The following is a 55,722-nucleotide window of genomic DNA, read 5'->3' as shown; positions in this document are numbered from 1 at the left end:
CTCATTTCCATGGTCAGCCAGGCATGCTTGCCGTCGGCACTGAACAGCAGATGACGCGGGCCGCTGCCGGCCGGCAGGCTCACCGAAGCGGTTTTCGCCGGGGTCAGTGGCAGGTCCGGGTTGGCCTTCGGGTCGAATTGGTAGATGAAAACCTTGTCCGCCCCGAGGTCGTTGGAGAACACGTAGTGACCATCCGGTGAGGACACCGTCGAGTGCACGTGGTTCGAGGCCTGACGCTCGGGATTGACCCGGCTCGCCGGGTGCGCACTCATCTGCACCACGGGTTTGAGCTTGCCGTCAGCACCGACCGGCAACACCGCGAGGGTGCCACCCGGATCTTCGACCACCGAATAGTTGCTGACGAACAGATGGCTGGCATCGCCGCTGAGGCTCGAATGGGTCGGCTCGTTGCCCAGGCTCTGCACTTGATTGATCAGGGTCAGGGCGTGGGTCTTCGGATCGATCGAGTAGCTGCTGACGCGGCCGACCGGATCTTTCTGGCCGGGGCCGTTTTCGTTGACCACGAACAGTTGCTTCTGGTCTTTGGACAGGGTCAGCCACGACGGGTTTTCGCTCTTCACCACTTGCAGCGGCTTGGCGGCGATCTGGCCGGTGGCGCTATCGAAATTCATTCGATAGATGCCCTGGCTGGTGCCGGCGGTGTAGGAGCCGACCAGCAATTGATAGGTCTCGGCGCTGGCACTGGACAGGCCCATCGCACCGACGCTGCCGGCCATCAGCAGTGGCCAGAATTTACGCATGTTCATTGATCATCTTCCTCGTCATCGCTGCTGCTGACTACATCACCGAGGCAGACCAAACGGTGCTCGCCGGTGGTCTTGGTGTCGCTGGCGTAGCCAATGATCAGCCAGCTCTGCAGATCTTCGTCAAACGTCGCCGCCGTAACCTGCGCCGGGGTGAACTCCCAATGCTTGGCCGTGCGGCCATCGATACATTCGATGTGCAGGTTGTCGTCTTCGTCGAGGGCGAATTCGAAGGCATGCAAGCCATCGATTTCGACCATGCCGCAGTGTTCGAGGGCGTTGAGAAGGGTTTGGGCAGTCATGGCAAACAGTCTTTCTTAGGGGGGAAAGGGCCAATGATAGCTCATTGTCGTGCCCGGCCCTTGTAGGAGTGAGCCTGCTCGCGATGGCGGTGTGTCATCCAACCAAGATGTCGAATGTGAAACCGCTATCGCGAGCAGGCTCACTCCTACAGGGGATTTGCGGTGTGGGTTAGAAGGCGTCGCGCGAGGGCTTGCCATCCACCAGCCGCTGAATGCGCAACGGGTTGCCATTCTTCAGCGGTTCCGGCAGCAAGCTGTCGGGGTAGTTTTGGAAACACACCGGGCGCAGGAAGCGATCGATCGCCAGCGTCCCCACCGAGGTGCCGCGCGCATCCGATGTCGCCGGATACGGCCCGCCATGCACCATCGAATCACACACTTCCACACCCGTCGGATAGCCATTGAGCAGGATCCGTCCGACTTTCTGTTCGAGCAGCGGCGTCAGTTCCGGGAAGCGTTCGAAGTCGGCCTGCTCGCCGATAATGGTCGCCGTCAGTTGCCCGTGCAGGCCGTGCAATGCCGCGCTCAGTTGCGCCTTATCGGCCACTTCGACGATCACCGTGGTCGGGCCGAACACTTCTTCCTGCAGCACTTCATCGCCGTTGATCAACAGGCTGGCATCGGCCTTGAACAATTGCGGCTGCGCCTGATTACCCTGCTGCGGCTGGCCCGCCAAGTGCTCGATCCCGGAATGCGCCAAGAGCTTCTGCAAGCCTTTGCCATAACTGCCGAGGGTGCCGGCGTTGAGCATGGTCTGCGCCGGTTGGTCGCCAATCAGCCCGGCGACTTGCTGGACGAAGGCGCTGAACTGCGGCGAGCGAATACCAATGACCAAACCCGGATTGGTGCAAAACTGGCCGCAGCCCTGCACCACCGAAGCGGTCAGGTCGCGAGCAATGGTTTCCGAGCGTTCAGCCAAGGCTTGAGGCAGAACGATCACCGGATTGATGCTCGACATCTCGGCGAACACCGGGATCGGTTGCGGCCGCGCCGCTGCCATGTCGCAGAGTGCCCGACCGCCCTTGAGCGAACCGGTAAAACCCACTGCCTGGATCGCCGGATGCTTGACCAGCCATTCGCCAACGCCACCGCCGTAGATCATGTTGAAAACGCCTGCCGGCATCGCGGTTTTTTCGGCGGCACGAATCAGTGCATCGGCAACAAGTTCAGCGGTTGCCATGTGGCCGCTGTGGGCCTTGAACACCACCGGGCAGCCGGCGGCCAGCGCCGCTGCGGTATCGCCACCGGCCGTGGAGAACGCCAACGGAAAGTTGCTCGCACCGAACACGGCCACCGGGCCGAGACCGATGCGGTATTGGCGCAGATCCGGGCGCGGCAACGGCTGGCGATCCGGCAATGGCAAATCGATTCGCGCGCCGTAGAAATCTCCGCGCCGCAGGACTTTGGCGAACAGGCGCATCTGGCCGCTGGTGCGCCCGCGCTCGCCCTGAATCCGCCCCGCAGGCAGCGCGGTTTCGCGGCAGACCAGCGCGACGAACTCATCACCCAAGGCATCCAGTTCATCGGCAATCGCGTCGAGAAATTGCGCGCGGCGTTCGGCGCTGAGGCTGCGATAAGCGGGGTACGCTGCGGCGGCGGCTTTGGCGGCAGCATCGACTTCGGCTTCAGTCGCTTGAATGAAATCGTACGGCAGCTGTTCGCCAGTAGTCGCGTCGACGCTTTGCAGTTTCACATTGCCCGCTGCGCTGCGCTGTCCGCCAATGTAGTTGTGACCGAGAATCTGAGTCATGGGAGCTCCTTAAAGGGTGCCGATGCTGTCCGGTTGAAAAGCCGCTGCTGCCGGGGCTATGCCGTTGACCAGCGGTGCGCCGAATTCGGCCTGGCTGATTTCAAACTGGTCGCCCGGTTGGGTGCGGATGCCATCGGCGAACGACAGGGTCGCGGTGCCGAAAAAGTGGATGTGCACGTCGCCAGGACGCAGGAACTGGCGGTATTTGAAGTGGTGGTATTCGAGGTTGGCGAGGCTGTGGCACATGTTTGCCTCGCCGCTGAGAAATTCGTTTTGCCACAGCACTTCGCCGTCACGCAGGATGCGGCTGCTGCCGGCCAGATGCTGCGGCAATTCACCGGTGCGCAGTTCCGGGCCGTAGCTGCAACTGCGCAGTTTCGAGTGGGCCAGGTACAGGTAGTTCTTGCGCTCCATGACGTGATCGGAGAACTCGTTGCCCACCGCGAAACCGAGGCGATACGGTTTGCCGTCGTGGCCGATGACGTAGAGCCCGGCCATTTCCGGTTCCTCGCCGGCATCCTCGGCAAACGGTGGCAACGGGAACGCTTCGCCCGGACGCACGACGATGCTGCCGTCGCCCTTGTAGAACCATTCCGGCTGCACGCCCGCCTGCCCCGCCGCCGGTTTGCCGCCCTCCACGCCCCACTTGAAGATGCGCATGGTGTCGGTCATTTGCGCTTCGTCACCGGCCTGCTGGTGCATCTTGTCCCGCGCCGAGGCGCTGCCCAGGTGCGTGAGGCCGGTGCCGCTGACCAGCAGGTGCGCCGGATCCGGGTGATCCAGCGGCGGCAGGATGCGCCGGTCTTTGAGCAACTGCGCATAGTCATGACTGATGCCCAGGCCATGGGTTTGTACTTGCTGCTCCAGGGTGCTGCCGGCCTCAATCGCGGCCAACGCGAGATCGCGTACGCTGCGGGCGTCCTGCACTTCGCGGATCAGCCCGTTGTCGACCACGCCGACGCGGCGCTCGCCGTTAATCAATTCGAATTGAACCAGATGCATAAATTTCTCCTGTAAACAAAACTTCGAAACACTGCAAAACCCTGTGGGAGCTGGCTTGCCAGCGATAGCAATCTGTCTGACACCACTATGTTGGATGTACCGCCGCCATCGCTGGCAAGCCAGCTCCCACAGGGTTTGCGGTGATGGTTCGTTTGATATCAGGTTCGGGTGGCACCGCGTGCACTGGCGGCGAACTGCTCGACCGGTAGCACGTGTTTGCGCTCAAGCACGCGGTAGACGATTCCGGTAAGAATCAAACCGAACACCATCACCCCACTGAGGAAATACAGCCCCGAAGCCAGATTCCCGGTGTACTCCTTCAGCGCGCCGATCACGAACGGCCCGATGTAGCCACCGAGGTTGCCCACCGAGTTGATCAGCGCGATCCCCGCCGCCGCACTCGCACCGGCAAAGAACCGCCCGGGCAAGGTCCAGAACACCGCGGTGCAGGAAAACAGCGCGAACGCCACCAGGCACAGCGCCGCCAGTTGCGCCACCGGCAGGGTCAGCCACGCGCTGAAGAACAGGCCCAGCGCACCCAGTACATAGAGCACCGCCAGATGGCCGTAGCGATCATTCATGCGGTCGGAGCTGCGCGGCACGATCAGCAGACCGACGATGCCAAAGATGTACGGCACCGCCGAGACAAAACCGGTCACCAGATCGCTGCCACCGAACTGTTTGATCAGCGTCGGCAGCCACAGGCCGAGGCCATAAATACTCAGGGTCACCGGCAGGTAGAACAGCGCCAGCAGCAGCACGCGTTTGTCCTTGAGTGCATGCAGCGGGTTGCCGTGACGGGTCTGGCCGTATTCCTGCAAATCCTTTTTCAGTTCGCCGGTCAGCCAGTCTTTCTCGGCCTGATCCATCCACTTCACGTTCTGCGGGCCGTCGGGCAGCCAGCGCAGTACCGGCCAGGTGAGGAGGATCGCCGGCGTGCCGATGACGATGAACAGCCACTGCCAGCCGTGCAGGCCGAGGATGCCGTCCATGCCCAGCAAGCCGCCGGACACCGGGCCGGTGATCATCATCGCGATGGGTTGGGAGAGGATGAACAGGCCGAGGATCTTGCCGCGATGGCGCACCGGGAACCATTGGGTGATGTAGTAGAGAACGCCGGGGAAGAACCCCGCCTCCGCCGCGCCGAGCAGAAAGCGCATCACGTAGAAACTGTGCGGGCCCTGGACGAACGCCATGCCGATGGTGAATGCGCCCCAGGTGATCATGATCCGCGCAAACCAGCGCCGCGCACCGAAGCGTTCGAGCATCAGGTTGCTGGGGATTTCGAGAAGAAAGTAGCCAATGAAAAACAGCCCGGCACCGAGGCCATAGGCCGCGTCACCGATGCCGATGTCGGCGCCCATGTGCAGCTTGGCGAAGCCAACGGCGGAGCGATCCACATAGGCGATCAGGTACAGCAGGATCAGGAAGGGAATCAGTTTCAGCGTGATGCGCCGGACAAGCCGCAGTTCCTGGCTCATGGGATCGGTCTCCGATTGTTGTTTTTATAGAACCTCGGGGGACGCCTCTCGCGGAAAACCGCCAGGGCCAATCCCTCCGTCGAAAACGACTATATAGTAATACTAATTACCCAACAACACTTCCAAAGCGGCGATTTTGCGCTTATGTTTAGCCGTGACTCGCAAACAATAGTCTTACAATAAGAGAATCGATCATGTCTGAGAAGAAACCCACCCTGCGCTCGGCCCAATGGTTTGGCACTGCCGACAAGAACGGCTTCATGTACCGCAGCTGGATGAAGAATCAGGGCATCGCCGACCACCAGTTCCACGGCAAGCCGATCATCGGCATCTGCAACACCTGGTCGGAACTGACCCCGTGCAACGCGCATTTCCGCCAGATCGCGGAGCACGTCAAACGCGGGGTGATCGAGGCCGGTGGCTTTCCGGTGGAATTCCCGGTGTTCTCCAATGGCGAGTCGAACCTGCGCCCGACCGCCATGCTCACCCGCAACCTGGCGAGCATGGACGTCGAAGAAGCGATTCGCGGCAACCCGATTGACGGCGTGGTGCTGCTGACCGGTTGCGACAAGACCACTCCGGCGCTGCTGATGGGCGCGGCCAGTTGCGATGTGCCGGCGATCGTCGTCACCGGCGGGCCGATGCTCAACGGCAAGCACAAGGGCAAGGACATCGGCTCCGGCACGGTGGTCTGGCAGCTCAGCGAGCAGGTCAAGGCCGGCACTATCACCATTGACGACTTCCTCGCGGCCGAGGGCGGCATGTCGCGCTCGGCGGGCACCTGTAACACTATGGGCACCGCGTCGACCATGGCCTGCATGGCCGAAGCACTGGGCACGTCCCTGCCGCACAACGCAGCGATTCCGGCGGTGGATGCACGGCGTTATGTGCTGGCGCACATGTCCGGCATGCGCGCGGTGGAGATGGTGCGCGAAGACTTGCGCCTGTCGAAGATCCTGACCAAGGAAGCTTTTGAAAACGCCATTCGGGTCAACGCGGCTATTGGCGGTTCGACCAACGCGGTGATCCACTTGAAAGCCATCGCCGGTCGCATCGGCGTCGAGCTGGATCTGGACGACTGGACCCGCATCGGGCGCGGCATGCCGACCATCGTCGATCTGCAACCGTCCGGGCGTTTCCTGATGGAAGAGTTTTACTACGCCGGTGGCTTGCCGGCGGTGCTGCGGCGTCTCGGCGAAGCCAATCTGATCCCCAATCCCAATGCGCTGACCGTCAACGGTAAATCGCTGGGCGAGAACACCAAAGACGCGCCGATCTACGGCGAGGACGAAGTGATCCGCACCCTCGACAATCCAATCCGCGCTGACGGTGGCATCTGCGTGCTGCGCGGCAATTTGGCGCCGCTCGGTGCGGTGCTCAAGCCGTCCGCCGCCACACCTGAGCTGATGCAACATCGCGGTCGTGCGGTGGTGTTCGAGAACTTCGACATGTACAAGGCGCGGATCAATGATCCGGAACTGGATGTCGATAAAGATTCGATTCTGGTGATGAAGAACTGCGGGCCGAAGGGTTATCCGGGCATGGCCGAGGTCGGCAACATGGGCTTGCCGGCCAAGCTGCTGGCTCAAGGCGTGACCGATATGGTGCGCATTTCTGATGCGCGAATGAGCGGCACCGCGTACGGCACGGTGGTGTTGCACGTCGCCCCGGAAGCGGCAGCCGGCGGGCCGTTGGCGGTGGTGCAGGAAGGCGACTGGATCGAGCTGGATTGCGCCAGCGGGCGTTTGCATCTGGATATTCCGGATGCCGAACTGGCGGCGCGCATGGCGGATCTGCAACCACCGCAGCAGCTACTGGTCGGCGGCTATCGTCAGCTGTACATCGACCATGTGCTGCAGGCGGATCAGGGCTGTGACTTCGACTTCCTGGTGGGTTGCCGAGGGGCGGAAGTCCCGCGTCATTCTCACTGACACCGTCGCCCCTGTGGGAGCTGGCTTGCCAGCGATTACGGTCTGCCAGCTGACATTTATGTTGACTGACACCCCACCATCGCTGGCAAGCCAGCTCCCACATTTGCTTTGTGTATCCACCTCAAGAATGCGCCGTGCCTGCTATGATGCGCGGCATCTCCATCGCTCAGGATCGCGCCGTTCCCCATGGATTACCGCAAACCTTCCGACCGTAAAAGCATGCACTCGCGCATTGTCCAGGAACTGGGCATGCAGATCGTCTCCGGACGTTTTTTGCCCGACGACAAACTGCCCGCCGAAGCGCTGTTGTGCGAGGAATACGCGGTGAGCCGGCCGGTGTTGCGCGAAGCCACGCGGGTGCTGGTGGCCAAGGGGCTGGTGTATTCAAAACCGCGCGTCGGCACGGTGGTCAAGGCCCGTCGCGAATGGCACATGCTCGACCCGGACGTGCTGCACTGGCTGATGCAAAGCAGTCCGCAGAATGAATTCTTCAATGTGCTGACCAGTGTGCGCAGCATCATCGAACCGGCCGCTGCCGCCCTCGCCGCCCAGCATGCGACCGAGGCCGACATCGCCGCCATCGGCGAGGCCTATCAACGCATGGAATCAGCGCCGACGCCGGAAGCCTTGCTGCAACCGGACCTGGACTTCCACAGCCGCATCGCTGACGCGACCCACAACGATCTGCTGGCGAACCTGTGCAACATGCTTTCGGTGGCGATTGCCGAGGCGTTGAAGCATTCGAATCAACGGCCGAATCTGCATGAACTGGCGTTGCCGCGGCACAAGGCGATTCTTACGGCGATCGAGAACCGTGATGCGCTGGGTGCAAGGCATGCAACGCTGGTGCAGCTGGATGATGCGCGCAGTGCGCTGAGTGTTGTGCTAGGCACCGAGCTCTCCTGACACACCACAAATCCCCTGTGGGAGCGGGCTTGCTCGCGAATGCGGTGTGTCAGTCGGCACAAACTTATCTGACACACCGCATTCGCGAGCAAGCCCGCTCCCACAGGGGTTCAGCGTGAAGTTCAAGGCATGAAAAAGCCGCAACCCTAAGGTTGCGGCTTCGTCGTTTCAGGCATCCGGATCAGTGGGCGAACAACGAATTGCCCTTCTGCCCCGCCAGCTTCTCCGGTTTGATCAGGAACTTCGCCAGCGCCGGCAGCAGCCACAGCGCACCGAACATGTTCCACAGCAGCATGAAGGTCAGCATCAGGCCCATGTCGGCCTGGAACTTGATCGCCGAGAAGATCCAGGTGCACACGCCAATCGCCAGGCACAGACCGGTGAACAGCACCGCTTTGCCGGTGGATTTCAGGGTCTGGTAATAGGCTTCCTGCAACGGCAGACCGGCGCGCAGGAAACTCTCCAGACGGCTGTAGATGTAGATGCCGTAGTCGACGCCGATGCCCACGCCCAGCGCCACCACCGGCAGGGTCGCGACCTTGACGCCGATGCCCATGAACGCCATCAGCGCGTTGCCCAGCACCGAGGTCAGCACCAGCGGCAGGACGATGCACAGCGTCGCCGCCCATGAACGGAAGGTGATCATGCACATCACCGCGACGCAGATGTACACCAGGATCAGGATGGTCAGCTCGGCCTGTTTGATCACTTCATTGGTGGCCGCTTCGATCCCGGCGTTACCGGCGGCGAGGATGAATTCAAGACCGTCCTTGTTGTTGGCCTTGGCGAATTCCTGCACCGCGTGTACCGCACGGTCGAGGGTTTCGGCCTTGTGGTCGTTGAGGAAGATCAACACCGGCGCCAGCGAACAGCTGTTGTTGTACAGGCCGTCGGCGCGGGCGATCGAGTTGTTCAGCACGTCCGGATTGCGCGACAGGGTTTCCCATTTCAGGTTGCCCTCGTTCATGCCCTTGATCATCTGCTTGGACACGGTCACCAGCGAGATTGCCGACTGCACGCCCTCGGTGTTCTGCATCTTCCACATCAGCTCGTCGATCGGCGCCATCGCTTCGTAGCGCGAGCAACCTTCGGTGGCGGTCTTGACCATCACCACCAGCACGTCGGAACTGGTGGAGTAGTTGTTGATGATGAAGTTGTTGTCCTTGTTGTAGCGCGAGTCCGGACGCAGCTCCGGTGCACCCTGGTCGAGGTCGCCGATTTTCAGGTTCTGGCTGTACCAGAGGCCGCCGCCGAAGGCGATCAGCGCCAAAGCGATGGAGATCGGTGCGACTTTCGGGCTGGCGAAGTTCGACAGGAAGCGCCAGAACGGATGTTCGCGATTCGCGTCCTTCTTGCTCTTGGCGATGGCGCGCTTGCTGATGCCGACATAGGAAATCGCTACCGGCAGCAGGATCAGGTTGGTGAACACGATCACCGCCACGCCGATGGAGGCGCCAATTGCGAGTTCGCGGATCACGCCGATGTCGATGATCAGCAGAGTGATGAAGCCGACGGCGTCGGCGAGAATCGCGATCATCCCCGGCAGGAACAGTTGCCGGAAGGTACGCCGCGCCGCGGTCAGAGCGTTGTCCGCTTCACTCGATTGCAGGGCGATCCCGTTGATCTTCTGCACGCCGTGGGAAATGCCGATGGCGAAGATCAGGAACGGCACCAGCATCGAGTACGGATCCAGCCCGAAACCGAAGAAGTGCATCAGCCCGAGCTGCCAGACCACCGCCACCAGTGTGGTGCTCAACACCGCCACGGTACTGCGCAGGCAGTTGGTGAACCACAGCAGCAGGATCAAGGTGATGACGAAAGCGATGCCGAAGAACATCACCACCATCACCAGCCCGTCGATCAGGTCACCGACCTTCTTGGCGAAACCGACGATGTGGATCTTGACGTTGGGGTTCTGCGCTTCGAACTTGTTGCGGATCTTGTCTTCGAGTTCATGGGAGAACTGGCGGTAGTCCAGCGCCAGCAGCTTGCCCTGATCCTGCGGGTCCGGGTAGGACTCCAGCAGCGGGATGTCGACGATGCTCGATTTGAAGTCGTTGGACACCAGACGCCCGACCTGGCCCGACTTGAGGACGTTGTTGCGCAGCATGTCGAGGCTGTCCGGCGAGCCGTCGTAGCTCTGCGGAATCACTTCACCGCCGGCAAAACCTTCCTCGGTCACTTCGGTCCAGCGTACGCTCGGACTCCACAGCGACTTGAGGCCGGAGCGGTCGACGCCGGAGATGTAGAACACCTCGTCGTTGATCTGCCGCAGCGTCTCCATGTACTCCTTGGAGAAGATGTCGCCGTCCTTGGCTTCCACCGAAATACGCACGGTGTTGCCCAGGTTCGCCAGATCGTTGCGATGCTCCATCATCTTCTCGATGAACGGATGCTTGAGCGGGATCATTTTTTCGAAACTGGTGGACGGCCGGATCAGCGTGGCCTGCCAGAACAGGAAGATGCTGACCACCAGGCAGATCAGGATCACGGCCGGGCGGTTGTTGAAAATCAGACGTTCGAGGAACGTCGCTTTGTCCTGATGATGAGTGCTCAAGGAAGTCATAGCCCCGCCTTCTTATTATTGATTTCGGCGCCGTTGGGCTGCGTGGTGTGCACGCCGCCCTGCCCGGTCAGAATCAGATTGCCGTCGCCGGCCGCAGTGACCGAGGACAGCGAGATGCGGTCCGGGCGGTTGAACACGCTGAAGGTTTCGCCGTTGTCGCTGCTGCTGATCACCGAGCCGCCGTTGCCGACGATCACAATCGAGCCATCCGCGAGCAGCGTGGCGCCGGACAGACCGAACTCCAGCGCACCGCGCGCGGCCTTGAGTTCGACCTGCTGCCAGGTGCTGCCGAAATCGCTGGAGCGGTAGAGGTTGCCGCGCAGGCCGTAGGCCAACAGAGTCTGCGCCTGCGCGGTGCCGATCACGCCGAACAGCGAGCCTTGATACGGGCCCTGGATTTTCTCCCAGGTCTGCCCCCAGTCCGGGGAGCGGAACATGCTGCCCTGCTCGCCGACGATGAACAGCCCGGCGTCCTTGACGGCGGCGATGGCGTTGAGGTGGAACTGATCCTGATTGTCGAGGCGGTCGCTGACGTCTTGCCAGTTCTTGCCGCCGTCTGTGGTTTCCAGCAGCGCACCGTAAGCACCGACCGCAACACCGTGATTAACGTCCTGGAACCAGACGTCGAGCAGCGGTGCTTCGCGCTTGAGGTCTTCGAACTGTTTGCTCCAGGTCAGGCCGCCGTCTTCGCTGGCGAGAATCTGCGCGTCGTGACCGACCGCCCAGCCGTGCTTGTCGTCGACGAAATACACCGCCGTCAGCAGTTGCCGGGTCGGCACCTTGGCCTGGGTCCAGGTCTTGCCCTGGTCATCGGAATAGAGAATGTGCCCGCGATCACCCACCGCCACCAACCGGGTGCCGGCGTGGACTACATCGAGTATCAGGCTTTTGGCGGCTTTGGCCGATTCGGTGGAATACACCCCGTCGGCGGGCGCTTCGGCGGCCAGCACGGGTGCCGACAAGGCAGCACAGCCCAGCAGTGTGAGGGCTGTGGCCAGCAACGCGGTGTTGCGAAACGCCGGCGGGCGGCAACGACTCATAGACCTTCCCCTATTTATTATTGTTAGGCCATTGGGCCTTAGGGCGCCGCAAGGGTGCTCGTGGTGACTGACAGGTCACAAGCATAGCCGTGAAACCCGCAGTCCAGAGCGCCTTGGGAAGCTGGCTCATCCTATCGGGCTTTGGAAACGTCTGACAATCGGCGCCACGTTATCTTTTGTTAACCGAAAGCGGCCCCTGTAACGAATGAATTTCCCTGTGGGAGCGAGCCTGCTCGCGAAGATGCCCTTGCAGTCGCCATCTTCATCGGCTGACCCACCGCATTCGCGAGCAGGCTCGCTCCCACAAGGGTTAATGGTGTTTGGGGGAATTGTGGTGGCAGATGAATACACCGCCATTCGCCGGATGGATCCGGCAAATCTTGCGTGGGGGACTTGCACGATCGGTATTATGGTATACCATCAGACGCACAGACACTCTCAATCCCCCTACGGAGCAGCTCATGAGTTTCGAAATTCGCAAGATCGTCAGCTATGTCGAAGAAACCTTCATCGAAGGCGGCAAGGCCACTGACAAGCCGGTGACCATGGTCGGGCTGGCCGTGGTGATGAAGAACCCGTGGGTCGGCAACGGTTTCGTCGAGGATCTGAAACCGCAGATCCGCGCCAACTGCTCCGACCTCGGCGCCATGATGGTCGAGCGTCTGGTGGGCATCATCGGCGGCGCCGAGAAGATCGAGGCGTACGGCAAAGCGGCAGTGGTCGGCGCCGACGGTGAGATCGAACACGCCTCGGCGGTGATCCATACCCTGCGCTTCGGTAATCACTACCGCGAGGCGGTCAAGGCCAAGAGCTACCTGAGCTTCACCAACAAGCGCGGCGGCCCGGGCACTTCGATTCAGATCCCGATGATGCACAAGGACGACGAAGGCCAGCGCTCGCACTACATCACTCTGGAAATGCAGATCGAAGACGCGCCGCGTGCCGACGAAATCGTCGTGGTGCTCGGGTGCGCCGACGGTGGCCGCCTGCACCCGCGCATCGGCAACCGCTACATCGATCTGGAAGAACTGGCCGCCGAAAAAGCCCAGTAATCACAATAAAAAGGCATTGCAGGAGCGCTCCATGATTCGGCTCACCGCTGAACTCACCCCGGCTGGCACCAGTTACCTGGCGACCGGCCAAGGCCAGCCCGTGGTCTTGATCCACGGCGTGGGCCTGAACAAAGAAATGTGGGGCGGCCAGATCGTTGGCCTGTCTGCCCAATACCAGGTGATCGCCTACGACATGCTCGGCCACGGCGCCAGCCCGCGCCCGGCCAGCGGCACCGGCCTGCTCGGTTATGCCGATCAGTTGCTGGAGCTGCTCGATCACCTGAATCTGCCTCAGGCTGCGGTGATCGGTTTCTCCATGGGCGGACTGGTGGCACGGGCGTTTGCCCTGCACTACCCGGAGCGCCTGCAAAGCCTGGTTGTGCTTAACAGCGTGTTCAACCGCAGTGAAGAACAGCGCGCCGGGGTCATCGCTCGTACCGCGCAGGCGGCTGAACACGGCCCGGATGCCAACGCCGAAGCGGCGCTGTCGCGCTGGTTCAGCCGTGAATATCAGGCGGCCAACCCGGCGCAGATCGCAGCCATTCGTCAGACCCTGGCCGGCAACGATCCGCAGGGTTACCTGACCACTTATGAACTGTTCGCCACTCAGGACATGTACCGCGCCGACGACCTCGGCAGTATCCATGCGCCGACGCTGATCGCCACCGGCGAACTCGACCCCGGTTCCACCCCGGAAATGGCCGAGCAACTGGCCCGACGCATCCCCGGCGCGAAGGTTGCGGTGCTGCCCGAGCAACGGCATATGATGCCGGTAGAGTCGCCGCGGCTGGTCAACCAGACGCTGCTGGAATTCCTCGAATACGCACACTCCCGACAAAACCCTATAAAGGGGATCGTTGCATGACACTCGCACGCTTCCAGATGTGCATCGGCGGAGAATGGGTCGACGCCCTCTCCGGCAAGACTTTCACAAGCCTCAACCCGGCCAGCGCTCAGGCCTGGGCCGAGTTGCCTGACGCCGATGAAGCCGACGTCGAACGCGCCGTGCAAGCGGCGCAGACTGCCTTCGACAGCCCGGCTTGGCGCGGCCTCACCGCCACCGCACGCGGCAAGCTGCTGCGGCGTCTCGGTGACCTGATCGCGGAAAACAAGGAACAACTGGCGCAGCTGGAAAGCCGCGACAACGGCAAACTGATCCGCGAAACCCGGGGTCAGGTCGGCTATCTGCCGGAGTTCTTCCACTACACCGCAGGCCTGGCCGACAAGCTCGAAGGCGGCACCCTGCCGCTGGACAAGCCCGACCTGTTTGCCTACACCGTGCACGAAGCGATGGGTGTGGTTGCCGCGATCATTCCGTGGAACAGCCCGCTGTACCTGACCGCGATCAAACTGGCCCCGGCCCTCGCCGCCGGCAACACCATCGTGATCAAACCGTCCGAGCACGCCTCGGCGACCATCCTTGAGCTGGCACGCCTGGCCCTCGAAGCCGGGATTCCGCCGGGTGTGGTCAACGTCGTCACCGGTTACGGCCCGAGCACCGGCGCCGCCCTCACCCGTCATCCGCTGATCCGCAAGATCGCCTTCACCGGCGGCGCGGCCACGGCCCGGCATGTGGTGCGCAGCAGCGCCGAAAACTTCGCCAAGCTGTCGCTGGAACTCGGCGGCAAGTCGCCGAACATCATCTTCGCCGACGCCGACCTGGACAGCGCGATCAATGGCGCCATCGCCGGGATCTACGCCGCCTCCGGCCAGAGCTGCGTGTCCGGCTCACGTTTGCTGGTACAGGACGAAATCTACGACGAGTTCGTCAACCGCCTGGTCGAACGCGCCCAGCGCATCCGCATCGGCAACCCGCAGGAAGATCACAGCGAAATGGGCCCGATGGCTACTGCGCAGCAATTGGCGGTGGTCGAAGGTCTGGTGGCTGATGCCCTTGCTGAAGGCGCGCGGTTGCGCACCGGCGGCAAGCGCCCCACAGATCTGGGTGACGGCTGGTTCTACGAGCCGACGCTGTTCGAGTGCGACCGCAACTCGATGAAGATCATGCAGGAAGAAGTTTTCGGCCCGGTGGCATCGGTGATTCGCTTCAAAGACGAAGCCGAGGCGCTGGCAATCGCCAACGACTCGCAGTTCGGCCTCGCCGCCGGCATCTGGACCCGCGATCTGGGCCGCGCCCATCGTCTGGCGCGGGATGTGCGTTCGGGAATCATCTGGGTCAATACCTACCGTGCGGTGTCGGCGATGGCGCCGATCGGCGGTTTCAAGAACAGTGGCTATGGACGCGAAAGCGGCATCGATTCGGTGCTGGCCTACACCGAACTGAAAACGGTGTGGATCAATCTCTCTCAGGCGCCGATGCCTGATCCGTTTGTGATGCGCTAGGAGTCCTGCGACATGATCGAACCCGGCATTTACAAAGACGTCATGAGCTCATTCCCGTCCGGGGTCACGGTGGTCACCACTCTCGACCCGGACGGCGCCATCGTCGGCATCACCGCCAGCGCCTTCAGCGCGCTGTCGATTGATCCGGCGCTGGTGCTGTTCTGCCCCAACTACGCTTCCGACACCTACCCGGTGCTGCGCGACAGCAAGAAATTCGCGATCCATTTGCTGTCCGCCGACCAGACCGCCGAGGCCTACGCCTTCGCCGGTAAAGGCAAGGACAAGGCCAAGCACATCGAGTGGCATTTGAGCGAACTCGGTAACCCGATCCTCGCCAAGGCCACGGCAATCATCGAGTGCGAGTTGTGGCGTGAATACGACGGTGGTGATCACGCGATCATTGTCGGCGCGGTGAAGAACCTGATCCTGCCCGAACAACCGGTGACGCCGATGATTTATCACAAAGGCAAGCTCGGGCCGCTGCCAACCCTTGCTTGAAAGAACAATGCAAAACCCTGTGGGAGCTGGCTTGCCAGCGATGACGTCGGAACATTCAACATCAATGCTGACTGAACCACCGCTATCGCTGGCAAGCCAGCTCCCACAGGGATTGAGGTGAGCCGAAGAATATGAGTAACAAAAAGTACGAAAAAGGCCTGAAAATCCGCACCCAGGTGCTGGGCGAAGCCTATGTGCAGCGCTCCATCGACAACGCCGACGACTTCACCCGCCCACTGCAGGAAATGGTCACCGAATACTGCTGGGGCCATGTCTGGGGCCGTGAGGGTTTGTCGCTCAAGGAGCGCAGCATGATCAACCTGGCGATGATCTCGGCGCTCAACCGCCCGCACGAACTCAAGCTGCATGTGCGCGGCGCCTTGCGTAACGGCCTGAGTCGTGAGCAAATACGCGAAATTCTGCTTCAGGTCGGTATTTATTGCGGCGTCCCGGCAGCCGTGGACAGTTTCCGGCTCGCCCGTGAAGCCTTCGCCGAAGCCGACGCCGAGGCCTCCAGTTAACCCCTCGGCTGTTTAGATGCCCGTCTGGCATGGACAGCCAACTTCAAGAGCGGACCCCATGAAACGCCAGCCACTCGACGACAGCTTCAAGGTCAATCGCAACCCCGTTACCCTGCGCGAAATCGTGCTGGATAAACTGCGCAGCGCGATCATGAATTTCCAGCTCATGCCCGGTGATCGTCTGGTCGAGCGCGATCTGTGCGATCGCCTCGGTGTCAGCCGCACGTCGGTGCGCGAAGCCTTGCGTCACCTGGAGTCCGAAGGTCTGGTCGAGTTCGCCGATGCCAAAGGCCCACGGGTGGCGATCATCACCCTCGCCGATGCAGTCGACATCTACGAGCTGCGCTGCGTGCTCGAAGGTCTGATCGTCCAGCTGTTCACCCTGCGTGCCAAGGCCAAGGACATCAAGGCCCTGGAAAAAGCCCTCGACGAGAACCGCAAGGCGCTCAAGGACGGCGAGCTGCAACAGGTGATCGACTCGGTACAGGGCTTCTACGACGTGCTGCTCGAAGGCTCGGGCAACCACGTTGCGGCCACTCAATTGCGCCAGTTGCAGGCGCGCATCAGCTACCTGCGGGCGACCTCGGTGTCCCAGGAAAACCGTCGCGGCGCGAGTAACCACGAGATGGAAAAAATGGTCGAGGCGATCAAGAGCGGCGATCCGCTGGCGGCGCATCAGGCCTGTGTCGATCACGTGCGCGCCGCTGCGGCCGTGGCCCTCGACTACCTCAAGCGCAAACAGGAAGAGACTGGCGCCACGCCGAACATCACCCTGCCCATCGCGCTGAAAGAACCGCGCATAGGTCACTGACATGTTCAGCCCGAGCTTTTGCCCGAAATGCGGTGGCCCTGACCTCGGTCAGCAGGTACCGCCGGGCGATACGCACGAGCGCCTTATATGCCGCGGCTGCGGCTATATCCACTACGTCAATCCGAAAATCATCGCCGGCTGCATTATCGAGCAGGACGGCAAATATCTCTTGTGCCAACGGGCGATCCCCCCGCGCCCGGGCACCTGGACGCTGCCGGCCGGCTTCATGGAAAGCGGCGAGACCACCGAGCAGGCGGCGCTGCGCGAAGTCTGGGAAGAAAGCGGCGTGCGCGCGGAAATAGTCTCGCCGTATTCGATTTTCAGCGTGCCGAAGATCAGCGAGGTGTACATCATCTTCCGCGCGATCGCGCTGGAGATCACCGGGCAGTACGGCCCGGAAACCCTCGACTACAAATTCTTCGCCCCTGAGGACATTCCGTGGGAGCAGATCTATTACCCGGCGATCCGGCAGATTCTTGAGCGTTACATCGAGGAGCGTCAGGCCGGGGTGTATGGGATCTACATGGGCAATGATGACAGCGGGAAGATCCACTTTATCCGCTGATCACCACCTATCCCCCTGTGGGAGCGAGCCTGCTCGCGAAGGCGTCGGGTCAGTCGATACAAATGTTGAATGAACGACCGCTTTCGCGAGCAGGCTCGCTCCCACAGTGTTTAGCGGTGTTGCTTAAAGTGGTGCGATGCCTTCTACGATGACGATCTCCGCCCTCGCCCATTCCTCGCGATAACGTTTCGCCTCCTGATACGCCGCCGAGTGGTAGCACGCCAGCGCTTGCTCGTAGCTCTCGAATTCGATCACCACGCTACGCTGAGGAGTAGCCCTGCCCTCCAGCGCTTCGCTGCGTCCGCCCCGGGCCAGAAATTTCGCGCCGAACGCGGCGAAGGCTGCCGGTGCGCGCTGGGTGTATTGGCTGTAGTGCTCGGCATCGTCGACATCCACGTGGGCAATCCAGTACGCCTTCATAGTGACCTCTTTGTTGATTTTGTATTATGGTATACCAATATATTTCCAACAAACCCTGAGAGTCCAGCATGGCCTTCAACAGCATCGAAGAAATCCTCGAAGATTATCGCCTCGGCAAAATGGTCCTGCTGGTCGATGACGAAGATCGGGAAAACGAAGGCGACCTGCTGCTGGCCGCCGATTGTTGCACGCCCGAAGCGATCAGCTTCATGGCCCGTGAAGCACGCGGGCTGATTTGCCTGACACTGACCGACGAGCACTGCCAGCGCCTGGGCCTTGAGCAAATGGTGCCGAGCAACGGCAGCGTGTTCAGTACCGCGTTTACCGTGTCGATTGAAGCGGCGGTCGGGGTTACCACTGGCATTTCTGCAGCTGACCGCGCACGCACGGTCGCGGCCGCTGTGGCCAAAGACGCCCGCGCCGAAGACTTGGTGCAGCCTGGGCACATCTTCCCGCTGCGCGCCAAGGAAGGCGGCGTGCTGACCCGCGCCGGCCACACCGAAGCCGGCTGCGACCTCGCCCGCCTCGCCGGTTTCACCCCGGCCTCGGTGATCGTCGAGGTGATGAACGATGACGGCACCATGGCCCGCCGCCCGGATCTGGAAGTGTTCGCGCGCAAGCACGGAATCAAGATCGGCACCATCGCTGACCTGATTCATTATCGCCTGAGCACCGAGCACACCATCGAACGCATCGGCGAACGTGAGCTGCCGACGGTGCATGGCACGTTCCGTCTGATCACTTTCGAAGACCGCATCGAGGGTGGCGTGCACATGGCGATGGTGATGGGCGATCTGCGTCGCGAAGAGCCGACGTTGGTGCGCGTGCATGTGATCGATCCGCTGCGGGATCTGGTCGGCGCTGAGTACAGCGGGCCGAGCAACTGGACGTTGTGGGCGGCGCTGCAACGGGTCGCGGCGGAAGGTAATGGGGTTGTGGTGGTGTTGGCCAATCATGAATCGTCGCAGGCGCTGCTCGAGCGCGTGCCGCAACTGACCCAGCCGCCACGGCAGTTCAGCCGCTCGCAATCACGGATTTATTCGGAGGTGGGCACCGGGGCGCAGATTCTGCAGAACCTGGGGGTGGGCAAGCTGCGGCATCTTGGGCCGCCGCTGAAGTATGCGGGGCTGACCGGGTATGACCTGGAAGTGGTCGAGAGCATTCCCTTCAGCGAATAATCCACGCCAACCACAATTCCAACTGTAGGAGTGAGCCTGCTCGCGATAGCGGTGGATCAGCCAACATCATCGCAGAACGTCACACCGCTTTCGCGAGCAGGCTCACTCCTACAGGGTTTTGCATTTCAATTTAATTCCCTCGAGCTCACAAAAAGCCCATCCGCCAGATAACCGGTAAGGCAAAGTGCTTGCACAAAGTTTGGAATACCATAATATGATATTCCATAGACCGGGCGACCTGAAAAACCGTCCGGCTACTGCTCCCGACAGGCGGGCAACAACGCAAGCCCGCTCAAAAACACAACAATGAGGGCGTAAAAATGGTGTTGAACAAAGCTGCAACCGCAATCCTTTTTGCGGGACTGCTGAGCGTGACCGGCCAGGCTGCAATGGCCGCCGAAAGCGTGAACTTCGTCAGCTGGGGCGGTAGCACCCAGGATGCGCAGAAACAGGCCTGGGCCGATCCGTTCAGCAAGGCCAGCGGCATCACCGTGGTGCAGGACGGCCCGACCGACTACGGCAAACTCAAGGCCATGGTCGAAAGCGGCAACGTGCAATGGGACGTGGTCGATGTCGAAGCCGACTTTGCCCTGCGCGCCGCCGCTGAAGGCCTGCTTGAACCCCTCGATTTCAAAGTCATCCAGCGCGACAAGATCGACCCGCGTTTCGTCAGCGATTACGGTGTCGGCTCGTTCTTCTTCTCCTTCGTCCTCGGCTACAACGAAGGCAAGCTCGGCGCGGCCAAGCCGCAAGACTGGACCGCGCTGTTCGACACCAAGACCTACCCCGGCAAACGCGCCCTGTACAAATGGCCAAGCCCCGGCGTGCTCGAACTGGCGCTGCTGGCCGACGGCGTGCCGGCCGACAAGCTCTACCCGCTTGACCTTGATCGCGCCTTCAAGAAACTCGACACCATCAAGAAAGACATCGTCTGGTGGGGCGGCGGCGCGCAGTCGCAGCAACTGCTGGCCTCCGGTGAAGCGAGCATGGGCCAGTTCTGGAACGGCCGGATTCACGCGCTGCAGGAAGACGGCGCACCCGTCGGTGTGAGCTGGAAACAGAACCTGGTCATGGCCGACATTCTGGTGATTCCAAAGGGTTCGAAAAACAAGGACGCGGCGATGAAGTTTCTGGCCAACGCCAGCAGTGCCAAAGGCCAGGCCGACTTCTCCAACCTGACCGCCTACGCCCCGGTCAACGTCGACAGCGTGGCGCGCCTGGACTCGGTGCTGGCCCCGAACCTGCCGACGGCTTACGCCAAGGATCAGATCACTCTTGATTTCGCGTACTGGGCCAAGAACGGTCAAGCCATCGCGACACGGTGGAACGAATGGCTGGTCAAATGAAAATGGCGGCTGCTGCGCCTCGTCCTGCAACGGTGACCGGGAGCGCCACCGGCGCTGCCGGCTCGACCCACACCTTCAGACAACGCTGGAAAGGTGCCGGCAACCTGGTCCCGGCACTGCTGTTCCTCGGCCTGTTCTTTCTCGCGCCGTTGATTGGCCTGCTGTTGCGCGGCGTGCTCGAACCGACCCCGGGCCTTGGCAACTATGAACAACTGTTCGCCAACTCGGCGTATGCGCGGGTGCTGCTCAACACCTTCTCGGTGGCCGGGCTGGTGACGATTTTCAGCCTGTTGCTGGGCTTTCCGCTGGCTTGGGCGATCACGTTGGTGCCGCGCGGCTGGGGCCGCTGGATCCTCAATATCGTGCTGCTATCGATGTGGACCAGCCTGCTCGCCCGCACCTATTCGTGGCTGGTGTTGCTGCAAGCCTCGGGCGTGATCAACAAGGCGCTGATGGCGCTGGGGATCATCGATCAGCCGCTGGAAATGGTGCACAACCTGACCGGCGTGGTGATCGGCATGAGCTACATCATGATCCCGTTCATCGTGCTGCCGTTGCAGGCGACCATGCAGGCCATCGACCCGATGATCCTGCAGGCCGGCTCGATCTGCGGCGCCAGCCCGTGGACCAACTTCTTCCGGGTGTTCCTGCCGCTGTGCCGGCCGGGTCTGGCGTCCGGCGGGTTGATGGTGTTCGTGATGTCGCTCGGTTACTACGTCACCCCGGCGCTGCTCGGCGGGGCGCAGAACATGATGCTGCCGGAGTTCATCATTCAGCAGGTGCAATCGTTCCTCAATTGGGGCCTGGCCAGTGCCGGCGCTGCGTTGCTGATCGCGATCACGCTGGTGCTGTTCTACTTCTACCTGAAGCTTCAGCCGGAATCCCCGGTTGGCGCCAGCAACACGAGGTAAGCCGAGATGCTCCTGACTCCCAATGCCATGAGCCGGCGGATGCGTTTCGGCTTGTATGCAACCACCGGACTGATCGGTTTGTTCCTGCTGTTGCCGATCGTGTTCATCGTCCTGCTGTCGTTCGGCTCGTCGCAGTGGCTGGTGTTCCCACCGCCGGGCTGGACGCTGAAATGGTACGGCCAGTTCTTCTCCAACGCCGACTGGATGAACGCTGCGGCGGCCAGCCTCAAGGTTGCCGTGCTGACTACGATCTGCGCCGTGGCCCTCGGTCTGCCAACCGCGTTTGCGCTGGTGCGCGGGCGCTTTCCCGGTCGGGAAATGCTCTACGGTCTGTTCACCCTGCCGATGATCGTGCCGCTGGTGATCATCGCGGTGGCGGTGTACGCGCTGTTTCTCAAACTCGGTTACACCGGGACCATGTTTGCCTTCGTGGTCAGCCATGTGATCGTCGCGCTGCCGTTCACCATCATCTCGATCATCAACTCGCTGAAGCTGTTCGATCAGTCGATTGAAGACGCGGCGGTGATCTGCGGTGCCTCACGCCTGCAAGCGGTGTTCAAGGTGACGTTCCCGGCGATCCGTCCGGGCATGGTCGCCGGCGCCCTCTTCGCCTTTCTGGTTTCGTGGGACGAAGTAGTGCTCAGCGTGATGATGGCTAGCCCGACCCTGCAAACTCTTCCCGTGAAAATGTGGACCACCCTGCGCCAGGACCTGACCCCGGTGATCGCCGTCGCTTCGACGCTGCTGATCGGCCTGTCGGTATTGGTCATGGTGATCGCCGCCGCGCTGCGCCGGCGCAACGAAATCCGCGCCTGAGCGCCCAGGAGTACGACATGAGTGCCGTGATCAAAGACGCATCCCAGCAGAACGACAAACCCCTGGTCAGCCTGCGCAATCTGAACAAGCACTACGGCGACTTTGCCGCCGTCGACAACATCTCGCTGGACATCAAGGACGGCGAGTTCCTGACCTTCCTCGGCTCCAGCGGCTCGGGCAAAAGCACCACGCTGTCGATGCTCGCCGGGTTCGAAACCCCGAGCAGCGGCGAGATCCTGGTCAACGGTCAGTCGCTGGTCAACGTGCCGCCGCACAAGCGCGACATCGGCATGGTGTTCCAGCGTTATTCGCTGTTCCCGCATCTGTCGGTGCGCGACAACATCGCCTTTCCGCTGGCGATCCGCAAACTCGACGCCGCCGAACGTGACAAGCGTGTCGATGCGATGTTGAAACTGGTGCAGCTCGAACAATTCGCCCATCGCCGCCCTTCGCAACTCTCTGGCGGGCAACAGCAACGCGTCGCCATCGCCCGGGCGCTGGTCTACGAGCCACGCATTCTGCTGATGGACGAACCGCTCGGTGCGCTGGATAAAAAACTGCGTGAAGACTTGCAGGATGAACTGCGCCAGCTGCATCGGCGCCTGGGCATCACCATCGTCTACGTCACCCACGATCAGGAAGAAGCGATGCGCTTGTCGCAGCGCATCGCGATTTTCAGTCACGGCAAGATTGTTGGTCTGGGCAGCGGTTATGACCTGTATCAGAATCCGCCGAATGCGTTTGTCGCGTCATTCCTCGGCAACTCGAACTTCCTCAAGCTCAAGGCCCAGGGCAACGCGGCGGCGAGTTTCGAGGGGCAGTCGTTGTCGATTCGCCTGACTGCTGGCTTGCATACCGATCAGGATGTGCTGCTGATGGTGCGGCCGGAAAAAGCTGTGGCGCTGAGCGTGCAGCAGGCGAGCGAGGAGCCGCTGGCAGCGGGTTGGAATGAGGTGTCGGCCAAGGTCGTGGAGGTGCTGTTTCTTGGCGAAAGCCAGACGTGCAGCGTGGTGACGTCGGGCGGTACTTCGATGACGGTGAAAGCGCTGTCGGCGGCGGGCATGCCGCTCAAGGCTGGCGATCCGGTGCGAGTGCGCTGGGCCACGGCGGATGCCTGCGTCTACACCGAATGGGCTGAAAGCGACCTCAACAAAGCGGCCGGTTCTCACTGATAGCGTGTCGTCTGTGGGAGTCCCCCCCTCACCCCAGCCCTCTCCCCCAAGGGGGCGAGGGGGAAAGGGAGCCGATCACCATGATGGTCAAGACCTGAGTTCGACCCGATATTTCAGGTCGGCGTAACTCGTCCAGACAATCCAGTCAGTCCCCTCTCCCTCCGGGAGAGGGCTAGGGTGAGGGAAGCTGTCAGCACGGTCTCAGGGAATAGCGCGGTAGCCTTCAATCTGATCCGGCCACGCCGTGAGAATTTCGAAGCCGGTTTCGGTCACCGCGACCATATGCTCCCACTGCGCCGACAGCGAGCCATCCTTGGTCAGCACGGTCCAGCCATCCGGCATGTTCTTCACATGACGCTTGCCGGCATTGAGCATCGGCTCGACGGTGAAGATCATCCCCGCCTTGAGCTTCATGCCCTGATTGGGGAAACCGTAATGCAGGATCTGCGGTTCATCGTGATACACCTTGCCAATGCCATGCCCGCAATACTCGCGCACCACGCTGAAACCTTCGCTCTCCGCCAGGCTCTGGATCGCATGACCGATGTCGCCCAGTGTCGCGCCCGGACGCACCCTGCGAATGCCGGCGCACATGGCGTCGTAGGTGGTTTTGATCAGGTGCTGCGCCTCAGGCGTCGCCTCGCCGACCACGTACATGCGGCTGGTGTCGCCGAACCAGCCATCCTTGATTACCGCGATGTCGAGGTTGACGATGTCGCCATCCTTCAGCGGCGTGCCCGACGGGATGCCGTGGCACACCACATCGTTGACCGAGGCGCAGACGGTTTTCGGGAAACCGTGATAACCGACGTTGGCCGGAATCGCTTTTTGCACGTTGACGATGTAGTCGTTGCACAGGCGATCCAGCTCATCGGTGGTCACCCCGGCCTTCACATGCGGTACCAGCATTGCCAGCACTTCGGCGGCGAGTTTGCCCGCCGCGCGCGACTTCGCGATTTCCGCAGGGGTGTTGATCTTGATCTGATTTCTCATGCGCTGACGGCTTCCTGAGTCAGTTGATGCAGATCCAGCCCGCCGTTCTGTTCGGCGCGGATCAGCAAGCGGCAAATGGCGCTGTGGTCGAGGTTGGGGTGCAGCTCGGCGAGCATGCCGATGCGCATCCAGTGCTCGGCCTGCGCGTTGATCGAGCGGCTGAGCGCGGTGCTGGAGATGCGCAGGTTCTCATGCATGTCTTCTGAAATTTTTACGATGCCCATATCCGAATCCGATACGAAGTGTATATGGATCGTATATTAGCCAAGGGACGCCCACGATTGCAAACCTTGCGCACGGCTTGCCAAATCGCGGGCAAAAAAAAAGCTGCCCAAAGAGGCAGCAAAAACTTTAAGAACACGCGATGTATTGGGGTCAGGATAGTCGCCGGATAATGACAGTGTCATGACAGCCGCGAATTCACTGAACCGCCCCTGCCCCGTCATCAGGATGTCATCAAGCGCACCGCAGAATCCTCGCAAACCGTCTTGAGCCTTCGACGGATGTTTCGCAGGGATTCCCATGAAAGAAGACGCCTCGCTGTTTGCCGCCATCGACCTGGGCTCGAATGCGTTTCGCCTGATGATCGGCCAGTCGGTTCGCAGTCGAAAAGGCTTCATGATTCAGGAGGTCAAAACCCTGCGTGAACCGGTGCGGCTGGCCGAGGGCTTCGACGGCGGTGCGCTGGACGAAATGGCGCTGGATCGGGGCTGGCAGGCGCTGGCGCGGTTCGGCAAGAAACTGCGCGGATTCGAGGCCGGCAAGGTGCGGGCCGTGGCGACCAGCGCAGTACGCGAGGCTGACAATGCGCAGTTGTTTCTGCACAGTGCCGAACGCCATCTCGGGTTTCGCATCGACGTCATTTCGGGCCATGAAGAGGCGCAACTGGTGTATGCCGGCGTCGCCCACTCCCTACCGGGGGCGGAGGACATGCGGCTGGTGGTCGACATTGGCGGTGGTTCCACCGAGCTGATTCTCGGCCAGGGGTCGCAACCGCTGCTCACCGAAAGCATCGCCATTGGCAGCGGTAGCATGGGCGCACGCTATTTCCCCGACGGGCGCATTGCTCCCGGCGCACTGCAAGAAGCCGAGCGCGTGGCGATCCTGCAATTCGAAAAAGTCGCCCGCCGCTATCGCGCGCAGGGCTGGCAGCAGACTATTGGTTCCTCCGGCACGGCGCGGATGCTGGCGAAGGTGCTTAAAGCCAATCGCTTGAACGATTTCGGTCAGGACGGCATTACCTATGGCGGGTTATTGCGCCTGTCGCTGTTGCTGCTGAAGGTGAAGAACGTTCAACAACTGAAGCTCGCCGGTCTGCAACCGCATCGCCAGAGCATCCTCCCGGGAGGGCTGGTGCTGATGCTGGCGGCGTTCAAGGTATTCGGCATTTCGCAGATGGCGCCGTCGGAACCGGGGCTGCGCCTCGGTGTGTTGCATGGTTTGATGAGCCGTCACTGACCGATCACTGAACCCATTGTGGGAGCGGGCTTGCTCGCGAAGGCGGAGTGTCAGTCGAAAATTATTTAGCTGACACTCCGCCTTCGCGAGCAAGCCCGCTCCCACAAGGTTTTTGGGTTGTCTTCTCAGGCCAATTCGTTGCGCAACTGGCGGGCAGCGTTGACCATGTGTACCAGCGCCGCCTCAGTCTCCGGCCAGCCACGAGTTTTCAGACCGCAATCCGGGTTGACCCACAACCGCTCGGCCGGAACTCGCTGCGCTGCCTTGCGCAGCAGATTGGCCATTTCCGAAGCATCCGGCACCCGCGGCGAGTGAATGTCGTAGACGCCCGGGCCGATCTCGTTCGGGTAATCGAAGGCCTCGAACGCCTCCAGCAGTTCCATGTCCGAGCGCGAGGTTTCGATGGTGATCACATCGGCGTCCATGGCGGCGATGGACTCGATCACATCATTGAATTCGCTGTAGCACATGTGCGTGTGGATCTGCGTTTCGTCGCGTACACCGGAGGCACACAGGCGGAACGCTTCGGTGGCCCAATCCAGATAGTGCTGCCATTGCGCGCGGCGCAGCGGCAAACCTTCGCGGAACGCGGCTTCATCGATCTGCACGATCCTGATTCCGGCGGCTTCCAGGTCCACCACTTCGTCACGGAGCGCCAGCGCCAGTTGCCGCGCCTGCACTTCACGGGACACGTCTTCGCGCGGGAACGACCACATCAGCATGGTCACAGGTCCCGTCAGCATGCCTTTCATGACCTTGCCGGTCAGGCCCTGGGCGTAGCGGATCCAGTCCACGGTCATGGCTTGCGGACGGCTCAAATCACCGAAGATCACCGCCGGTTTGACGCAACGCGAACCATAGCTTTGCACCCAGCCAAAACGGGTAAACGCGTAGCCGTCGAGTTGCTCGGCGAAGTACTCGACCATGTCGTTGCGCTCGGCTTCACCGTGCACCAGCACGTCGAGGCCCAACTGCTCCTGAATTTGCACGGCGTGGCGGATCTCGCTGTACATGGCTTCGGTGTATTCGGCTTCGCTCAGTTTGCCTTGCTTGAACGACTGACGCGCCAGGCGGATCGACGCAGTTTGCGGAAACGAACCGATAGTGGTGGTCGGGAACAGTGGCAAATCGAGGCCGGCGCGCTGCTTGGCGATGCGCTGGGTAAACGGCGATTGGCGCTGGCTATCCTGCGCAGTAATGGCCGCCACACGGGCCTGCACTGCCGGTTTGTGAATACGAGGCGAGGCGGCGCGGCTGGTCTGTACCGAGCGACTTTGGGCCAAGGCGCGCAGCACTTTCGGCGCTTCCGGCTCGTTGACCGCCTGCGCCAGCACGGCGACTTCTTCGCACTTCTGCACGGCAAACGCCAGCCAACTTTTCAGCTCGGCATCGAGCTGGTCTTCGCGGCCCAGATCCACCGGACTGTGCAACAGCGAGCACGATGGCGCGACCCACAGGCGATCACCCAGGCGCTCATGTGCATGCTGCAAAGTCGCCAGCGCATTTTCCAGATCGCAGCGCCAGACGTTGCGGCCGTTGACCACACCCAGCGACAGCACCTTGTAGGCCGGCAGGCGATCAAGGATGGTCGGGTACTGTTCCGCTGCGCGCACCAGGTCGATGTGCAAACCGTCGACCGGCAGGTTGGCGGCCAGACCGAGGTTCTCTTCCAGACCACCGAAGTAAGTGGCGAGCAGTTTCTTCAGCGGATCACGCTGGATCTGGTTGTACGCACGCTCGAAAGCATTCTTCCACTCCTGCGGCAAGTCGAGCACCAGAATCGGCTCGTCGATCTGCACCCATTCCACACCAAGGGCGGCGAGGCGCGCAAAGATCTGTCCGTACAGCGGCAGCAGGCGATCAAGCAATTCCAGCTTGTCGAACTCGGCACCTTTGGCCTTGCCCAGCCACAGATAAGTCAGGGGGCCGATGATCACCGGTTTGACGTTATGCCCCAGTGCGCGGGCTTCTTCGACTTCTTCGAACAACTGTTCCCAGCCGAGCTGGAACTGCTGATCAACGCTGAATTCCGGGACCAGGTAGTGGTAGTTGGTGTCGAACCACTTGGTCATTTCCTGCGCATGCGCACCGCCACAGCAACTGTCGCTGACGCCACGGGCCATGCTGAACAGGGTCTGCAGGCTGGCTTTGCCGTCATGTGGACGGAAACGCTCGGGAATCACGCCGAACATTAGCGAGTGGGTCAGCACCTGGTCGTACCAGGCGAAATCGCCCACCGGCAGCAGCTCGATGCCGGCGTTCTTCTGCAAGTCCCAGTGGGCCTTGCGTAATTCACGACCCACTTCACGCAGGCCGGCCTCGTTCAGTTCTCCTTTCCAGAACGCCTCTTGCGCTTTTTTCAATTCGCGGTCGCGACCAATGCGCGGAAATCCGAGGGAATGGGCCAGTGCCATGACAAACAACTCCAATGTCTTGTTGATGGCGGCCATTGTCAGGATCAGCCTCTAGTGAGACAAACTCATTTTAATCTTGATGATCACAAGTTTCCCTCATAATCAGTTGTCGGCCGTATGCCCGCTGAAAACACGATTCGCCCTGCAGGATATTCCTACGCAGATCAAGCTGTGAGGGGCGCTGGCGACGCCCTTTCAATACTCGATGGCGCCTTGATGTAAACCCTCTGAAACCGGGCGCTTGCAGGCTGCGATTCTGTTCTATGGTTAGATCGAAATGGCTGGCGCAGCGGCGGGTTAAAGGTTGCGACGGATCATGTCTAAGCCTATGTTGCACGCGAGCTTTTCCCCGCGAATGGAACGCGATCAACACCACTACAAGAGGTGAAGAAATGTCAAAGGATTCACGCCCTGCCGTACTTGGGCTGATCGGCAATACGCCGCTGGTACAGGTTACCCGCTTCGATACCGGCCTCTGCACACTGTTTCTCAAACTGGAATCACAAAACCCCGGCGGCTCGATCAAGGATCGCATCGGTCTGGCGATGATCGATGCCGCTGAACGCGACGGGCGCCTGCAACCAGGTGGCACCATCGTCGAGGCCACCGCCGGCAACACCGGCCTGGGTCTGGCGCTGGTCGGCCGGGCCAAAGGCTACCGCGTGGTGCTGGTAGTCCCGGACAAGATGTCCACCGAGAAAGTCCTGCACTTGAAAGCCATGGGTGCCGAAGTGCACATCACCCGCTCGGACGTCGGCAAGGGCCACCCCGAGTATTACCAGGACGTGGCCGCACGCCTGGCGAAAGACATTCCCGGCGCGTTCTTCGCCGACCAGTTCAACAACCCCGCCAACCCGCTGGCCCACGAATGCAGCACCGCGCCGGAGATCTGGGCGCAGACCGAGCATGATCTGGATGCGATCGTGGTTGGCGTCGGTTCCGCCGGCACCCTGACCGGGCTGAGCCGCTTCTTCAAACGGGTACAACCGGATCTGGAAATGGTCCTCGCCGACCCGGTCGGTTCGGTGATGGCTCAGTACAGCCGCGACGGCACGATGCCAACGCCCGGTTCATGGGCGGTGGAAGGCATCGGCGAAGATTTCATTCCGTCGATCACCGACCTCACCAGCGTGCGCCACGCCTACTCGATCAGCGACGAAGAAAGCTTCGATCACGCCCGCCAGTTGCTGCGCGCCGAAGGCATTCTCGGTGGCTCGTCGACCGGCACCCTGCTCGCCGCCGCGCTGCGTTATTGCCGCGAACAGACCGAGCCGAAACGCGTGGTCAGCTTCGTCTGCGACACCGGCACGCGCTATCTGTCGAAGGTCTACAACGACCAGTGGATGACCGATCAGGGCCTGTTGCAGCGCAAACGCTATGGCGATCTGCGTGATCTGATCGCCCGCCGTTTCGAAGATGGCCGCGTGATCAGCGTCGGTCCCGACGACACCCTGCTGACCGCGTTCCAGCGCATGCGTCTGGCGGATGTTTCGCAGCTGCCGGTGCTGGTGGAAGGCAAACAACTGGTCGGCGTGATTGACGAATCGGACATTCTGCTGCCGGTGCACGAAGACGCTGCGCGCTTCAGTCAATCGGTGTCCAGCGTGATGACCGGCAAACTACAAACCCTCGCCCCCGGTGCCAACCTCGCCGAGCTGGAAGCGGTGCTCAGTCGCGGCCTCGTCGCGATCATCGCCGACGCGTCGGGCTTCCACGGCCTGATTACCCGCACCGACATGCTCAACCAATTACGGAGATCCCTCGCATGAGTCAGCACGACGATAAATCCCAAGGCTTCGCGACCCGGGTGATCCACGCCGGGCAAGCGCCGGACCCGACCACCGGTGCGCTGATGCCGCCGATCTACGCCAACTCGACTTACCTGCAAGACAGCCCCGGCGTGCACAAGGGCTTCGACTACGGGCGCTCGCACAACCCGACGCGTTTTGCCCTGGAGCGTTGCGTGGCGGATCTGGAAGGTGGCACCCGCGCGTTCGCGTTCGCTTCCGGGCTGGCGACCATTTCCACCGTGCTCGAACTGATCGATGCCGGTTCGCACGTGATCTCCGGCAATGACCTGTACGGCGGCACATTCCGTCTGTTTGACAAGGTACGCCAGCGCAGCGCCGGGCATCGCTTCAGCTACGTCGATCTGACTGACCTGGCGGCGTTCGAAGCGGCGCTGCAGGACGACACCCGTCTGGTGATTGTCGAGTCGCCGACCAACCCGCTGCTGAGCCTGTCGGATCTGGCCGCGATTGCGCGCATCTGCCGCGCACGCGGGATCATCAGCGTTGCCGACAACACCTTCGCCAGCCCCTATATCCAGCGCCCGCTGGAGCTGGGTTTCGACATCGTGCTGCACTCGACCACCAAGTACCTGAACGGTCACTCCGACGTGATCGGTGGTATCGCGGTGGTTGGGCAGAATGCCGAACTGGCGGACAAACTCGGCTTCCTGCAGAACGCCGTCGGCGCGATTTCCGGGCCGTTCGACGCGTTCCTGACCTTGCGCGGGGTCAAGACCCTGGCGCTGCGCATGGAGCGTCACTGCAGCAACGCGCTGGAACTGGCCAAGTGGCTGGAGCAGCAACCGCAGGTCAAACGTGTCTACTACCCGGGCCTGCCATCGCACCCGCAGCATGAGTTGGCAAAACGGCAGATGCATGGTTTTGGCGGGATGATCTCGGTGGATCTGAACAGTGATCTGGAGGGCGCACGGCGCTTTCTGGAAAACGTGAAGATCTTTGCCCTGGCCGAGAGCCTGGGCGGCGTTGAAAGCCTGATCGAGCATCCGGCGATCATGACTCACGCGACCATTCCCGCTGAAACCCGCGCCAAACTGGGGATCGGCGATGGCCTGGTGCGTCTGTCGGTGGGGGTCGAAGATCTCGAAGACCTGCGCGCCGATCTGGCGTACGCGCTGACCAAAATCTGATCCTGCAACAACGACAAAGCCCGCAGCAATGCGGGCTTTGGTGTTCGAGTAGGCGGCCAGTGCTGGTCTCTGGCTTACAAGGTTTATCGGGCCTCTCACAGTACAAAAGCAACCATGGAAAAAGAGCGGTGCTTTGCTGCCTCACACGGCATAAGGGCTGGATCTCAGCGCGGAGATCTTTCTAACCGTGTACCCTTCGGAACGCGCCCCACGTCCCCTTGCTATCCGCTTGCGCATCAGTCTGCGTCTTCGCCTACACCTTTGAGGCTAGCAAAAGCCATCGCGTCCCGGGCGGTGTTTTTAGACTGATTTCCTTCAAGCGCCCCTGTGCAAGGAAGTTAACCGACTATCGCTTGCATGTTGTCGCACCTGCGCCTGCATTTTGCCGATCTATACTTTTCAGTTCGCTAACGCGGTTTCATGCAAAAACGTCGACACCCGTGCGCCCATCGAGCGCGCCCGTGCCAATTGCCAACCTGGTCAACCCCGGGCCAACGAATGCTGTGTGGCTGATGGGTCGTGGAGAAAATCATGAAACACACGCTTTTGTCAGGCGCCATTCTTGCGGTCGCGGCGACCGTGATGTTGCCAACGGTTTGGGCTGCGCAGCCGCAGGCGGTGGCCTCTGATGGTTCGGATCATGTCGGAGCCGCTGCAGTGGCGTCCGATGGCTCTGATCATGTCGGTGCTGGCGCAGTGGCGTCCGATGGTTCCGATCATGTCGGCGCTGGCGCAGTGGCTTCCGATGGTTCCGATCACGTCGGCGCTGGCGCAGTCGCCTCGGACGGTTCCGATCATGTCGGCGCTGGCGCAGTCGCCTCGGACGGTTCCGATCATGTCGGCGCTGGTGCAGTCGCCTCGGACGGTTCGGATCATGTCGGGGCTGGCGCAGTCGCCTCGGACGGTTCCGATCATGTCGGCGCTGGTGCAGTCGCCTCGGACGGTTCTGATCACGTCGGCGCGGGCGCAGTAGCCTCCGATGGCTCCGATCACGTCGGCGCGGGCGCAGTAGCCTCCGATGGCTCCGATCACGTCGGCGCAGGCGCACTGGCTTCCGACGGCACCGACAAGGTCGGCGCCAATCGCTATGCCTACTCACGCGTCGGCGTCGGTTCTGATCGCGTCGCGTCGGCGCTGATGACCGGCAGCTATTCCGACCAGTTCAACTCCCCTCAGTAATCGGCGCGAGGCGACCCATTGGGTCGCCTCTCCCTCCGCCGCACTAGCACATTTGTGCTAATCGACCGCCCCGCCCACCGGCGTTATATTCCCTCGCAACCCCCGATGCTCCCCAACACTGCTGCTGTGCAGTGCGCGGGATCGTTGTGCCTGGAAATCAGAACAACACCAAGGAAGAAACACCATGAAACTGCATTCCAATCTGTGCAAAGTGGCGATCGTCAGCGCCTTGTTGCTTGGCGCCAGCGGCTGCCAGACCGCCAAACCTACCGAAGCCAGCATGAAAGAACGGGCCCAGACGGTCATCGGTAAACCGGTGTCGAAAATCGACAACATCCGCAGCGACAGCACCCTCACCTACTACACCGCCTACACCCCCGCCGGCGAGTACAACTGCGAGTTGCCCAGCGGCGCGATTATCGCCGTGGCGAGCATGGGCATCATGACCCCGCCGCTGTCGTGCCTGCCCAAAGGCGCCTCACCGATTCCGTTCCAGTAATCCCTCCTCCCGGTAAAGGACTACGTTCCATCATGAAAATCCTGATCGCAACTCTCACTCTCACCGCCCTCGCTCTGACAGGCTGCGCCACACCCAAACAATGGGAAGCCACCGGTGGCAGCAAGAACGACGGCGTGGTCCAGGTCTCCTACGAATTGGGTCAGTTCGAAAGCGGCCAGACCAACGCCGCACAAGGTCTGACTGTCGCGATGGAGCGCTGCAAGACCTGGGGCTACAAGAACGCCGAGGTGACCGGTTCCGAGAAGAACATCTGCCGCACCATGGGCCAGTTCAACTGCCTGCAAACCACCATCACTCAGGACTACCTCTGCAAGCGTTGAGTCAAACCTGCTCGGCCGGCTCGGTTTGCCGGTCGCGCAGGCTGCGCAAGGTCGCGCGCAGCTCGGCCGGGCGTACCGGTTTGGACAGGATGGCAATTTGGCGGTCGTGCAAGGCCGCCTGTATTTTCTCGATGTCATGCCCGGTGATGATCATCGCTGGCACCGCAAAGCCACGCTGGCGCCGCACCTCGTCAATGCACTCGATGCCCGTGGAATGTGGACCCAGATCGTAATCGGCGACGATGATGTCGCAATCGGTGACCAGCCCCTGCCCGCTCAATTCGCCTTGCACCACGCAGCCCCAGCGCTCGAGCAGCGCCGAGGTCGCCAGCAAGACGTTGCGATCATCCTCCACCAGACACACCTTCAGCCCGGTCAACAGGCCGGCCTGCCGCACATCGTCACGCATGACCGGCAACTGCGGCGCCACGGCCACCGGCAAGCCATACAGGGAGACCACCGTGCCGCGCCCAAGCTGCGAGCGTAAGGCCACATCGACGCCGATCAACTGCCCCAGACGCTTGACGATCGACAGCCCGAGGCCGACGCCTTCCACGTCCTTGTCACGCACCTGACGCACTCGATAAAACTCCTCGAAGACCTTCGGCAGATGCTCCTCGGCAATACCGTTGCCGCGGTCATAAATCACGATGGCCAGCCCGGCGCCGCGTTTGCGCACGCCGATCAGCACCGGGCGTTGCGCGCCGTACTTGAAGCAATTGGAAAGCACGTTCTGCACCATGGTCGCGAGCAACGCCGGATCGCTCTGTACCCAGTGCTGGCACGGACGCAGGCGCAATTCCACACCGGCCCAGCGTGCCGCCTCGGCGTTCTGGCGGATCAGGTCGGCCAGCCACTCGCCGAGATTGAACACCTGCAGCCTCGGCAGGATGCGCCCGTTGTCGAGGGTGTAGAGGTCAAGAATCGAACGGAACAACTGCGAGACGTTGAGCAGCGAACGGTCGATGTTGTCGACCAGTTGCCGCTCCTGCTCGCCCAGACGCGATTCACGCAGGCACGCCGTAAACAGACCGATGGAGTGAATCGGCTGGCGCAGATCATGGCTGGCCTGAGCGAGAAACCGCGATTTCTCCAGATTGGCCGCGACCGCCTCTTCGGAGGCCTTGCGCGTGCGCTCCAGCAGCAAGTGCGCGTAGAACGGAATCACGGTGCTGGTGAGCATCAACATCAGCACCATGTACGGCTGCGCCTGCCACACCGGCGTCAACCGATAGACCGCCAGCAACGCCAGCAGCGCCAACCCCGTGGCAATCGCCAGATAGCGCGAGCCGTAGCGCATGCCGTTGCCCAGGTTGACCCAGATGATCACCGCGTACAGCGGCAACGCCGCTTCACCGCCGAGCACCAGGCCGAAACAGGTGCCGGTGTAATCGTGAATCATCGCGAATATTCGTCGCGCCGGGTAATGCCCCGGCCAGCGCGCGATGGCCTGGCGCAAGACAATCGACGCCAGCAGAAACAGCGAGATGTAGACCACCACTGGCAGATAGGTATCGAAGCGCTGCCCCGGCAAAACACCGAGCACGCAGATGTAAACCATGGCAATGCTGGCGATGATGATCCGCAGATTGGCCTGATCCAGCTCGGTGTTTTTCTCGAACTTCATGGGCAACGTCCTTGTGCGACAGTCGTCAGATTCAGCAGCGGTCGGCAGGCAATCTGCGCTTGCGGTGCTAAGGTGCATGCCGTAAACCACGCTGATCCAGGGAGGGTCACGTCATGACATGCCGCATCATCATAGCCGACGATCACCCGTTGTTTCGCGAAGCCATGCGGCGCACCGTGCAGCGTTTGTTGCCCGAGGCGGCTATCGAGGAGGCCGGCGACCTCGACGCCGTGCTGGCCTTGCTGCCCGACGGCAGCGAGCCGGACACACTGATTCTCGACCTGCGCTTCCCCGGTCTGACCTGCATCAGCCAACTCGCCGAACTGCGCAAAAAACTGCCGCGCACCACTTTGATCGTAGTGTCGATGGTCGACGACGAGGCGTTGATTGGTGAGGTGATGGCGGCCGGCATCGACGGTTTCATCGGCAAGAACATTGTCCCGGATGAGATCGGCGAGGCGATTCTGGCGATCCGCGAAGGCGAAGTGCTGGTCAGGTTCGCGCCTTCCGGGCTGCTGCCGCTGGAAACCGGCACCGCCCTCACCCCGCGTCAGCAGGATGTGTTACGGCTGATCGCCCAAGGCAAGACCAACAAGGAGATCGCCCGGGAACTGGATATCTCGCCGTTCACCGTGCGCATCCACGTGTCGTCGCTGTTGCGAACGCTCAATGTGCCGTCGCGGGCAGCCGCTGCGGTGAAGTATTCGGGAGGCAGCGGCACAATTTAAATGAACCCTGCGCGCTTGGACTCACCTAACTGAAAGACCATCAGGAGGTAGCCCATGCAAATTGAACCCGTCTGGATCGTACTCGCCGTCGTTCTTGTGATCGTTGAATTGTGGGCGATCAACCGCGTGCGCAAGAGCGCAGGCAAAGGCAGCAACAAAGGCGTGTGGATTATCGCCATCGTGTTCGTGCCGTTGTTTGGCCTGATTGCCTGGGCACTGGCCGGCCCGAAACACGTGACTCAGGACTGAAGGATTCTTGCGCTGTAATGCCCTGCGCGGTCAACTGTGGGAGCGAGCCTGCTCGCGATGGCTGACCGCCGGGCATCACTGCATTATGGATCAACCTGCGCCATCAGCTCCGGCACCGATTCCGGCCGCTTGGCATAACGCTGCGCCAGCACCGCACAGACCATCAGCTGAATCTGATGGAACAGCATCAGCGGCAGAATCAATACGCCAATCGTGCTGCCGGCAAACAACACCTGTGCCATCGGCACGCCGGTGGCCAGGCTCTTCTTCGAACCGCAGAACAAAATGGTGATGCGGTCTTCCTGGCTGAAACCGAACGCCTTGCCCAGCAGGGTCGACGCCAGCAGCACCAGCCCCAGCAGGATGCAGCAGACCACCACCAGCCCCAGCAGATCGACTACCGGAATCTGGTGCCAGATACCTTCGTTGACCGCCTCGCTGAATGCGCCGTACACCACCAGCAGAATCGAACCCTGATCGACAAACTTCAGCCAGTTTTTGTTGCGTCCCACCCACGCGCCGATCCAGCGCCGAGCGATCTGCCCGGCGATAAACGGCAGCAGAAGTTGCACGCTGATTTTCAGGATCGCATCCAGGGTCGAGCCACCGTCGCCGTGCACGTTCAGCAGCAGCGTCACCAGCAACGGCGTGAGAAAGATCCCGAACAGGCTCGACGCCGCTGCACTGCAGATCGCCGCCGGGATATTGCCTCGGGCCAGCGAGGTGAAGGCAATTGCCGACTGCACGGTGGCCGGCAACGCGCAGAGATACAGCATGCCCATGTACAGCTTGTCGCCGATCAGCGGTGACAGCAGCGGTTTCAACGCCAGCCCGAGCAGCGGGAACAGCACAAAGGTCAGACCGAACACCAACAGGTGCAGGCGCCAGTGGCCGGCACCAGCGATGATTGATTCACGCGACAGTTTGGCGCCGTGGAGGAAGAACAGCAGCGCGATGGCAATGTTGGTCAGCCAGCCAAACCCCACCGCGACCTGCCCGCTGGCCGGCAGGAAACTGGCCAGCAGCACGACGCTGATCAGGGTCAGGGTGAAGTTGTCGGGCAGGAATCTTGGGCGAGTCATGGGCTTGTTCATCCGGGAGTTGCCAGTACGTGACTGCGACTCTAACGTGAGCAGAAATTACCGACTAACGCCGAAGAGCCAACAGATGCCGCCTAAAGGACATGAGAAAAGCTTCCGACGCAGCATTCCCGGGCTGCCCAGCCTGCCCCGTGCGCTGTACGGGCGCACCGAATCGCTGCCCAATCGCGCACTGACCCGGCGTCACAGTCACCCGTGGGTGCAATTGTCGTACGCGATTCAGGGCGTGCTGGAAGTGCAGACCAGCGCCGGGCGTTTTGTCGCGCCACCGGAGCGCGCAGTGTGGATTCCGGCGGGCGTGCCGCACCGTGTGTTCAGCTCGCCGCACACGGAAATGCGCAGCCTGTACATCGATTGCAGTGTGGCTGGCTGGGCGCTGGAGCGTTGTCATGTGTTGGGCGTCAGCGACCTGCTGCGCGAGCTGATTCGTGCGTTCAGTCTGGTCCCGGTGGAATACGACGAGAGCGGCGCGCATGGCCGCCTGGCCCAGGTGATCCTCGATCAACTGGCCGAGGCACCGCAGATCGACCTGATGCTGCCGCTGCCGCAGGACAGCCGTCTGCGGCAGATCTATCAAAGCCTGGAGCAACATCCGGAACAGCAGACCACACTGCAGCACTGGAGCGAAAAATTCGGCGTCACCGAAAAAACCCTCAGCCGCCTGTTTTTACGCGACACCGGGCTGACCTTCCGCGCCTGGCGCCAGCGCTTGCGTCTGTTGGGTGCGCTGACCCCGCTGGAACGCGGCGAACGGGTCACCGACGTGGCTCTGGCCTGCGGTTATGACTCGACCTCGGCGTTCATCGCAGCTTTTCGCCAGCAGTTTGGTGAGACACCGGGGGAATTTTTTCGCTGAATTTTGTCGATATTTATCGAATTAGCACATGCCATTCGGCAAAGTTCAGGGTAGAGTTTCGCCCATCGGTAATTCTTCACACGTTTCGACGATAACCATAATGACCCACCCCTTTAGCGAACCTGTCGGCGGTAACAGCATGATCGAAGTCACTGAAGTCTCCATTGCTCAATTACGCGCGGCGCTCGAAGCCGGCCAGACCACCGCGGTTGAACTGGTGCAGGCCTATCTGGCCCGGATCGACGCCTACGACGGCCCGAACACCGCCACCGCACTGAATGCCGTGGTGGTGCGCAATCCCGAAGCAATGGCCGAAGCCCGGGCGTCCGACGCGCGCCGGGCCAAGGGCGAAACCCTCGGCCCGCTGGATGGTATCCCTTACACCGCCAAGGACAGCTATCTGGTCAAGGGTCTGACTGCGGCTTCCGGCAGCCCGGCATTCGCCGATCTGGTGGCACATCGCGACGCCTTCACCATCGAACGCCTGCGCGCCGCTGGAGCGATCTGCCTGGGCAAGACCAACATGCCGCCGATGGCCAATGGCGGCATGCAGCGTGGCGTCTATGGCCGGGCCGAGAGCCCGTATAACGCTGCTTATCTGACTGCACCGTTTGCTTCCGGCTCGTCCAACGGTGCCGGCACCGCGACCGCGGCGAGCTTCTCGGCGTTCGGTCTGGCGGAAGAAACCTGGTCGAGCGGTCGCGGCCCGGCATCGAACAACGGTTTGTGCGCCTACACGCCATCGCGCGGAGTAATTTCGGTGCGCGGCAACTGGCCGCTGACGCCGACCATGGACGTGGTGGTGCCGTACGCCCGCACCATGGCCGATCTGCTTGAAGTGCTCGACGTTGTGGTCGCCGAAGACCCCGACACCCGTGGCGATCTGTGGCGCCTGCAGCCGTGGGTACCGATCCCGAGCGTCGATTCGGTGCGCCCGGCCTCCTACGCCGAGCTGGCGGTAAAGTCCGATGCACTGGCCGGTAAACGCCTCGGCGTGCCGAAGATGTACATCAATGCCGACCCCGAAGCCGGCACCAGCGAAGCCCCAGGCATCGGCGGCCCGACCGGGCAGCGGATCAACACCCGCGCTTCGGTGATCGACCTGTGGAACCAGGCCCGCACCGCGCTGGAAGCGGCCGGCGCCGAAGTCATCGAAGTGGATTTTCCGCTGGTTTCCAACTGCGAAGGCGACCGCCCCGGCGCGCCGACCGTGTTCAATCGCGGCATCGTCTCCAAGGAATTCCTGCACCACGAACTGTGGGATCTGTCGGCCTGGGCCTTCGACGATTTCCTGCGCGCCAACGACGATCCGAAGCTCAATCGCCTGGCCGATGTCGACGGGCCGAAAATCTTCCCGCACGACCCGGGTACCCTGCCCAACCGTGAAGGCGATCTGGCCGCCGGCATGGACGAGTACGTGCGCATGGCCGAGCGCGGAATCACTCCGTGGGACCAGATCCCGACGCTGCCCGATGGCCTGCGCGGTCTGGAAAAGACCCGCAAGCTTGATCTGGAAGACTGGATGGATGCGCTGAAACTCGACGCGGTATTGTTCCCGACCAACGCCGACGTCGGCCCGGCAGATGCCGATATCAATCCGGAATCGGCGGACATCGCCTGGAGCAATGGTGTCTGGGTCGCCAACGGCAATCTGGCGATCCGGCATCTCGGTGTGCCGACTGTCACCGTACCGATGGGGATAATGGCCGACATCGGCATGCCGGTCGGCCTGACCTTCGCCGGTCGTGCCTACGATGACTCGAATCTGTTGCGTCTGGCCTCGGCGTTCGAGGCGACTGACTCGAAGCGTCAGGTGCCGCCGCGTACTCCGGCGTTGGCCCGTGGCAAATAACTAACCCGAGGCGGCAGCTGCAGCCTCCTCGGGCACGCCAGATGACCGATCAGGTGCGCGCACTTGATCGGTCCTGATGCCGACAGTCATGTTATTTCGCGTCGTCATCATCCGGATCGAATTTCATTTTCTTGCTTTCTCCCTTACTTTCAACAAGGCCGGCTTTGGGGAGCTGAAAGGTATAAAACGAAACCTGGGTGTTGTTTTTTGAGTCGCGCTTGAGCAGATACAACATGTCCTCAGACTCTGCGACCTGGCAGGCGGTGTAGCGGTCCAGGCTGCGGAAGGTCAAGGTGCGCTCCTCGCACTTCGCGGCGGTATCCAGGGCAGATTTTCTGCCCGACATCGAGGGTACGTGGACGGTCAGATACCAGGCCAGAATGGAAAATCCGGCCAGGACTGCGGAAAAAGCGAAGAGTTTGAACACGATGTTCAATTCACTTGCACGTTGGCGAAACCTCACAAGCCACAGAGGATTTGTCGGGGATACCGGCAGCCTTCCCGGCCGCTCAGTCAAGGCAATGATCAATGAAACGGCAATGACAAATGCTATGGCGAACAGTAACGCGCCGATCATCGCGCCAAGTCCTGCAGCGCCATACGCAGCAAGCTTTTGACCACTGATATTCAATCGGTCAAACGGCACATCCAGCACCAGATAATATTTTTCCAGATGAGCGTAGCCATTGAGTACGAATGCGCCGAGCATCGCCGCAATGAATAACGAAACCTCGATGCGCAAGTATTTCCGGTAGCGTTCCAACCCCTCTTCTGCACGCAACTCATTGACTGGCTGATTCAATTACGAAACTCCTTTTCGTTGCCGGACAAGGCATTCGCCCGACCCAATGAAGGCGGCGATCATACCGCTATGCGCGCATCATCAGTACAACACTTCGTTTTTCCCGAACTGTCGCTAAGAAATAAGCGATTTTTCTTACATCTAAACTCGCCGCTAGCATGGCCCTGCCTGACCCTAATTCAATAAAAGCCAGGGAGCCAACCATGCCAACCACCAACATCAATATTGGCGAACCATGGATGTGGGGCGCGTTTATCATCTTCGTTCTCGCCATGCTTGCACTGGACCTGTTCGTCTTCGGCGGACGCAAGGCACACCGCGTTTCAGTGCGGGAAGCGTCCTGTTGGGTGATCGCCTGGTGCGCACTGGCCTTGGCTTTCGCCGGGTTGCTCTGGTGGTATCTGCACGGCGAGTTCGGCGCCGAAATTGCCCAGCGCAAGACGCTGGAATTCCTCACTGGTTATCTGATCGAGCAGTCACTGTCGATCGACAACATGTTCGTCTTCGTGATGATCTTCAGCTACTTCGCCGTGCCACCGGAATTGCAGCGCCGGGTGCTGCTGTACGGCGTACTCGGGGCGATCGTGATGCGCGCGGCGATGATCTTCGCCGGGGTGTGGCTGGTGTCGCAGTTCGAGTGGCTGTTGTATGCCTTCGGGGTGTTCCTGATCATCACCGGGATCAAGATGCTGATGTTCGCCGAGCAGCAACCGGACCTCGACAAAAACCCGCTGCTGCGCTGGGTGCGCGGGCACATGCGGATCACGCAGGGCTTTCATGGCGAGCGCTTTTTCGTGCTGCAGAACGGCGTGCGCTGGGCCACGCCGATGTTCCTCGTGCTGGTGCTGATCGAGGCCAGCGACCTGATGTTTGCAGTCGATAGCATCCCCGCGATCTTCGCCGTCACCACCGACCCGTTCATTGTGTTCACCTCGAACATCTTCGCGATCATGGGCCTGCGCGCGCTGTACTTCCTGCTGGCGGACATGGCCGACCGCTTTCATTTGCTCAAGTATGGACTGGCGATTGTGTTGGTGTTCATCGGCGGCAAGATGACGCTGATGCCATGGTTTCACATGCCGGTGGAGTGGTCGCTGGCGGTGGTGGGCGGGGTGATTCTGGGGTCGGTGGTGTTGAGTCTGGTGATGAGTAAAAACGCGCCACAAAACCTGTAGGAGTGAGCCTGCTCACAATGCGGTGCGACATTCAATAAAGGTGTCGGCTGACCCGACGCCTTCGCGAGCAAGCCCGCTCCCACAGGTGATAGTCAGTGGATGGAGGATCCGGAGCTGGCCGAGATCAAAGGGTGGGAGTGGGCTTGCTCACGAAGGGGCCGGCACATCCAGCATCAATGTCGTCTGACACGACGCATCGCGAGCAGGCTCACTCCTACAGGTGACCGCGGCGTTACTTGTCGGACTTGATGCTGGTCCACACTCGCGTGCGCACGCGTTCGAGTTTTTGCGGTAGTGGCTGGACTACATAAAGGGTTTTCAGGGCCTCAGGCGTTGGCGTCAGGTTCGGGTTGCCGGTGATGTCTTTGTTCACCAGCGGCATCGAGTCCTTGTTCACGTTCGGGTAGCCGAGGAAGTCGCTGATCGGCGCAATGACTTTCGGATCGAGCAAGGTGTTGAGGAATTCATGCGCCTCTTCGACATTCTTCGCGCTTTTCGGAATGGCGAAAGTATCAAACCAGATCGGCGCGCCTTCCTTCGGCAAACGCCAATCGACCACCACACCGTTACCCGCCTCTTTCGCACGGTTGCCGAACTGATAGAAGCTGCCGGAGTATCCGATGGCCACGCAGATGTCGCCATTGGCGATGTCGGTCATGTATTTGGCCGAGTTGAAGTAGGTCACGTACGGGCGAATCTTCAGCATCAGATCCTTGGCCTTTTCATAGTCGGCCGGGTTCTGGCTGTTCGGATCGAGACCGAGGTAATGCAGGGCCAGCGGCAGAATTTCCGACGGCGAATCGAGCATCGCCACGCCGCAGGATTTGAGCTTCTCCATGTTCTCCGGCTTGAACACCAGATCCCAGCTGTCCACCGGCGCGTTGTCGCCGAGCGCTGCCTTGACTTTGGCCGGGTTGAAACCGATCAGTACCGTGCCGTACATGTAGGGCACGCCGTACTGGTTGCCAGGGTCATTGGCGTCGAGCAGTTTGAGCAGCGCCGGATCCTGATGACTCCAGTTCGGCAGTTTTGACTTGTCGAGTTTCTGGAATACCCCGGCCTTGATCTGAGTGTCGATGAACTGGTTCGACGGCACCACCAGGTCGTAGCCGGAGTTGCCGGTGAGCAACTTGGCCTCCAGCGATTCGTTGGTGTCGAAGGTGTCCCAGGTCACTTTGATGCCGGTCTTCGCGGCGAAATCCTTGGGCACCGACGGCAGGATGTAATCCGCCCAGTTGTACACCCGCAGCTCGCGCTGTTCGGCGTGTACCGCGCTGGCCAGCAGCGTCAGCCCACACACGGTGGCACCCAGAATGCGTTTCATCGTGACCATGGTTGTTTCCCCAGAATGCGACGTGAGATCGATGGTTTTTATGTTCTGTACACGGCAGCGGCTGTAAAGGTAGCCAAGGGCAAGGAAGGTCCAGCGTTTCGTTGTGGCTTTGATTCTTGCCGACCGCGGGGTCGCGGCACAGTGGGGGATGGGCCAAAAGGGGATCGAAATGGCCAATTTGAATGACCACTGGAATGCGGAAGCTGGACGGGGATCACTTGTGGTGAGGGGATTCATCCCCGATGGGGCGCGAAGCGGCCCCCTTTTACATCTCAAAGGGGCCCGCACTCGCTGATTTCACGACTGCTTCGCAGCCGATCGGGGATAAATCCCCTCGCCACGTTGCTTCTGCGTCTGCCCGCGTGTGGCGAGGCAATAATACAGCGGCACCGTCACCACCAGGCCAAACAGCCACGACAGATCCGCACCGTCCACCAGATTGGCGTACGGCCCGACATACAACGAGGTATTGGCGAACGGCAGCTGCACAATGATCCCGATGAAATAGGCAATGATCGCGTGCGGATTGAAGCGCCCGTAAATGCCGCCGTCCGCGCGAAAAATCGAGCTAATGTCATACGCGCCGCGCTTGATCAGGTAGAAATCGATCAGGTTGATCGACGCCCACGGCACCAACACCAGCAGCAACGCCAGAATCAGTCCGATGAACTGCGAAATGAAATTCGCCGAGGCCCCCAGCGCCACCACGCAGCACCCCGCCAGCACCACGCTCGACAACAGCACACGCACCTTGATGCTCGGCGTCCACTGACTGGCAAAGGTCTGGATCGAGGTGATGATCGACAGCACCGCGCCGTACAGATTCAGCGCGTTGTGGCTGATGATATTGAGCAGGAACAGCACCATCAGAATCGGCCCCAGCCACCCGGTGGACTGCTTGACCGCAGCCATCGCTTCGGTGCCTTCCGGCGTTGCCAGCACCGCTACGGCGCCGAAGCTGAACGACAGAATCGTCCCCAGCGTCGCGCCCAGATAAGTGGCCCAGAACGGATTGGCGATGCCGATATCCGCCGGCAGGTAACGCGAATAATCGGACACGTACGGCGAGAAGCTGATCTGCCAGATGATCCCCAGCGACACCGTCGCCAGCCAGCCCGACAGGTTGAAGCTGCCGCGCGTCAGGAAGTCTGCCGGCAAGTCGTGGGCGAAGATGTAGATGAAACCGGCGAGCAACGCACTGCCCATCACCCAGGTGCCGATGCGGTTCAGTGTATGGATGAAGTTGTAGCCGATCACGCCAATCGCCGTGGCCGCCAGTGCGCCAATCAGAATGCTCAGCGGCGCCGGTACCGACGGTGCGATGCCGACAATCGATTTACCGGCCAGCACGATGTTGGAAATGAAGAAACCGATGTAGATCAGCGCCGCAAAAAACACGATCAGCAGTGCGCCGTAACGCCCGAACTGACCACGACTCTGGACCATTTGCGGAATGCCCATGCGCGGGCCTTGCGCCGACGCCAGAGCGATCACCACGCCGCCGATCAGGTGCCCCAGCGCAATCGCCAGCAGCCCCCAAAGCAAATCGAGATGGAACACCTGAACCACCATGGCGCCGGTGACGATGGGCAGTGGCGCGATGTTGGTGCTGAACCATAAGGTGAAAAGGTCGCGGGCCTTCCCGTGGCGTTCCGCGAGTGGGACGTAGTCGACCGTGTGATTCTCGATCAACGGATCTTGCCGGGACATCTGGGACATATGCATGAACTCGAGTTTGTCTGTTCTTATCTTTGTATGAAGCCAAACCGGGGGGACTCTGGGTCGCCCCTCAGATGCAGACCATATTATGGTATTCCAAACATTTCACAAGACTGATCCGTAGTTTACGGTGCTAGCTGATCCGCCATCCTCACTGATACTGCGGCCTGCAGGCCAGCCGAAAGCCCAATAAACGCTGAGTTTCCGACGAAAGCACCACGTTTATCGGTTCAGCCTAAAAGCCCTTGCAAAGAAAAAATACTGGTATACCATCAGACCAATAAATACATAAAAATCGCGTCACAACACCCGAGGACCGTCCAATGATCGATGCTGCCATCTACAAACAAGTCATGGGCTCGTTTCCGTCCGGCGTCACTGTCATCACCACGCTGGACGATAACGGCCAGATCGTCGGCCTCACCGCCAGCGCCTTCAGTTCATTGTCGATGGACCCGGCCCTGGTGCTGTTCTGCCCCAACTACAGCTCCGACTCCTACCCTGTGCTGATCAAGAACAAGCGCTTCGCGATCCACGTCCTGTCCGGCGGCCAGCAAAGCGAAGCCTACGCCTTCGCCCGCAAAGGCAAGGACAAGGCGCAGGGCATCGAGTGGACGTTGAGTGAGCTGGGCAACCCGATCCTGGCCAATGCGACGGCTATCATCGAGTGTGAGTTGTGGCGCGAATACGAAGGCGGTGACCACGCGATCATGGTCGGCGCGGTGAAGAATCTGATCGTCCCGGAACAGAACACCGGGCCGCTGGTGTATTGCCACGGCAAGATGGGCGCCCTGCCCGTCCTGGCCTGAGCAAAACTTCAACCCCACACAAATCCACTGTGGGAGGGGGCTTGCTCCCGAAGGCGATGTGTCAGCCACCAGAGATGTCGATTGATCCAGCGCTTTCGGGAGCAAGCCCCCTCCCACACAGTTTTGTAGCCTCAACAACAAAAGATCCGAGGAAGCGTCATGAAATTTTCCCTGTTCATCCACATGGAACGCTGGGACGAAAGCGTCAGCCACCGCCAACTGTTCGAAGACCTGACCGAACTGACCCTGATGGCCGAGGCCGGCGGTTTCAGCACCGTGTGGATCGGCGAACACCACGCGATGGAATACACCATCTCGCCGAGCCCGATGCCACTGCTGGCCTACCTCGCCGCCAAAACCACCACCATCCACCTCGGCGCCGGCACCATCATCGCGCCGTTCTGGCACCCACTGCGGGTCGCTGGTGAATGCGCGCTGCTCGACGTCATCAGCAACGGACGCATGGAAGTCGGCCTGGCCCGTGGCGCCTATCAGGTCGAATTCGATCGCATGGCCGGCGGCATGCCCGCCTCCAGCGGCGGTCAGGCCCTGCGCGAAATGGTCCCGGTGGTCCGCGCCCTGTGGCAAGGCGATTACGCCCACGACGGCGACATCTGGAAATTCCCGACCTCGACCAGCGTGCCGAAGCCGATCCAGAAGCCGAATCCACCAATGTGGATCGCCGCCCGCGACCCGGATTCGCACAATTTCGCCGTGGCCAACGGTTGCAACGTGATGGTCACGCCGTTGATGAAAGGTGACGAAGAAGTCGTCGACCTGAAGAACAAGTTCCAGACCGCACTCGACAACAACCCCAACGTCCCGCGTCCACAACTGATGGTGCTGCGCCACACCCACGTGCATTCGGCTGACGATCCGGGCGGCTGGAAAGTCGGCGCTAAAGCGATCTCACGTTTTTACCGCACGTTTGATGCGTGGTTCGGCAATAAGGAAGTACCGGTCAACGGCTTCCTCGCTCCCAGCCCAGAAGAGAAATTTGCTGGCCGCCCGGAGTTTGAGCTGGAGAGCCTGCACAAGACGGCGATGATTGGTACGCCGGAAGAGATCATTCCGCGGATCAAGTATTACCAGGAACTGGGGGTGGATGAGTTCAGTTTCTGGTGTGACAACAGTCTGCCGCATGCAGAGAAGAAGAAATCGTTGGAGCTGTTTATCAGGGATGTGGTGCCGGCGTTTCGCTGAGCCACTACCATTTCTCTGGACTGACAAAAAGCCCCGAGCAATTCGGGGCTTTTTATTTTAAATGAGGAAAATGCATGTTCCTGCCTGCGAACTCAACCACTTTTGAAGCAGCATCACACTCGCGCCAATAAATGGCGTGCACGCTCGGACATTTCAGCGTTATCAACCTTGGCCAGCAATTGCAATTTTTCTCTAGCCTTATCGGTACCAATCTCGTGTAAAGCATAAATGCATTTCACACCTAGAGCATGCTCGGAAGCGATATACGGATAACGGGTGAGCGCCGTCTTGAATAAATAGTCAACCGCCCCAGGGTATCTGAAAACCTTCAATTCCCTCGCAATATTCTCGTGACTGATGTGCCAATCTTCAACGAGTAAGCGGCATAACACATCCGCACAGTCCTGAGTGTAGCCGAACACCGCACCGAATATCAGCAAGCATTCCAAACTATCAGCGTCTTTAATTTCAAGGGCAGTTTCCAGTTCAGCACGCAGGTAATCTTCGGGGATATCCCCACCCTTAAATAGAGACTCAAGAAAACAGTCTTTTGAGATCCGATACGATACCAGATCAATCATCAAGTCCTGCTGTTGTTGATTCATAGCCCGCCTCCGAAAACCGTTGTCATCGCCAAATTCATTCATATCCAGGGAAAATCAGGCGTAATTTCACAAACAACCCCAGCCGACACAAGAATATTTCTAGCCTGTAAAACCTCCTGCGCCTGACCGCTGAATACCAGAGTATCGCCTTGCTGGAGTGTAATCCTGGACAGTAAATAATTTTGACCTGTCACCTCGGAGACAGCACTCACCTGAGCCTGATTCCGATAGTCGCCGCGACAGCGAAGTTCATACCTGCACCTATCCAGCTGGATACCGGGCATATTCGTTGTCACCACCGACCAGTCACACTGATCACAGCGGGCTCCCTGAGTAATACCTTCTTTGAGGACAATAAGATTGCCTCCGCACTGCTCGCACTTCACTCCACAGGATTTACTCATTAGCGGTAACCACAATCAACAACCCCAACACTTGCTTCTTCATGTGGACCTGCAATAGCTATGCACCGTGCACTGGCTTGAAATTTTCAATCGTTTGGTTTTTTTGCTTCAGTACAGCCTCTACAAAATCGGCATCAAACTCTAGCAGAAACACGATAGCGTCGTAAATCTTCCATCGATGCACGTCAAAATGATCGATTATCGAGAGCAGATGCTCTTTTATAAGAGGTAGGTATTCTTGATATCCATTTCTCCTCGCAAGACCAAATGCACCAGTAATTTCAAATGGCCGACTACTCGCTAACACAATTATTTTCGAGATAGTGGAAACACTTCAACTCTTGCGAGCTCCGCGTGGCCCCGATCGGCCATATTGGCATAATATTGAGTCAGTGCAAAAAGTATATGGCAATAAGTATCGTCATAACCGTGCAATCGATGGCTATACGTCCACTCAATACTTTCAGGCTTTTCCATGCACTTCTCGAGAGCCATCAAACCTCTTGGGTATCCCCAATTGGTCAAAAGCTTCGCAGCAAAAAACCGTTCATTATCGTCCTGAGTGCGACGAAGCAATTCCTCCACTGCGTCAACTCGCTCCTGAGGAATATCCTCTGGATCCAGGTCTCCGGCTTCTACAGCATAATCAGCGTATTCCGGAATATCGTTTAATAGCCTGTATGTTTTTGACTCCATAAAAGCTCCTTTATGACCTTATCTGGTCGCTCCAAATGCGAAACTTGACTGCATCGTCATCCTGCGAATCAACTTCATCACAGATCAAAAAATAAATCCGCTCCATTCCCGCCCCCCCTCCTAAACGTGGCCTGTCCCCATTTACTCATACCTGCTTCAGGACTAGACATTTAGAGACATTTATAAGCGTGATCTATTCCCGTCTCCCCTTTCAATCCTCAATCTTTCTCTCACCTAATAACGAATCCACTTTCCGGTGGGGATTAATTCCGCGCCATCAGGATCAATTAAGTAAAGCCACTCTGGTTCATGCCCTACCGTGCCGATTAAAACACCTAGCGAATTTGGATGCTCGGGCATCGCACCTGAATGTATGGCACCTATATAACTGCTTCCACCATAAGGATTGTGCAGTTGAAAGCGCAATGCACCATCAACATCGTAGATCGCAGCATTGTGAGGAAACCCAAAGAACCAAGGTGATTCAGCAAAGTCAAACCTAGATGGTTTTTCATTAAACACGACCAAAACTCCGCTCCTATCTGGCAGTATGTATGGGATGCCTGCAGCAGAGAACAAAACTTCCGAGCCGCTATCAGAAACTATGTATTTTCTTATCTCCACAACCTTACTCACGCGCACATATTTAACTTGTGCCATTTCAACTTCAAATTCAGTTCTGCGCCCATGCCAATCGTAAAAACTCTCAAAGATCGTTCCATCAGCATGTACCACCTCATTTCTTATACGCTCAACTAGATCAATCATTTCAACACCCTCAAACTATCAATATCAATAGTATAAAACTCAGGATTTGTACGAGGGGTTTTATCCATAAACGTAACTTGATGGGAGGTTAACGGGGACAGACCACATTTCCCGAGTACTTTCTAAACGTGGTCTGTCCCCATTTACCCAAAAAGCTCTGCATGACGGGGCGTCATCATCAGGCGCAAAGCCTCGGAGCGTGATCGCGGATCGGTAAGGCTTAAACCTTCTCCTTCTTTCGCCTTTTGATCTCCTCCATTTTTGCGAAAAATCCAGATACCGCTTCCACCAAAAAAACCGTAGATAAGCGAAAATCTCAAAGAAACCAACAGGTCCTCACCACTAAAACCCCAAACTCCAAGTTTACAATAGATAATAACCGCGCCTATCAAACTTCCAAGCAATCCGACGAGGTAAAAAAACACCACCGCCTTCAGAACCAGCACTGGGTATAAACGAAACCTGACCTTTATTGGAGTCATTTCTTATTCCAGAAAGCGTTGACCTTGCCGATTACAACCTTCGGTAAAAATAAATCTGTGACAGGTTAACGGGGACAGATGAGGTTTAACGGGGACATTTTCGGAGTGCTTTCTAAACGTGGTCTATCCCCATTTACCTTCCCATTTCACCTTTACAAGGTCTGCCCCATTTAGCTCTCTTTTATTTAAACTAATAGCGAATCCACTTCCCTGTAGAAATTAATTCAGGGCTATCTGGATCAACCAAATAAAGCCACTCTGGGTCATGCCCTACGCTTCCTACCAAAACACCTAACGCATTTGGGTTTGTGGGCGTTGACGTATAGTGCACAGCACCAATATAGCTTCCCACACCATGAGCGCTTTTTAATTGGAAGCGTAAGGAACCATCAGAGTTGTAAATCGCCGCATTATTTGGACAGTTAAAAAACCAAGGAAATACAGACATGCCAAATTTTGATGGTACCTCATTGAAGACGACCAAAAACCCTGTTCTATCAGCAAGAATGTAAGGCATCTCACTGACGGGAATGCGTAGTTCCAGGCCGTTTTCAAAGGCCAAATATCGTTCAAATCGTACGACGGCGTGCTTTTGCGCATACAGCATTATATTTTTAGTATCTTCAAAACTGGTACATGCCCCGTTCCAGCTGACAAACTGCTCAAAAAGCAGTCCATCATCGAATTCCCACTTTGTTCTAATTTCACTAATCAACAGACTCACTGCAACGACCTCACCGACCCCATATTAACCTCGTACAACTCTGGATTAGTTCGGGGAGACTTATCCATAAATTTAACTTGATGTCCACCACTAGGCAAGCGAGCTTCCTTTTTCGCATTCCACATATCACCAACAGTTCCTTCACGAATCCCGACACCTGGCTTCACCGTAAATTCGACTTGGAATAATTGACCCTATTTGAACTCTTCAGAAACTGCAAGTTTATTTCGAACATCCGCCACAGATTTTATAGGAGTTTCTGTGGCCCAACCTCCAAGAAGGGAGGACGGGTTCTTGCCTTGCGAGTTAACGGGGACAGACCACATTTTCGGAGTGCTTTCTAAACGTGGTCTGTCCCCATTTACCCACCTTTTGTGCCGCCACCACTGTCGCCTTTTGCACCAACTAACCTAGATAAATTATGTCCATATCTCCTGGCCAGCGGAGGTAAGCCATACTACTCCAACCGGAACGGTAGTTAAAAACCAAAATCCAAAACCATCAAGTTCATCCTCCTCAGGGTGAACAGGCCATGCGAGTGCAATGATACTAATTTGCTCATCAATACTACCAGAGAGATAATTTCCATCTGAGGCCAGCTTTAAATGCCCTTCGAGCATTAGACGCTTCAGTAATTCGAGAAAAATTTCCGCTCTTTCTTCATTACTTATTTTCAAGTGCGAAATCTCCACACTTAAGTGCTGCCAAATCGATCCAATTGATAGACCGAAGGAGCTACTTAGAATAGCTGAGTACAAAAAATCTATATTCATTTGAATTTAATCTCGATTCGTTTCCCAGCATTAATAGACGGATTTATTACATCTATGGTCCAAGCTGCGCCTGACTGTTGAGTTGAGTTCGAGAAATTCCTCAACGTAATTTTGCTACCTGCGTTAGCTCCAGAAGTAATCGTTGCAGCATAAACATCCCCTTTCCCGGGAATCGACTTTACGACTGGCATATATTCAGTTCCTGTCAACTGTCTAAAATAGCTCATTACATCTGATGTCGTAGTGCCAGAATAAACAGGCGCACCAACACTGAGATAAGGGTCAGCTTGGAGCGTCTTTCCTCCTATACTCAATTGAAAATCCTTTGGTGAAGACTTGAATTATTGTACTGCGATGCAAGATCGCTAATTCGGTTATCAGATTGCTGCTGTAGAATTGCCCCGGGCTGCTTACCTGTTAAATCAGGGCCTTTGGGGTTCTGCGCTATTCGGTCTAGTGCATCTTTCTCAGCATCAACTATCGAGCTACCTTTTGGGGGTTAACGGGGACAGACCACATTTTCGGAGTGCTTCTAAACGTGGTCTGTCCCCATTCACCCTCCATTTACCTCGCGTCACAGGCTTAGCCTAATTTTTAGCAAACTTTCGGCCACAGCTCTATCAACATCTTTGAAGACAACTTCCAACTCGTGTCCATCGTCACCATTCCTATCAAGGACCGAGTCACGCAAAATCTCGAGGTATATCTTTAGGTCGTCTCTTGGCAATTCTGGCAGAGACTCATGCACAAGGACGACTTTATGACACGGCATCCAACTGAGATCCCTTAAGCAGTCATACAAGGCATCCCAGTTGTATCCAAAGTACCCCGGTAACCAAAGTAGGTAATACAGCGATCTTATCAATTCCTCCGTAACCTGAATGGAGGGGTCAATCCGCACATAAAACACTTTCGCCGTGTCATATGAAGGCGGGGTTTCCACAAACGTGAATGGCAACATTTTAACAGACCTCAATTTTTTATTGGGATGAAGGTTTTGTAGTGGTCGGCGGTGTAATACATTTCGCCGCCTTTCCCTACGACTATTCGCTGAGGCCCAGGTCCTGCAATACCCGCCGATGGATGGACATACTCAGTGTAGTAACCGGCTGGTTTCTGCGGCAAATCCAATGCACGATTCTGGAATACAGAGCCATCCTTTCGATGAGGGAAAGGAGTTTAACGGGGACAGACCACATTTTCTGAGTGCTTTCTAAACGTGGTCTGTCCCCATTTACCCCTAGCTCAGCAGATCGTTCAGTACGCCTTGTTCCCCAACTGACACAAATCCGTTATCAGGATCGTCAAATTCACCAACCCGCATTATCAGCAGTCCTTTTCGCTCACCTACATAAGCACACAGCGTCTGATCTTCAGAGAGTCCGCCGCACCAACCAAGATCCAAGACGCACTCTATGTCAAAATTCTTGGGTAAAATAGCGATATAAGAACATCGTTCAGTTAAAAGAACTTCTATTGATTTACGATCCGAAAAATCGGACAAACACATAGCTCCAAAAAACCTTAACTTCCCATCACGCTCAACGATACGCTCTACCGAACGAGTAACCTGGGGCATTTCGATTCCTCGTGATTTCAAACCACCCCATAGTCCCAGGTACCTAACAAGTCTCGTGTTTGGTTGCCAAGCCGAATTACCTAATAGCAGCCAGAATGCATATTCCGGCATATTTTTAACGGCAGATTTACAAATAAAATCCAATACTACTACCGATGCTTCATAAGACTTTTCTGACACCGCAAGACTAGCCGCCGATAGCTTCAACTCACCATATTCTTTATCTTCATGCAGGTTAAATACCTCATTGGGAAGAGAAATATCAAATGTTCTTAAGATTTTAATTTTAGGAGCCATAGTGATTCCCGGCTTCGTCGTTGAAATGAGCCCCCCGATATTGCGTGATGGTTAACGGGGACAGACCACATTTTCGGAGTGTTGTCTAAACGTGGTCCGTCCCCCCCCATTTACTCCAAATTGATCTGCCGCCTTTAAATTATCATAAAATCAACTATAGAGCCGATTAAAAATTGAATCCACCTCACAACTTCTAACAATCTGATCAGACGTAAAGTCCAATACATCCGATACGACCACAACCCCTCTAAGCTCTTCGGGGAAATCATCAATACTCGCATACACAGTTGGCATCAGGTAGCGGAAATAATCACCCATTTCAGTTTTCCCGCTATAACCAACAGGATAATCCTCACCTTGAACACTACCCTCCACTGCATGATAAACGTAAAAACCCTTTATCGAAGGAATCGAGCACTCCAATAACTTTTTATCAAATGCAGATCGCTGCGCAATAATTAATTCGACCTCTTTACGAGACTTATCGCCCCCAAATCTACAGATTGAATACAAATCAAGAATTGCAAGTCCTCTTTTGTTTTCTGGATAACTGACAACCCCCGAAGACTCTTCCCACATATATTCATTTAACCGGTCAAGCTTCCCCTCTAACTCCGACACCTGTAGCAAAACCTTGGGAAGCTTTCCAAAACAGTTATTTACCATAATGGCTACCAATCCGTTTTTATCCATGGCAAACCACGTAATTATTTCGCCAAAACTCGGTTGCCAATCTAAATCTAAAAACATCACTTTCTCTCCGGCCAAACAGGATTAACAGGGACACAACACATGTTCGGTGTGCTTTCTACACGCGGTCTGTCCCCATTTACCTTTCGAAATGGCAGCAGCAATTGGAGGCCATCGACCAACTACCCAAGAGCCAATAGAAATTCGTTGCGCAGATGCTTGATGCCCTGATCGCTCAGGCCACGACTAAAGCGAGCAGCGAAGGACGGGAGGTTTTGCAGTAAGCAGATAAAACAACACCGGCGCAGGGCCGGAGTCAAATCGAGGCTGGGATCTACAGATAAATAAGCACCCTGGGTTTCCGGAGATACTTATTAACTATTTCGATTTAATGTATCCAGAAGCTTTTCAAATGCTTTAGGGACAAGATCTTTTTCCTCTGGAGAAAGCAAAATATTCATGACCTGCTCATCACAAGCACAGTCATATATATCAATGCCTATCCAGCCTTCCGACCAAAATTCTACGGTCGCCAGCTTATTAAAGCCTTCCAGCTCTATCCGCTCAAGGTTACCAAAATCCCCGTTGGCGAATGTTGAATACTCTACGGAGTAGCCTTTCAATAGAGGCTTAACTTCTTTATTAAACTGAAAAGCATCCATAACCCCTCTCACTTACTATCTAGCACAGTAATATTTTTTACCTCAGGGAGATGTTCTCCACCCTGTTTATTAAGCAAATACTGCTGGGATTTACTTGCGTCCGGACCAATCATTTTATACCAGCCTTCCTTACCACCCTGCAATAATCCACTACTTGGAACATCAAACTCGACATAGACGGAACCTTTAGACGCAGCCCCCTTGAAATCAGCGGCACCGTTAGTTGAGATAAAGGTTTGCCCGCCGCCTCCCTGAACAATTTTGTTACTACTTTGCATCTGTGCCAGCTCATCAGGAGACATCCATCTCCCGACACGAGTCATGCTTACATCATTAATAGTTTGGGTTTCGCCAAGCTTCAATGCGGTATTAGCAGTACCTTTTGCACCAACCCACTTCCCACCAACCCATTCAACGGCTCTACCACCAATATAGGCGAAATCCTACTTCTTTACCGTTTTAATATAGTCGGCTGGCACACAACCCTTGATCAGGCATTCTCCACCAGGGATCTATCAGGGACAGATGTATTTTCACCTGCGAATTCAGCGTAGATAAAAATAAATCACTCCCCTTTTCCCTTTTCCCTTTTCCTTATTTTTGCGCCTCTCAGTATGATTTCTTAATGCTCAGGGTCGGTCATTCACCTCTTTGAGATGGTCTCAATAAATAAGACCCGCACTTTCCTCAAATCCCACATAAGTTTCTAAATTCATCCAGCGACATCACTAAACCTGGATCAGTTTCTGGGAGCAGCACGTCTTGGACTACCACAACCCGCCTCTCAAAATCAATCAAAACATCAAATAAATTAAAATTAAACTCGCGAATACACATAACACTACCGGGATCTTGCGCACTTAAAATCCCTCTACGTAATAGCTCACGAGTACTTTCATTAAGCTCCTCACTTAAAAAACGCTGAAACAACTCACTCATCATCAAAGCCTCACAGTGGAAACGCGGTATGAATCACACCATCGCGCACATTAACCTTCAAAATACTAGTCGAATTACCTAGATTATCAGTACCAATTACTTTTCCGACATTGTATTCAATAGCGTAGCCCGTTGGCCCATTTTGAGAGACTTTACCGTATCTCAGCGCACTGTCGACATAAGCAGAAATATCCTTCATCGACGTTCCTTTGGAGAATTTGCTAACTTCCGAGAATCCTGTATCAGGCCCATGGCGGTACATTACGTGTTCAATCCCCGTCATAAGGCCACCTTTTTTATAGCTGAGGGCTCCCCAGGCCGCATCAATTTGACGAGGGCCTGGCAGGGCTTTAATCGTTTCTACCGCTTTTTCTGGCAGGCTACCCGCGACAGCCTCTTCCACATTCTTAACGATAACTGCGCCACCCGCTTCAAGACCCACCAATCCTTGCA

General features: G+C 58.4%; 57 protein-coding genes and 1 pseudogene (2 of these 58 running past the window's edge). 27 read left to right on the top strand and 31 right to left on the bottom strand.

Features of this window, described 5'->3' with window-relative positions; genetic code table 11:
- From QRN61_RS11940 to QRN61_RS11920, 5 genes are all read right to left on the bottom strand, one after another.
- Positions 1–767: the 5' portion of a lactonase family protein gene (locus QRN61_RS11940; protein WP_285373852.1), read on the bottom strand. It extends 409 nt beyond the left edge of the window; only the first 767 of its 1,176 coding nucleotides appear in the window; the start codon lies at positions 765–767; its stop codon lies beyond the left edge, outside the window.
- Complete coding sequence (locus tag QRN61_RS11935; protein WP_027613084.1) at positions 764–1,066, bottom strand: DUF5629 family protein; 303 nt, start codon at positions 1,064–1,066, stop codon at positions 764–766. The genes QRN61_RS11940 and QRN61_RS11935 overlap by 4 nt, the downstream gene beginning before the upstream one ends.
- 169 nt (positions 1,067–1,235) lie before the next feature.
- Positions 1,236–2,816 carry an aldehyde dehydrogenase (NADP(+)) gene (locus QRN61_RS11930; protein ID WP_285373851.1) on the bottom strand — a complete coding sequence of 527 codons (1,581 nt, stop codon included), beginning with the start codon at positions 2,814–2,816 and terminating at the stop codon, positions 1,236–1,238.
- 9 nt (positions 2,817–2,825) lie between these two features.
- Positions 2,826–3,818 carry an AraD1 family protein gene (araD1, locus tag QRN61_RS11925; protein WP_285373850.1) on the bottom strand — a complete coding sequence of 331 codons (993 nt, stop codon included), beginning with the start codon at positions 3,816–3,818 and terminating at the stop codon, positions 2,826–2,828.
- A 158-nt stretch (positions 3,819–3,976) separates the two neighbouring features.
- Positions 3,977–5,299 carry an MFS transporter gene (locus QRN61_RS11920; RefSeq protein WP_285373849.1) on the bottom strand — a complete coding sequence of 441 codons (1,323 nt, stop codon included), beginning with the start codon at positions 5,297–5,299 and terminating at the stop codon, positions 3,977–3,979.
- Positions 5,300–5,493: 194 nt separating this feature from the next.
- Here QRN61_RS11920 and QRN61_RS11915 point away from each other — a divergent pair, with 194 nt between their 5' ends.
- Positions 5,494–7,230 carry an IlvD/Edd family dehydratase gene (locus tag QRN61_RS11915; protein ID WP_027613081.1) on the top strand — a complete coding sequence of 579 codons (1,737 nt, stop codon included), beginning with the start codon at positions 5,494–5,496 and terminating at the stop codon, positions 7,228–7,230.
- A gap of 186 nt (positions 7,231–7,416) precedes the next feature.
- Positions 7,417–8,136, top strand: coding sequence for a FadR/GntR family transcriptional regulator (locus QRN61_RS11910; RefSeq protein ID WP_027613080.1), 720 nt, complete (start codon positions 7,417–7,419; stop codon positions 8,134–8,136).
- Positions 8,137–8,317: 181 nt separating this feature from the next.
- Here the strand turns inward: QRN61_RS11910 and QRN61_RS11905 are convergent, their stop codons facing one another.
- The gene (locus QRN61_RS11905; protein WP_285373848.1) at positions 8,318–10,702 is read right to left on the bottom strand and encodes an efflux RND transporter permease subunit; all 2,385 of its coding nucleotides are present in this window, start codon (positions 10,700–10,702) and stop codon (positions 8,318–8,320) included.
- Positions 10,699–11,742, bottom strand: coding sequence for a WD40/YVTN/BNR-like repeat-containing protein (locus QRN61_RS11900; protein ID WP_027613078.1), 1,044 nt, complete (start codon positions 11,740–11,742; stop codon positions 10,699–10,701). Before QRN61_RS11900 ends, QRN61_RS11905 begins: the two co-directional genes overlap by 4 nt.
- A gap of 461 nt (positions 11,743–12,203) precedes the next feature.
- Between QRN61_RS11900 and QRN61_RS11895 the strand changes: the two genes are divergently transcribed.
- From QRN61_RS11895 to QRN61_RS11865, 7 genes are all read left to right on the top strand, one after another.
- Positions 12,204–12,794 carry an amino acid synthesis family protein gene (locus tag QRN61_RS11895; RefSeq protein WP_025111640.1) on the top strand — a complete coding sequence of 197 codons (591 nt, stop codon included), beginning with the start codon at positions 12,204–12,206 and terminating at the stop codon, positions 12,792–12,794.
- 31 nt (positions 12,795–12,825) lie between these two features.
- Positions 12,826–13,659 carry an alpha/beta fold hydrolase gene (locus QRN61_RS11890; RefSeq protein ID WP_285373847.1) on the top strand — a complete coding sequence of 278 codons (834 nt, stop codon included), beginning with the start codon at positions 12,826–12,828 and terminating at the stop codon, positions 13,657–13,659.
- Positions 13,656–15,137, top strand: coding sequence for an aldehyde dehydrogenase (locus QRN61_RS11885; RefSeq protein WP_285373846.1), 1,482 nt, complete (start codon positions 13,656–13,658; stop codon positions 15,135–15,137). The genes QRN61_RS11890 and QRN61_RS11885 overlap by 4 nt, the downstream gene beginning before the upstream one ends.
- 12 nt (positions 15,138–15,149) lie before the next feature.
- The gene (locus QRN61_RS11880; RefSeq protein WP_027613074.1) at positions 15,150–15,635 is read left to right on the top strand and encodes a flavin reductase family protein; all 486 of its coding nucleotides are present in this window, start codon (positions 15,150–15,152) and stop codon (positions 15,633–15,635) included.
- 131 nt (positions 15,636–15,766) lie between these two features.
- A complete protein-coding gene (locus QRN61_RS11875) occupies positions 15,767–16,156 on the top strand; it encodes a carboxymuconolactone decarboxylase family protein (protein ID WP_096797224.1) in 390 nt (129 codons plus the stop codon).
- A gap of 58 nt (positions 16,157–16,214) precedes the next feature.
- Positions 16,215–16,967 carry a GntR family transcriptional regulator gene (locus tag QRN61_RS11870; protein ID WP_007968636.1) on the top strand — a complete coding sequence of 251 codons (753 nt, stop codon included), beginning with the start codon at positions 16,215–16,217 and terminating at the stop codon, positions 16,965–16,967.
- 1 nt (position 16,968) lies between these two features.
- Complete coding sequence (locus QRN61_RS11865) at positions 16,969–17,532, top strand: NUDIX hydrolase (RefSeq protein ID WP_027613072.1); 564 nt, start codon at positions 16,969–16,971, stop codon at positions 17,530–17,532.
- Positions 17,533–17,655: 123 nt separating this feature from the next.
- On the opposite strand, the gene QRN61_RS11855 is transcribed toward QRN61_RS11865, so the two are convergent.
- Positions 17,656–17,952: a DUF1330 domain-containing protein gene (locus tag QRN61_RS11855; RefSeq protein ID WP_096797223.1), complete on the bottom strand. Its 297-nt coding sequence runs from the start codon at positions 17,950–17,952 to the stop codon at positions 17,656–17,658.
- A 68-nt stretch (positions 17,953–18,020) separates the two neighbouring features.
- On the opposite strand from QRN61_RS11855, the gene ribBA reads away from it, so the two are divergent.
- The 5 genes from ribBA to QRN61_RS11830 all read left to right on the top strand — a co-directional run bounded on the left by ribBA (position 18,021) and on the right by QRN61_RS11830 (position 23,375).
- The gene (gene ribBA, locus QRN61_RS11850; RefSeq protein ID WP_285373845.1) at positions 18,021–19,130 is read left to right on the top strand and encodes a bifunctional 3,4-dihydroxy-2-butanone-4-phosphate synthase/GTP cyclohydrolase II; all 1,110 of its coding nucleotides are present in this window, start codon (positions 18,021–18,023) and stop codon (positions 19,128–19,130) included.
- 320 nt (positions 19,131–19,450) lie between these two features.
- Positions 19,451–20,476, top strand: a complete 1,026-nt coding sequence (locus QRN61_RS11845) for an ABC transporter substrate-binding protein (protein WP_003225720.1) — start codon at positions 19,451–19,453, stop codon at positions 20,474–20,476.
- Entirely contained in the window at positions 20,473–21,387 is a 915-nt protein-coding gene (locus tag QRN61_RS11840) for an ABC transporter permease (RefSeq protein WP_285373912.1), read from the top strand. The genes QRN61_RS11845 and QRN61_RS11840 overlap by 4 nt, the downstream gene beginning before the upstream one ends.
- 6 nt (positions 21,388–21,393) lie before the next feature.
- Entirely contained in the window at positions 21,394–22,203 is an 810-nt protein-coding gene (locus QRN61_RS11835; RefSeq protein ID WP_150368773.1) for an ABC transporter permease, read from the top strand.
- A gap of 17 nt (positions 22,204–22,220) precedes the next feature.
- Positions 22,221–23,375, top strand: a complete 1,155-nt coding sequence (locus QRN61_RS11830; protein ID WP_285373844.1) for an ABC transporter ATP-binding protein — start codon at positions 22,221–22,223, stop codon at positions 23,373–23,375.
- Between the two features lie 201 nt (positions 23,376–23,576).
- Here QRN61_RS11830 and map read toward each other — a convergent pair whose 3' ends face one another.
- From map to QRN61_RS11815, 3 genes are read right to left on the bottom strand one after another with little or no spacing between them, the layout of a single operon-like run.
- On the bottom strand, positions 23,577–24,368 hold the full coding sequence (gene map, locus QRN61_RS11825; protein WP_096797218.1) for a type I methionyl aminopeptidase: 792 nt from the start codon (positions 24,366–24,368) through the stop codon (positions 23,577–23,579).
- Positions 24,365–24,592 carry a ParD-like family protein gene (locus QRN61_RS11820; RefSeq protein WP_025111624.1) on the bottom strand — a complete coding sequence of 76 codons (228 nt, stop codon included), beginning with the start codon at positions 24,590–24,592 and terminating at the stop codon, positions 24,365–24,367. Before QRN61_RS11820 ends, map begins: the two co-directional genes overlap by 4 nt.
- Positions 24,593–24,628: 36 nt before the next feature.
- Entirely contained in the window at positions 24,629–24,892 is a 264-nt protein-coding gene (locus QRN61_RS11815) for a hypothetical protein (RefSeq protein WP_150368777.1), read from the bottom strand.
- Between QRN61_RS11815 and QRN61_RS11810 the strand changes: the two genes are divergently transcribed.
- Positions 24,891–25,826 (top strand): Ppx/GppA family phosphatase, encoded by a 936-nt coding sequence (locus tag QRN61_RS11810; protein ID WP_285373843.1) that lies wholly within the window; start codon positions 24,891–24,893, stop codon positions 25,824–25,826. The genes QRN61_RS11815 and QRN61_RS11810 overlap by 2 nt on opposite strands.
- A gap of 125 nt (positions 25,827–25,951) precedes the next feature.
- Here the strand turns inward: QRN61_RS11810 and metE are convergent, their stop codons facing one another.
- Complete coding sequence (gene metE, locus QRN61_RS11805) at positions 25,952–28,240, bottom strand: 5-methyltetrahydropteroyltriglutamate--homocysteine S-methyltransferase (RefSeq protein ID WP_285373842.1); 2,289 nt, start codon at positions 28,238–28,240, stop codon at positions 25,952–25,954.
- A 392-nt stretch (positions 28,241–28,632) separates the two neighbouring features.
- Between metE and QRN61_RS11800 the strand changes: the two genes are divergently transcribed.
- From QRN61_RS11800 to yecR, 5 genes are all read left to right on the top strand, one after another.
- Positions 28,633–30,009 (top strand): pyridoxal-phosphate dependent enzyme, encoded by a 1,377-nt coding sequence (locus QRN61_RS11800; protein WP_115989579.1) that lies wholly within the window; start codon positions 28,633–28,635, stop codon positions 30,007–30,009.
- Positions 30,006–31,178, top strand: a complete 1,173-nt coding sequence (locus QRN61_RS11795) for a cystathionine gamma-synthase (protein WP_115989578.1) — start codon at positions 30,006–30,008, stop codon at positions 31,176–31,178. The genes QRN61_RS11800 and QRN61_RS11795 overlap by 4 nt, the downstream gene beginning before the upstream one ends.
- 531 nt (positions 31,179–31,709) lie before the next feature.
- Complete coding sequence (locus QRN61_RS11790) at positions 31,710–32,357, top strand: phage infection protein (protein WP_285373841.1); 648 nt, start codon at positions 31,710–31,712, stop codon at positions 32,355–32,357.
- Positions 32,358–32,541: 184 nt separating this feature from the next.
- The gene (locus tag QRN61_RS11785) at positions 32,542–32,856 is read left to right on the top strand and encodes a hypothetical protein (protein ID WP_027613061.1); all 315 of its coding nucleotides are present in this window, start codon (positions 32,542–32,544) and stop codon (positions 32,854–32,856) included.
- A 32-nt stretch (positions 32,857–32,888) separates the two neighbouring features.
- A complete protein-coding gene (gene yecR, locus QRN61_RS11780) occupies positions 32,889–33,197 on the top strand; it encodes a YecR family lipoprotein (protein WP_027613060.1) in 309 nt (102 codons plus the stop codon).
- 1 nt (position 33,198) lies between these two features.
- Here yecR and QRN61_RS11775 read toward each other — a convergent pair whose 3' ends face one another.
- Positions 33,199–34,824, bottom strand: coding sequence for an ATP-binding response regulator (locus QRN61_RS11775; protein ID WP_285373840.1), 1,626 nt, complete (start codon positions 34,822–34,824; stop codon positions 33,199–33,201).
- A gap of 113 nt (positions 34,825–34,937) precedes the next feature.
- Between QRN61_RS11775 and QRN61_RS11770 the strand changes: the two genes are divergently transcribed.
- Together QRN61_RS11770 and QRN61_RS11765 are read left to right on the top strand one after the other, a co-directional pair.
- Positions 34,938–35,552 (top strand): LuxR C-terminal-related transcriptional regulator, encoded by a 615-nt coding sequence (locus QRN61_RS11770; RefSeq protein ID WP_225135293.1) that lies wholly within the window; start codon positions 34,938–34,940, stop codon positions 35,550–35,552.
- A gap of 54 nt (positions 35,553–35,606) precedes the next feature.
- The gene (locus tag QRN61_RS11765; protein ID WP_027613057.1) at positions 35,607–35,801 is read left to right on the top strand and encodes a PLD nuclease N-terminal domain-containing protein; all 195 of its coding nucleotides are present in this window, start codon (positions 35,607–35,609) and stop codon (positions 35,799–35,801) included.
- A gap of 83 nt (positions 35,802–35,884) precedes the next feature.
- Here the strand turns inward: QRN61_RS11765 and QRN61_RS11760 are convergent, their stop codons facing one another.
- Complete coding sequence (locus tag QRN61_RS11760; protein ID WP_285373839.1) at positions 35,885–36,883, bottom strand: bile acid:sodium symporter family protein; 999 nt, start codon at positions 36,881–36,883, stop codon at positions 35,885–35,887.
- An 85-nt stretch (positions 36,884–36,968) separates the two neighbouring features.
- Here QRN61_RS11760 and QRN61_RS11755 point away from each other — a divergent pair, with 85 nt between their 5' ends.
- Together QRN61_RS11755 and QRN61_RS11750 are read left to right on the top strand one after the other, a co-directional pair.
- Positions 36,969–37,757 (top strand): AraC family transcriptional regulator, encoded by a 789-nt coding sequence (locus QRN61_RS11755; RefSeq protein ID WP_285373838.1) that lies wholly within the window; start codon positions 36,969–36,971, stop codon positions 37,755–37,757.
- 139 nt (positions 37,758–37,896) lie between these two features.
- A complete protein-coding gene (locus QRN61_RS11750; protein WP_285373911.1) occupies positions 37,897–39,609 on the top strand; it encodes an amidase in 1,713 nt (570 codons plus the stop codon).
- Between the two features lie 91 nt (positions 39,610–39,700).
- On the opposite strand, the gene QRN61_RS11745 is transcribed toward QRN61_RS11750, so the two are convergent.
- Positions 39,701–40,411, bottom strand: a complete 711-nt coding sequence (locus QRN61_RS11745) for a hypothetical protein (protein WP_027613053.1) — start codon at positions 40,409–40,411, stop codon at positions 39,701–39,703.
- A gap of 203 nt (positions 40,412–40,614) precedes the next feature.
- Between QRN61_RS11745 and QRN61_RS11740 the strand changes: the two genes are divergently transcribed.
- Positions 40,615–41,586 carry a TerC family protein gene (locus tag QRN61_RS11740; protein WP_150368785.1) on the top strand — a complete coding sequence of 324 codons (972 nt, stop codon included), beginning with the start codon at positions 40,615–40,617 and terminating at the stop codon, positions 41,584–41,586.
- A gap of 232 nt (positions 41,587–41,818) precedes the next feature.
- Here QRN61_RS11740 and QRN61_RS11735 read toward each other — a convergent pair whose 3' ends face one another.
- Positions 41,819–42,919, bottom strand: a complete 1,101-nt coding sequence (locus QRN61_RS11735; protein WP_047598364.1) for a polyamine ABC transporter substrate-binding protein — start codon at positions 42,917–42,919, stop codon at positions 41,819–41,821.
- 297 nt (positions 42,920–43,216) lie between these two features.
- Positions 43,217–44,638 (bottom strand): purine-cytosine permease family protein, encoded by a 1,422-nt coding sequence (locus QRN61_RS11730; RefSeq protein ID WP_285373837.1) that lies wholly within the window; start codon positions 44,636–44,638, stop codon positions 43,217–43,219.
- Between the two features lie 323 nt (positions 44,639–44,961).
- On the opposite strand from QRN61_RS11730, the gene QRN61_RS11725 reads away from it, so the two are divergent.
- Positions 44,962–45,447 (top strand): flavin reductase family protein, encoded by a 486-nt coding sequence (locus QRN61_RS11725; protein WP_285373836.1) that lies wholly within the window; start codon positions 44,962–44,964, stop codon positions 45,445–45,447.
- 159 nt (positions 45,448–45,606) lie between these two features.
- A complete protein-coding gene (locus tag QRN61_RS11720; protein ID WP_103368576.1) occupies positions 45,607–46,650 on the top strand; it encodes an LLM class flavin-dependent oxidoreductase in 1,044 nt (347 codons plus the stop codon).
- 113 nt (positions 46,651–46,763) lie between these two features.
- Here the strand turns inward: QRN61_RS11720 and QRN61_RS11715 are convergent, their stop codons facing one another.
- From QRN61_RS11715 to QRN61_RS11655, 14 genes and pseudogenes are all read right to left on the bottom strand, one after another.
- Positions 46,764–47,255, bottom strand: coding sequence for a hypothetical protein (locus QRN61_RS11715; protein ID WP_096797207.1), 492 nt, complete (start codon positions 47,253–47,255; stop codon positions 46,764–46,766).
- 713 nt (positions 47,256–47,968) lie between these two features.
- The gene (locus QRN61_RS27615; protein ID WP_306453596.1) at positions 47,969–48,355 is read right to left on the bottom strand and encodes a hypothetical protein; all 387 of its coding nucleotides are present in this window, start codon (positions 48,353–48,355) and stop codon (positions 47,969–47,971) included.
- A 234-nt stretch (positions 48,356–48,589) separates the two neighbouring features.
- Positions 48,590–49,123 (bottom strand): hypothetical protein, encoded by a 534-nt coding sequence (locus tag QRN61_RS11705; protein WP_285373835.1) that lies wholly within the window; start codon positions 49,121–49,123, stop codon positions 48,590–48,592.
- 143 nt (positions 49,124–49,266) lie between these two features.
- Positions 49,267–49,605, bottom strand: coding sequence for a hypothetical protein (locus QRN61_RS11700; RefSeq protein ID WP_096797206.1), 339 nt, complete (start codon positions 49,603–49,605; stop codon positions 49,267–49,269).
- 190 nt (positions 49,606–49,795) lie between these two features.
- On the bottom strand, positions 49,796–50,329 hold the full coding sequence (locus QRN61_RS11695; protein ID WP_127646174.1) for a hypothetical protein: 534 nt from the start codon (positions 50,327–50,329) through the stop codon (positions 49,796–49,798).
- Between the two features lie 419 nt (positions 50,330–50,748).
- Entirely contained in the window at positions 50,749–51,006 is a 258-nt protein-coding gene (locus QRN61_RS11690; protein WP_179353351.1) for a DUF596 domain-containing protein, read from the bottom strand.
- A 670-nt stretch (positions 51,007–51,676) separates the two neighbouring features.
- Positions 51,677–52,063, bottom strand: coding sequence for a barstar family protein (locus tag QRN61_RS11685; RefSeq protein WP_096797204.1), 387 nt, complete (start codon positions 52,061–52,063; stop codon positions 51,677–51,679).
- A gap of 11 nt (positions 52,064–52,074) precedes the next feature.
- Positions 52,075–52,263, bottom strand: a pseudogene (locus tag QRN61_RS27610) (ribonuclease domain-containing protein); the annotation flags it as partial.
- Between the two features lie 79 nt (positions 52,264–52,342).
- Positions 52,343–52,978 carry a hypothetical protein gene (locus QRN61_RS11680; protein ID WP_285373834.1) on the bottom strand — a complete coding sequence of 212 codons (636 nt, stop codon included), beginning with the start codon at positions 52,976–52,978 and terminating at the stop codon, positions 52,343–52,345.
- A gap of 150 nt (positions 52,979–53,128) precedes the next feature.
- Positions 53,129–53,728 carry a hypothetical protein gene (locus QRN61_RS11675; protein WP_285373833.1) on the bottom strand — a complete coding sequence of 200 codons (600 nt, stop codon included), beginning with the start codon at positions 53,726–53,728 and terminating at the stop codon, positions 53,129–53,131.
- 314 nt (positions 53,729–54,042) lie between these two features.
- Entirely contained in the window at positions 54,043–54,330 is a 288-nt protein-coding gene (locus tag QRN61_RS11670; protein ID WP_096797200.1) for a hypothetical protein, read from the bottom strand.
- A gap of 8 nt (positions 54,331–54,338) precedes the next feature.
- Positions 54,339–54,653, bottom strand: a complete 315-nt coding sequence (locus QRN61_RS11665; RefSeq protein WP_285373832.1) for a TreTu family toxin — start codon at positions 54,651–54,653, stop codon at positions 54,339–54,341.
- Positions 54,654–55,017: 364 nt separating this feature from the next.
- Entirely contained in the window at positions 55,018–55,269 is a 252-nt protein-coding gene (locus QRN61_RS11660; protein ID WP_143520577.1) for a hypothetical protein, read from the bottom strand.
- 10 nt (positions 55,270–55,279) lie between these two features.
- Positions 55,280–55,722, bottom strand: the end of a protein-coding gene (locus QRN61_RS11655) for a two-partner secretion domain-containing protein (protein ID WP_285373831.1). Its footprint extends 10,777 nt past the window's final position; the window shows 443 of its 11,220 coding nt (coding positions 10,778–11,220); its start codon lies beyond the right edge, outside the window — the gene reads right to left on this strand; the stop codon is at positions 55,280–55,282.

The sequence above is a fragment of the Pseudomonas sp. lyk4-TYG-107 genome, assembly GCF_030209055.1.
GTDB lineage: Bacteria > Pseudomonadota > Gammaproteobacteria > Pseudomonadales > Pseudomonadaceae > Aquipseudomonas > Aquipseudomonas putida_A.
Note: the sequence above shows the minus strand (reverse complement) of the source record. Positions and strands in the feature narration are given on the sequence as shown.

Excerpts from the sequence above, each read along its gene's own strand:
- QRN61_RS27615 (WP_306453596.1), bottom strand. The coding sequence starts at position 48,355 with ATGGAGTCAAAAACATACAGGCTATTAAACGATATTCCGGAATACGCT.
- QRN61_RS11835 (WP_150368773.1), top strand. The coding sequence starts at position 21,394 with ATGCTCCTGACTCCCAATGCCATGAGCCGGCGGATGCGTTTCGGCTTG.
- QRN61_RS11775 (WP_285373840.1), bottom strand. The coding sequence starts at position 34,824 with ATGAAGTTCGAGAAAAACACCGAGCTGGATCAGGCCAATCTGCGGATC.
- QRN61_RS11730 (WP_285373837.1), bottom strand. The coding sequence starts at position 44,638 with ATGTCCCAGATGTCCCGGCAAGATCCGTTGATCGAGAATCACACGGTC.
- QRN61_RS11855 (WP_096797223.1), bottom strand. The coding sequence starts at position 17,952 with ATGAAGGCGTACTGGATTGCCCACGTGGATGTCGACGATGCCGAGCAC.
- QRN61_RS11735 (WP_047598364.1), bottom strand. The coding sequence starts at position 42,919 with ATGGTCACGATGAAACGCATTCTGGGTGCCACCGTGTGTGGGCTGACG.
- QRN61_RS11665 (WP_285373832.1), bottom strand. The coding sequence starts at position 54,653 with ATGACTCGTGTCGGGAGATGGATGTCTCCTGATGAGCTGGCACAGATG.
- QRN61_RS11670 (WP_096797200.1), bottom strand. The coding sequence starts at position 54,330 with ATGGATGCTTTTCAGTTTAATAAAGAAGTTAAGCCTCTATTGAAAGGC.
- QRN61_RS11880 (WP_027613074.1), top strand. The coding sequence starts at position 15,150 with ATGATCGAACCCGGCATTTACAAAGACGTCATGAGCTCATTCCCGTCC.
- QRN61_RS11785 (WP_027613061.1), top strand. The coding sequence starts at position 32,542 with ATGAAACTGCATTCCAATCTGTGCAAAGTGGCGATCGTCAGCGCCTTG.
- QRN61_RS11705 (WP_285373835.1), bottom strand. The coding sequence starts at position 49,123 with ATGATTGATCTAGTTGAGCGTATAAGAAATGAGGTGGTACATGCTGAT.
- araD1 (WP_285373850.1), bottom strand. The coding sequence starts at position 3,818 with ATGCATCTGGTTCAATTCGAATTGATTAACGGCGAGCGCCGCGTCGGC.
- QRN61_RS11795 (WP_115989578.1), top strand. The coding sequence starts at position 30,006 with ATGAGTCAGCACGACGATAAATCCCAAGGCTTCGCGACCCGGGTGATC.
- QRN61_RS11800 (WP_115989579.1), top strand. The coding sequence starts at position 28,633 with ATGTCAAAGGATTCACGCCCTGCCGTACTTGGGCTGATCGGCAATACG.
- yecR (WP_027613060.1), top strand. The coding sequence starts at position 32,889 with ATGAAAATCCTGATCGCAACTCTCACTCTCACCGCCCTCGCTCTGACA.
- QRN61_RS11700 (WP_096797206.1), bottom strand. The coding sequence starts at position 49,605 with ATGACTCCAATAAAGGTCAGGTTTCGTTTATACCCAGTGCTGGTTCTG.
- QRN61_RS11865 (WP_027613072.1), top strand. The coding sequence starts at position 16,969 with ATGTTCAGCCCGAGCTTTTGCCCGAAATGCGGTGGCCCTGACCTCGGT.
- QRN61_RS11890 (WP_285373847.1), top strand. The coding sequence starts at position 12,826 with ATGATTCGGCTCACCGCTGAACTCACCCCGGCTGGCACCAGTTACCTG.
- QRN61_RS11715 (WP_096797207.1), bottom strand. The coding sequence starts at position 47,255 with ATGAATCAACAACAGCAGGACTTGATGATTGATCTGGTATCGTATCGG.
- QRN61_RS11720 (WP_103368576.1), top strand. The coding sequence starts at position 45,607 with ATGAAATTTTCCCTGTTCATCCACATGGAACGCTGGGACGAAAGCGTC.
- QRN61_RS11770 (WP_225135293.1), top strand. The coding sequence starts at position 34,938 with ATGACATGCCGCATCATCATAGCCGACGATCACCCGTTGTTTCGCGAA.
- QRN61_RS11845 (WP_003225720.1), top strand. The coding sequence starts at position 19,451 with ATGGTGTTGAACAAAGCTGCAACCGCAATCCTTTTTGCGGGACTGCTG.
- metE (WP_285373842.1), bottom strand. The coding sequence starts at position 28,240 with ATGGCACTGGCCCATTCCCTCGGATTTCCGCGCATTGGTCGCGACCGC.
- QRN61_RS11900 (WP_027613078.1), bottom strand. The coding sequence starts at position 11,742 with ATGAGTCGTTGCCGCCCGCCGGCGTTTCGCAACACCGCGTTGCTGGCC.
- QRN61_RS11660 (WP_143520577.1), bottom strand. The coding sequence starts at position 55,269 with ATGAGTGAGTTGTTTCAGCGTTTTTTAAGTGAGGAGCTTAATGAAAGT.
- QRN61_RS11680 (WP_285373834.1), bottom strand. The coding sequence starts at position 52,978 with ATGGCTCCTAAAATTAAAATCTTAAGAACATTTGATATTTCTCTTCCC.
- QRN61_RS11910 (WP_027613080.1), top strand. The coding sequence starts at position 7,417 with ATGGATTACCGCAAACCTTCCGACCGTAAAAGCATGCACTCGCGCATT.
- QRN61_RS11820 (WP_025111624.1), bottom strand. The coding sequence starts at position 24,592 with ATGGGCATCGTAAAAATTTCAGAAGACATGCATGAGAACCTGCGCATC.
- QRN61_RS11935 (WP_027613084.1), bottom strand. The coding sequence starts at position 1,066 with ATGACTGCCCAAACCCTTCTCAACGCCCTCGAACACTGCGGCATGGTC.
- QRN61_RS11765 (WP_027613057.1), top strand. The coding sequence starts at position 35,607 with ATGCAAATTGAACCCGTCTGGATCGTACTCGCCGTCGTTCTTGTGATC.
- QRN61_RS11920 (WP_285373849.1), bottom strand. The coding sequence starts at position 5,299 with ATGAGCCAGGAACTGCGGCTTGTCCGGCGCATCACGCTGAAACTGATT.
- QRN61_RS11870 (WP_007968636.1), top strand. The coding sequence starts at position 16,215 with ATGAAACGCCAGCCACTCGACGACAGCTTCAAGGTCAATCGCAACCCC.
- QRN61_RS11905 (WP_285373848.1), bottom strand. The coding sequence starts at position 10,702 with ATGACTTCCTTGAGCACTCATCATCAGGACAAAGCGACGTTCCTCGAA.
- QRN61_RS11885 (WP_285373846.1), top strand. The coding sequence starts at position 13,656 with ATGACACTCGCACGCTTCCAGATGTGCATCGGCGGAGAATGGGTCGAC.
- QRN61_RS11740 (WP_150368785.1), top strand. The coding sequence starts at position 40,615 with ATGCCAACCACCAACATCAATATTGGCGAACCATGGATGTGGGGCGCG.
- QRN61_RS11755 (WP_285373838.1), top strand. The coding sequence starts at position 36,969 with ATGCCGCCTAAAGGACATGAGAAAAGCTTCCGACGCAGCATTCCCGGG.
- ribBA (WP_285373845.1), top strand. The coding sequence starts at position 18,021 with ATGGCCTTCAACAGCATCGAAGAAATCCTCGAAGATTATCGCCTCGGC.
- map (WP_096797218.1), bottom strand. The coding sequence starts at position 24,368 with ATGAGAAATCAGATCAAGATCAACACCCCTGCGGAAATCGCGAAGTCG.
- QRN61_RS11750 (WP_285373911.1), top strand. The coding sequence starts at position 37,897 with ATGATCGAAGTCACTGAAGTCTCCATTGCTCAATTACGCGCGGCGCTC.
- QRN61_RS11790 (WP_285373841.1), top strand. The coding sequence starts at position 31,710 with ATGAAACACACGCTTTTGTCAGGCGCCATTCTTGCGGTCGCGGCGACC.
- QRN61_RS11875 (WP_096797224.1), top strand. The coding sequence starts at position 15,767 with ATGAGTAACAAAAAGTACGAAAAAGGCCTGAAAATCCGCACCCAGGTG.
- QRN61_RS11895 (WP_025111640.1), top strand. The coding sequence starts at position 12,204 with ATGAGTTTCGAAATTCGCAAGATCGTCAGCTATGTCGAAGAAACCTTC.
- QRN61_RS11760 (WP_285373839.1), bottom strand. The coding sequence starts at position 36,883 with ATGACTCGCCCAAGATTCCTGCCCGACAACTTCACCCTGACCCTGATC.
- QRN61_RS11685 (WP_096797204.1), bottom strand. The coding sequence starts at position 52,063 with ATGTTGCCATTCACGTTTGTGGAAACCCCGCCTTCATATGACACGGCG.
- QRN61_RS11830 (WP_285373844.1), top strand. The coding sequence starts at position 22,221 with ATGAGTGCCGTGATCAAAGACGCATCCCAGCAGAACGACAAACCCCTG.
- QRN61_RS11930 (WP_285373851.1), bottom strand. The coding sequence starts at position 2,816 with ATGACTCAGATTCTCGGTCACAACTACATTGGCGGACAGCGCAGCGCA.
- QRN61_RS11915 (WP_027613081.1), top strand. The coding sequence starts at position 5,494 with ATGTCTGAGAAGAAACCCACCCTGCGCTCGGCCCAATGGTTTGGCACT.
- QRN61_RS11810 (WP_285373843.1), top strand. The coding sequence starts at position 24,891 with ATGAAAGAAGACGCCTCGCTGTTTGCCGCCATCGACCTGGGCTCGAAT.
- QRN61_RS11815 (WP_150368777.1), bottom strand. The coding sequence starts at position 24,892 with ATGGGAATCCCTGCGAAACATCCGTCGAAGGCTCAAGACGGTTTGCGA.
- QRN61_RS11725 (WP_285373836.1), top strand. The coding sequence starts at position 44,962 with ATGATCGATGCTGCCATCTACAAACAAGTCATGGGCTCGTTTCCGTCC.
- QRN61_RS11675 (WP_285373833.1), bottom strand. The coding sequence starts at position 53,728 with ATGTTTTTAGATTTAGATTGGCAACCGAGTTTTGGCGAAATAATTACG.
- QRN61_RS11840 (WP_285373912.1), top strand. The coding sequence starts at position 20,473 with ATGAAAATGGCGGCTGCTGCGCCTCGTCCTGCAACGGTGACCGGGAGC.